This window comes from Nonomuraea sp. NPDC050383 (genome assembly GCF_044459125.1).
In the GTDB taxonomy this organism is placed as follows: domain Bacteria; phylum Actinomycetota; class Actinomycetes; order Streptosporangiales; family Streptosporangiaceae; genus Nonomuraea.
Genome location: NZ_JBITIP010000009.1, coordinates 1 through 55,769 on the forward strand (window position 1 = coordinate 1; position 55,769 = coordinate 55,769).

50 protein-coding genes and 1 rRNA gene (1 of these 51 running past the window's edge) are annotated in these 55,769 nt (G+C 72.7%); 26 read left to right on the top strand and 25 right to left on the bottom strand.

All coding sequences use genetic code 11. The features are described 5' to 3' along the window. A 5S ribosomal RNA gene (rrf, locus tag ACIBG4_RS22630) occupies positions 1-88 on the top strand; the annotation flags it as partial. A 297-nt stretch (positions 89-385) separates the two neighbouring features. Here rrf and ACIBG4_RS22635 read toward each other — a convergent pair. The 5 genes from ACIBG4_RS22635 to ACIBG4_RS22655 form a co-directional block, all read right to left on the bottom strand. After that, the gene (locus ACIBG4_RS22635) at positions 386-1,000 is read right to left on the bottom strand and encodes a hypothetical protein (RefSeq protein ID WP_397203464.1); all 615 of its coding nucleotides are present in this window, start codon (positions 998-1,000) and stop codon (positions 386-388) included. A gap of 156 nt (positions 1,001-1,156) precedes the next feature. Continuing rightward, entirely contained in the window at positions 1,157-2,632 is a 1,476-nt protein-coding gene (locus tag ACIBG4_RS22640; protein WP_397203465.1) for a phosphodiester glycosidase family protein, read from the bottom strand. Between the two features lie 202 nt (positions 2,633-2,834). Continuing rightward, positions 2,835-4,451: a PucR family transcriptional regulator gene (locus ACIBG4_RS22645; protein ID WP_397203466.1), complete on the bottom strand. Its 1,617-nt coding sequence runs from the start codon at positions 4,449-4,451 to the stop codon at positions 2,835-2,837. A gap of 84 nt (positions 4,452-4,535) precedes the next feature. After that, on the bottom strand, positions 4,536-6,185 hold the full coding sequence (locus tag ACIBG4_RS22650) for an AMP-binding protein (protein ID WP_397203467.1): 1,650 nt from the start codon (positions 6,183-6,185) through the stop codon (positions 4,536-4,538). Between the two features lie 12 nt (positions 6,186-6,197). Further along, on the bottom strand, positions 6,198-6,911 hold the full coding sequence (locus ACIBG4_RS22655) for a TetR/AcrR family transcriptional regulator (protein ID WP_397203468.1): 714 nt from the start codon (positions 6,909-6,911) through the stop codon (positions 6,198-6,200). Positions 6,912-6,966: 55 nt separating this feature from the next. Between ACIBG4_RS22655 and ACIBG4_RS22660 the strand changes: the two genes are divergently transcribed. Further along, positions 6,967-8,436, top strand: a complete 1,470-nt coding sequence (locus tag ACIBG4_RS22660; RefSeq protein WP_397203469.1) for an MFS transporter — start codon at positions 6,967-6,969, stop codon at positions 8,434-8,436. A gap of 9 nt (positions 8,437-8,445) precedes the next feature. On the opposite strand, the gene ACIBG4_RS22665 is transcribed toward ACIBG4_RS22660, so the two are convergent. After that, the gene (locus tag ACIBG4_RS22665; RefSeq protein WP_310716628.1) at positions 8,446-9,153 is read right to left on the bottom strand and encodes an alternative oxidase; all 708 of its coding nucleotides are present in this window, start codon (positions 9,151-9,153) and stop codon (positions 8,446-8,448) included. A 296-nt stretch (positions 9,154-9,449) separates the two neighbouring features. Here ACIBG4_RS22665 and ACIBG4_RS22670 point away from each other — a divergent pair, with 296 nt between their 5' ends. From ACIBG4_RS22670 to ACIBG4_RS22685, 4 genes are all read left to right on the top strand, one after another. After that, positions 9,450-10,730 (top strand): aspartate aminotransferase family protein, encoded by a 1,281-nt coding sequence (locus ACIBG4_RS22670; protein ID WP_397203470.1) that lies wholly within the window; start codon positions 9,450-9,452, stop codon positions 10,728-10,730. A 20-nt stretch (positions 10,731-10,750) separates the two neighbouring features. Continuing rightward, positions 10,751-12,256, top strand: a complete 1,506-nt coding sequence (locus ACIBG4_RS22675; RefSeq protein ID WP_397203471.1) for a CoA-acylating methylmalonate-semialdehyde dehydrogenase — start codon at positions 10,751-10,753, stop codon at positions 12,254-12,256. A 99-nt stretch (positions 12,257-12,355) separates the two neighbouring features. Next, positions 12,356-13,546: an extracellular solute-binding protein gene (locus tag ACIBG4_RS22680; RefSeq protein WP_397203472.1), complete on the top strand. Its 1,191-nt coding sequence runs from the start codon at positions 12,356-12,358 to the stop codon at positions 13,544-13,546. A gap of 102 nt (positions 13,547-13,648) precedes the next feature. Further along, on the top strand, positions 13,649-14,866 hold the full coding sequence (locus ACIBG4_RS22685) for a saccharopine dehydrogenase family protein (protein ID WP_397203473.1): 1,218 nt from the start codon (positions 13,649-13,651) through the stop codon (positions 14,864-14,866). Between the two features lie 62 nt (positions 14,867-14,928). Here the strand turns inward: ACIBG4_RS22685 and ACIBG4_RS22690 are convergent, their stop codons facing one another. Next, entirely contained in the window at positions 14,929-15,129 is a 201-nt protein-coding gene (locus tag ACIBG4_RS22690) for a hypothetical protein (protein WP_397203474.1), read from the bottom strand. Between the two features lie 223 nt (positions 15,130-15,352). Next, complete coding sequence (gabT, locus tag ACIBG4_RS22695) at positions 15,353-16,681, bottom strand: 4-aminobutyrate--2-oxoglutarate transaminase (RefSeq protein ID WP_397203475.1); 1,329 nt, start codon at positions 16,679-16,681, stop codon at positions 15,353-15,355. A 115-nt stretch (positions 16,682-16,796) separates the two neighbouring features. Here gabT and ACIBG4_RS22700 point away from each other — a divergent pair, with 115 nt between their 5' ends. Then, positions 16,797-18,422: a PucR family transcriptional regulator gene (locus tag ACIBG4_RS22700; protein ID WP_397203476.1), complete on the top strand. Its 1,626-nt coding sequence runs from the start codon at positions 16,797-16,799 to the stop codon at positions 18,420-18,422. Here ACIBG4_RS22700 and ACIBG4_RS22705 read toward each other — a convergent pair. Then, positions 18,382-19,008, bottom strand: coding sequence for a TetR/AcrR family transcriptional regulator (locus ACIBG4_RS22705; protein WP_310716613.1), 627 nt, complete (start codon positions 19,006-19,008; stop codon positions 18,382-18,384). The two genes, ACIBG4_RS22700 and ACIBG4_RS22705, sit on opposite strands and share 41 nt — an antisense overlap. Before the next feature lie 207 nt (positions 19,009-19,215). Continuing rightward, a complete protein-coding gene (locus ACIBG4_RS22710; protein ID WP_397203477.1) occupies positions 19,216-19,836 on the bottom strand; it encodes a TetR/AcrR family transcriptional regulator in 621 nt (206 codons plus the stop codon). A gap of 120 nt (positions 19,837-19,956) precedes the next feature. Here ACIBG4_RS22710 and ACIBG4_RS22715 point away from each other — a divergent pair, with 120 nt between their 5' ends. Both ACIBG4_RS22715 and ACIBG4_RS22720 read left to right on the top strand, forming a co-directional pair. Then, positions 19,957-20,901, top strand: coding sequence for an alpha/beta fold hydrolase (locus ACIBG4_RS22715; protein ID WP_397203478.1), 945 nt, complete (start codon positions 19,957-19,959; stop codon positions 20,899-20,901). A 91-nt stretch (positions 20,902-20,992) separates the two neighbouring features. After that, the gene (locus ACIBG4_RS22720) at positions 20,993-22,420 is read left to right on the top strand and encodes an aldehyde dehydrogenase family protein (protein WP_355449356.1); all 1,428 of its coding nucleotides are present in this window, start codon (positions 20,993-20,995) and stop codon (positions 22,418-22,420) included. A gap of 106 nt (positions 22,421-22,526) precedes the next feature. Here the strand turns inward: ACIBG4_RS22720 and ACIBG4_RS22725 are convergent, their stop codons facing one another. Then, on the bottom strand, positions 22,527-23,807 hold the full coding sequence (locus tag ACIBG4_RS22725; RefSeq protein WP_397203479.1) for a trypsin-like serine peptidase: 1,281 nt from the start codon (positions 23,805-23,807) through the stop codon (positions 22,527-22,529). Positions 23,808-23,863: 56 nt separating this feature from the next. Further along, complete coding sequence (locus ACIBG4_RS22730; protein ID WP_397203480.1) at positions 23,864-24,943, bottom strand: trypsin-like serine peptidase; 1,080 nt, start codon at positions 24,941-24,943, stop codon at positions 23,864-23,866. A gap of 195 nt (positions 24,944-25,138) precedes the next feature. On the opposite strand from ACIBG4_RS22730, the gene dxr reads away from it, so the two are divergent. From dxr to ACIBG4_RS22750, 4 genes are all read left to right on the top strand, one after another. After that, entirely contained in the window at positions 25,139-26,329 is a 1,191-nt protein-coding gene (gene dxr, locus ACIBG4_RS22735) for a 1-deoxy-D-xylulose-5-phosphate reductoisomerase (protein WP_397203481.1), read from the top strand. Between the two features lie 41 nt (positions 26,330-26,370). After that, entirely contained in the window at positions 26,371-27,537 is a 1,167-nt protein-coding gene (ispG, locus tag ACIBG4_RS22740) for a flavodoxin-dependent (E)-4-hydroxy-3-methylbut-2-enyl-diphosphate synthase (RefSeq protein ID WP_310716606.1), read from the top strand. Positions 27,538-27,655: 118 nt separating this feature from the next. Then, positions 27,656-29,356, top strand: a complete 1,701-nt coding sequence (locus ACIBG4_RS22745; protein ID WP_397203482.1) for an alpha/beta hydrolase — start codon at positions 27,656-27,658, stop codon at positions 29,354-29,356. Between the two features lie 36 nt (positions 29,357-29,392). Then, positions 29,393-30,235, top strand: coding sequence for a GNAT family N-acetyltransferase (locus ACIBG4_RS22750; protein WP_310716635.1), 843 nt, complete (start codon positions 29,393-29,395; stop codon positions 30,233-30,235). 38 nt (positions 30,236-30,273) lie between these two features. Here the strand turns inward: ACIBG4_RS22750 and ACIBG4_RS22755 are convergent, their stop codons facing one another. The 4 genes from ACIBG4_RS22755 to ACIBG4_RS22770 form a co-directional block, all read right to left on the bottom strand. Continuing rightward, a complete protein-coding gene (locus ACIBG4_RS22755; RefSeq protein ID WP_397203483.1) occupies positions 30,274-30,669 on the bottom strand; it encodes a DUF3037 domain-containing protein in 396 nt (131 codons plus the stop codon). Next, on the bottom strand, positions 30,666-31,475 hold the full coding sequence (locus ACIBG4_RS22760) for a HipA family kinase (RefSeq protein ID WP_397203484.1): 810 nt from the start codon (positions 31,473-31,475) through the stop codon (positions 30,666-30,668). The genes ACIBG4_RS22755 and ACIBG4_RS22760 overlap by 4 nt, the downstream gene beginning before the upstream one ends. 121 nt (positions 31,476-31,596) lie before the next feature. After that, the gene (locus ACIBG4_RS22765) at positions 31,597-32,469 is read right to left on the bottom strand and encodes a TIGR03619 family F420-dependent LLM class oxidoreductase (RefSeq protein ID WP_397203485.1); all 873 of its coding nucleotides are present in this window, start codon (positions 32,467-32,469) and stop codon (positions 31,597-31,599) included. Continuing rightward, positions 32,466-33,713, bottom strand: a complete 1,248-nt coding sequence (locus ACIBG4_RS22770) for an LLM class flavin-dependent oxidoreductase (protein WP_397203486.1) — start codon at positions 33,711-33,713, stop codon at positions 32,466-32,468. Before ACIBG4_RS22770 ends, ACIBG4_RS22765 begins: the two co-directional genes overlap by 4 nt. A 93-nt stretch (positions 33,714-33,806) precedes the next feature. Between ACIBG4_RS22770 and ACIBG4_RS22775 the strand changes: the two genes are divergently transcribed. The 3 genes from ACIBG4_RS22775 (at position 33,807) to aac(3) (ending at position 37,984) form a co-directional block, all read left to right on the top strand. Next, positions 33,807-34,634, top strand: a complete 828-nt coding sequence (locus ACIBG4_RS22775; protein ID WP_397203487.1) for an LLM class F420-dependent oxidoreductase — start codon at positions 33,807-33,809, stop codon at positions 34,632-34,634. 195 nt (positions 34,635-34,829) lie between these two features. After that, positions 34,830-37,055, top strand: a complete 2,226-nt coding sequence (locus tag ACIBG4_RS22780; protein ID WP_397203488.1) for a PASTA domain-containing protein — start codon at positions 34,830-34,832, stop codon at positions 37,053-37,055. Between the two features lie 53 nt (positions 37,056-37,108). After that, positions 37,109-37,984 (top strand): aminoglycoside 3-N-acetyltransferase, encoded by an 876-nt coding sequence (gene aac(3) / locus ACIBG4_RS22785; RefSeq protein ID WP_397203489.1) that lies wholly within the window; start codon positions 37,109-37,111, stop codon positions 37,982-37,984. 70 nt (positions 37,985-38,054) lie between these two features. Here the strand turns inward: aac(3) and ACIBG4_RS22790 are convergent, their stop codons facing one another. Next, positions 38,055-38,645 (bottom strand): DUF1707 domain-containing protein, encoded by a 591-nt coding sequence (locus ACIBG4_RS22790; RefSeq protein WP_397203490.1) that lies wholly within the window; start codon positions 38,643-38,645, stop codon positions 38,055-38,057. 134 nt (positions 38,646-38,779) lie between these two features. Continuing rightward, complete coding sequence (locus ACIBG4_RS22795) at positions 38,780-39,301, bottom strand: TetR/AcrR family transcriptional regulator (protein ID WP_397203491.1); 522 nt, start codon at positions 39,299-39,301, stop codon at positions 38,780-38,782. Positions 39,302-39,399: 98 nt separating this feature from the next. On the opposite strand from ACIBG4_RS22795, the gene ACIBG4_RS22800 reads away from it, so the two are divergent. Continuing rightward, positions 39,400-41,649, top strand: a complete 2,250-nt coding sequence (locus ACIBG4_RS22800; protein WP_397203492.1) for an MMPL family transporter — start codon at positions 39,400-39,402, stop codon at positions 41,647-41,649. A 93-nt stretch (positions 41,650-41,742) separates the two neighbouring features. On the opposite strand, the gene ACIBG4_RS22805 is transcribed toward ACIBG4_RS22800, so the two are convergent. The 5 genes from ACIBG4_RS22805 to ACIBG4_RS22825 all read right to left on the bottom strand — a co-directional run bounded on the left by ACIBG4_RS22805 (position 41,743) and on the right by ACIBG4_RS22825 (position 45,352). Then, on the bottom strand, positions 41,743-42,078 hold the full coding sequence (locus ACIBG4_RS22805) for a hypothetical protein (RefSeq protein ID WP_397203493.1): 336 nt from the start codon (positions 42,076-42,078) through the stop codon (positions 41,743-41,745). Between the two features lie 118 nt (positions 42,079-42,196). After that, positions 42,197-42,934, bottom strand: a complete 738-nt coding sequence (locus tag ACIBG4_RS22810) for a BTAD domain-containing putative transcriptional regulator (protein ID WP_397203494.1) — start codon at positions 42,932-42,934, stop codon at positions 42,197-42,199. Between the two features lie 103 nt (positions 42,935-43,037). Continuing rightward, complete coding sequence (locus ACIBG4_RS22815) at positions 43,038-43,688, bottom strand: metalloregulator ArsR/SmtB family transcription factor (RefSeq protein ID WP_310716591.1); 651 nt, start codon at positions 43,686-43,688, stop codon at positions 43,038-43,040. After that, positions 43,688-44,203: a cupin domain-containing protein gene (locus tag ACIBG4_RS22820; RefSeq protein WP_397203495.1), complete on the bottom strand. Its 516-nt coding sequence runs from the start codon at positions 44,201-44,203 to the stop codon at positions 43,688-43,690. The genes ACIBG4_RS22815 and ACIBG4_RS22820 overlap by 1 nt, the downstream gene beginning before the upstream one ends. 60 nt (positions 44,204-44,263) lie before the next feature. Then, positions 44,264-45,352 carry an alcohol dehydrogenase catalytic domain-containing protein gene (locus tag ACIBG4_RS22825; protein ID WP_397203496.1) on the bottom strand — a complete coding sequence of 363 codons (1,089 nt, stop codon included), beginning with the start codon at positions 45,350-45,352 and terminating at the stop codon, positions 44,264-44,266. Positions 45,353-45,513: 161 nt separating this feature from the next. Between ACIBG4_RS22825 and ACIBG4_RS22830 the strand changes: the two genes are divergently transcribed. Genes ACIBG4_RS22830 through ACIBG4_RS22840 form a run of 3 tightly spaced genes read left to right on the top strand, consistent with a single transcriptional unit; the run spans position 45,514 to position 50,182 of the window. Continuing rightward, positions 45,514-46,785 carry an ABC transporter substrate-binding protein gene (locus ACIBG4_RS22830; protein ID WP_397203497.1) on the top strand — a complete coding sequence of 424 codons (1,272 nt, stop codon included), beginning with the start codon at positions 45,514-45,516 and terminating at the stop codon, positions 46,783-46,785. Continuing rightward, positions 46,782-49,442: an ATP-binding cassette domain-containing protein gene (locus ACIBG4_RS22835; RefSeq protein WP_397203498.1), complete on the top strand. Its 2,661-nt coding sequence runs from the start codon at positions 46,782-46,784 to the stop codon at positions 49,440-49,442. The genes ACIBG4_RS22830 and ACIBG4_RS22835 overlap by 4 nt, the downstream gene beginning before the upstream one ends. Next, positions 49,442-50,182 carry an ABC transporter ATP-binding protein gene (locus ACIBG4_RS22840; protein WP_397203499.1) on the top strand — a complete coding sequence of 247 codons (741 nt, stop codon included), beginning with the start codon at positions 49,442-49,444 and terminating at the stop codon, positions 50,180-50,182. Before ACIBG4_RS22835 ends, ACIBG4_RS22840 begins: the two co-directional genes overlap by 1 nt. A gap of 10 nt (positions 50,183-50,192) precedes the next feature. Here ACIBG4_RS22840 and ACIBG4_RS22845 read toward each other — a convergent pair whose 3' ends face one another. Next, positions 50,193-51,056: a LysR family transcriptional regulator gene (locus ACIBG4_RS22845; RefSeq protein WP_397203500.1), complete on the bottom strand. Its 864-nt coding sequence runs from the start codon at positions 51,054-51,056 to the stop codon at positions 50,193-50,195. A 71-nt stretch (positions 51,057-51,127) separates the two neighbouring features. Here ACIBG4_RS22845 and ACIBG4_RS22850 point away from each other — a divergent pair, with 71 nt between their 5' ends. Then, positions 51,128-51,784, top strand: a complete 657-nt coding sequence (locus tag ACIBG4_RS22850) for a type 1 glutamine amidotransferase domain-containing protein (protein ID WP_397203501.1) — start codon at positions 51,128-51,130, stop codon at positions 51,782-51,784. Positions 51,785-51,829: 45 nt separating this feature from the next. After that, positions 51,830-52,801 carry an alpha/beta hydrolase gene (locus tag ACIBG4_RS22855; protein WP_397203502.1) on the top strand — a complete coding sequence of 324 codons (972 nt, stop codon included), beginning with the start codon at positions 51,830-51,832 and terminating at the stop codon, positions 52,799-52,801. Between the two features lie 7 nt (positions 52,802-52,808). Here ACIBG4_RS22855 and ACIBG4_RS22860 read toward each other — a convergent pair whose 3' ends face one another. Next, the gene (locus ACIBG4_RS22860; RefSeq protein ID WP_397203503.1) at positions 52,809-53,429 is read right to left on the bottom strand and encodes a TetR/AcrR family transcriptional regulator; all 621 of its coding nucleotides are present in this window, start codon (positions 53,427-53,429) and stop codon (positions 52,809-52,811) included. A 117-nt stretch (positions 53,430-53,546) separates the two neighbouring features. On the opposite strand from ACIBG4_RS22860, the gene ACIBG4_RS22865 reads away from it, so the two are divergent. The 4 genes in view from ACIBG4_RS22865 to ACIBG4_RS22880 are tightly spaced (at most 24 nt apart) and all read left to right on the top strand, a layout consistent with a single transcriptional unit that may run on beyond the window. Continuing rightward, positions 53,547-53,987, top strand: a complete 441-nt coding sequence (locus tag ACIBG4_RS22865) for a hypothetical protein (RefSeq protein ID WP_397203504.1) — start codon at positions 53,547-53,549, stop codon at positions 53,985-53,987. Further along, a complete protein-coding gene (locus tag ACIBG4_RS22870) occupies positions 53,984-54,418 on the top strand; it encodes a hypothetical protein (protein WP_397203505.1) in 435 nt (144 codons plus the stop codon). Before ACIBG4_RS22865 ends, ACIBG4_RS22870 begins: the two co-directional genes overlap by 4 nt. Positions 54,419-54,442: 24 nt before the next feature. Further along, positions 54,443-55,543: an acyl-CoA dehydrogenase family protein gene (locus ACIBG4_RS22875; RefSeq protein WP_355448317.1), complete on the top strand. Its 1,101-nt coding sequence runs from the start codon at positions 54,443-54,445 to the stop codon at positions 55,541-55,543. Then, a protein-coding gene (locus tag ACIBG4_RS22880; protein WP_397203506.1) for an acyl-CoA dehydrogenase family protein crosses the window boundary here: on the top strand, positions 55,540-55,769 show its beginning. The gene runs 784 nt beyond the window's last position; only the first 230 of its 1,014 coding nucleotides appear in the window; the start codon lies at positions 55,540-55,542; its stop codon lies beyond the right edge, outside the window. Before ACIBG4_RS22875 ends, ACIBG4_RS22880 begins: the two co-directional genes overlap by 4 nt.

Sequence of the window (55,769 nt, forward strand, 5' to 3'; positions counted from 1 at the left end):
CGGTTACATTCCGAACCCGGAAGTTAAGCTTCCCAGCGCCGATGGTACTGCACTCGGGAGGGTGTGGGAGAGTAGGTCACCGCCGGACAATCTTTGATAGGAGAGGGCTCCACCCGGAGCTTCTCGGGCCAGTGATGGTTCCGGGAGGCGGAGGGTGGGGCCCTTTCTTGCGTTGTACGCATCCCGAGGTGTGCGAGCCCTGACGTTCGGGTCCTGAGGTGCGCGGGTGCGGTTGTAGCACGGGGTATCTCGTCGGTCGGCCATGGGGGCTGTACTGGGCAGTTACGTTGGGGCGGCCTGTGCGTCGTGCTGGCGTTGGTTGAGCTGGCATCCCGTTGGTCCAGTGTCTCTGTTGGACTGGCATTCACGTGGGGCCGGCAGGGGTTCAGGGCCCATCGGTCCAGATGTACCAGGGGCCCTTGAAATGCTCGTACCAGACCTCGTTCGGGCCCGGTACCCGATCCGGGATGTAGGCGAAGCCGTAGCTCTTCCATCCCCAGGTGAATGAGGTGACCATGAACTGCGCTCCTCCCGGGATCTTCTCCGTGTAGCCCACCTGATACAGGCCCCGCCACTGATCACCGCCATCGTCGTCGTCGCGCACCGACCGGGCGTAGCGCTCCAGGCTCGATTCCGACAAGGCGAAGCGCATGTGCAGGGGTGCGTCGACCGTGACCAGCAGCACGGTGCCCAGCACCAGTACGAGTGGGACGAACATCCAGGGCGCCCGCCCCCGCGCGCCCTCACCCAGCAGCGCGGACCAGATGATGGCGAGCGCCAGCCATAACAGCGCCGGCAGCAATGCCCAGTAGGACAGGCCGGGAGCGCTCACCTCAAAGAGCGTCAGAAGCGAGGCGAGTCCGGTGGCGCCGGTGAAAAGCAGGGCGAGGGGTTTGCGAGCGAGGCGCATGGGGTGATCTTTCCCTGGACCGAGGCCAAGCGCATCGGGCCCGGCCGACCTGAAGATCGAGAACGTGTGGCCGAGCGTCGGCGCGACCATAGACCCCGAAACGACAAGATCCCGACTGATCGTGATGATCAGACGGGATCTCGGGGACTGTGCGAAGAATCTGAGAATGGAGCCGTCTGAGGGGCGGCACAGACGGGGGCGAGCGCGAGGTGTCGCGCTCACCCCCTGGGCCCCGGTGTCCCGTCGTTACTTGGGCATGATCAGCAGGGCGTCGCCGACCCCGCGCTCCACCCCGTCCGACGGGTGGTTGACCACCTTGTCGCCCACCACCATGGCCGTGGAGCCGCCGCCGTCCAGGTTGACGGCCTCCTTGGCGCCGAGCCAGCGCATGAACCGGGCCGCCTCGATGAAGTTGGCCCCCACGGAGGCCCCCGGCTGGCGGCCGTCGATGACGGCCACGATGAGGCTGCCGTTGCGGGTCGTGCCGAGCAGGGTGCGCGGGTGCCGGCGGAGGATCATGTTGAGCGAGTCGTGACCGTTGAGCTTGGCCGTGATCTTGGTCTTGCCGTTGCGGACCAGGCCCACGCTGCCGGCGATGACGCTCACGTCCGGGGTCAGCTTGATGGCCGAGCGCTTGCGCAGGTCGACGACCTTGGTGTCGATCCTGAGGGTGGTGCCGTCGGTGGCGTGCGCGGCGAGCCAGTCGGTGGCGACGCCGGTGCCGTGCAGCACCCGCGTGCCGCGCGCCACGTCGGCGCCCGGCGCCCGGGTGCCGACGACCTTGCCGGTGGCGTCGATCACCACGTCGACGCCGTCGTCGGCCGGGGTCTTGGCGCCGAACTCCTCGGTGTAGAGGACCAGCTCGTCCGCGGCGGCGGCCCGGTTGAGGCCGTTGACCGGGCTCTTGGAGCCGTCCTGCGCGATGGCCGTCACCGTGGTGCTGACCTCGGTGATGCGGGCCGTGCGGCCCTTGAGGACGACGGCGGAGCGGCCGGGCACGGCCTCGCTCAGCAGCTTGCCCGCCACCACCGACGCGCCGACCGGCTCTCCCTGGAGGTTCTTGGCGGTGTGGATGTTGAAGAAGCCGCCGTTGACGGCCGCGACCGCGTGCGCGGCCTTGGCCATGGCGGAGACCTTCTCGCGGGCGGCGACGCTGGTACCGAGGGAGGAGGCGTACGAGCCGCGGAACGTCCGGGCGTCGATCATCATGACCTTGACGTTCCACGGGCCGGTGGTGTCGTGGCCGTCGTCGCCGACGTAGTCCACCCTGGACTTCAGGCCGGCGTCCTTGAGCTTGGCCACCATCTCGTCGGCCTTCTTCTTCTCCTCCAGCTTCCACGTGCCGACCCGCACCATGTAGACGGTCTGTGAGGGGGCGTCCGCGACGCTGGGGCGGACCACCTCCACCAGCGTGGCGGTCTCGCCGGCGGCCTCCACCTCGGCGAGCACGGATTCGGCGGTCTGCCGCATCCCGTAGTCACGGCCGCTCGGCATGAGGACGGAGACCGTGTAGCCGTCGGTGGCGCGGCCGGCCTGCACGTCGTACAGGTCGATGCCCTGCGCCACGCTGGTCTGCTTCTTCGTCGGCACGAGCTGAGTCCCCAGCGGGAACTTGGCGGACGGGAACCGGACCGACACCTGGTCCGCGGCGGCGACCGGCGCGGTGGTGACCGTGAGGGCGGCGGCCAGGGACAGACCGGCGGCGAGGGTGCGTCGAGGCATGAAAACTCCAGAGGGCGGACAACGGGCCGCACCATCCTGTCGTGATCATGATCAGCGGGTGAGCGAAACACGCTAATCGGTGGGAGAGGTTACGAGATTGACATCGCCGTCTGGAGCGGGCTTGCCGAGCGATTGGATCTCGTCACGGAGCGTCCCCGAACGGAATGGAGCGTTCCTGAATGAGCCGGCGGCGCCGAGCGGCTCAGCGGGTGTCGCGGCGGAAGGACTCCAGGGCGAGGAGGGCGACGTGGAGGGACAGGCACGACTCGACGTCGTCGAGATCGGTGTCGAGGATGCGTTCGAGGCGGCGGAGCCGGTCGTAGAAGGCCGGCCGGGACAGGTGTGCCTTCTGGGCGGCCACCGCCTTGTTGCGTCCCGCGTCGAGGTAGGTCCGCAGGATCCGGGTGAGGTCGCCGCCGCGCTGGGCGTCGTGGGCGAGCAGCGGCCCGAGCTCCCGCTCGGCGAACGTCTGCAGCCGGGCGTCGTCGCGCAGCAGGTGGAGCAGGCCCCGTAGCCGCAGGTCGGGCAGCCGGTAGAAGGGCCGGCCGTCGGGCTGGCGCACGGCCACGTCGGCCACCTGCTCGGCCTCGAGGAAGCTGCGCCGTACGTCCCTGATGGACTCGACCACGGAGCCGGCCGCGAGCACGAACGAGGCGCCGGGCTTCCACAGGATGCGCAGGCGGTCGGCGACGGCGGTGAGCGCGGGCTCGGCCTGGGTGCGCGGCGGCAGCGGCAGCAGGAGGCCGACGCGGTCCTGGTCGAGCGCGCCGACGAGGGCCGGCAGGCGGGCGTCGCGGCAGGCCGCGGCGGTGGCCTCCGCGAGCTCGCCGAGCTGGGCCTGCCCGTCCAGGGCCTGCTCGACGGGGTCGGTGGGCCGGATGACGATGCTGATCAGCTTGCGGCCGGTGATGGGCACGCCGACGGCGCGGGCGCGGGCGGCGGCCTCGTCCGGGTCGGCGTAGGCGTGGGTGAGGATGCCGGTGAGTATCGTGCCGTGGGCCTGGCGTTCCAGCGACTCCTGGTGGCGTTCGAGCAGGCGGCCCAGGGCGAGGGTGGTCGCGGCACGCTCGGCGAGCACCAGGTCGCGGGGCGAGGGCGGCACGTCGCACAGCAGGATCAGCCGCCCCCAGTCCTGACCGCGGGCGCCGACGGTGGTGACCAGCCAGCCGGAGGCCGGGTCGTACGCTGTGCGCTCGGGCGGGGCCACGGCGCGCGAGCGGGTCTCCCAGCCGGCGAGCAGGACGCCGGTGTCACGGCCGGCCGACTCGCAGGCCAGGACCTGGTGGGCGAGGTTCTCCAGGAGTACGGGGCGCCCCGACAGGCGGGCCACCTGGGCGAGCACCTCGGCCGGCGAGGCGCCCTCGACCGACAGCTCGGTGAACACCTCGTGCAGCTGCTCGGAGGCCCGTAGCTCCTCCAGCTGGATGTCGATGATGCGGGCGTGCACCGACTCGGTGATCTGCACGAACGGCGTCTCGCGGGTCAGCACGACGAGCGGCAGCCCGTGCTGCTCGGCGGCCTTGACGACCGAGGCGGGCAGCTCGCCGACGAACCTGCGCCCCAGCTCCACGATGAGCCCGGCGACGCCCACCGCCGCCAGCTCGCCGATGTAGTCGGCCAGTTTCTCGGGGTCGCTCGGCAGGGCGACCCCGGTGGTGAGCACCAGCTCGCCGCCGCGCAGCAGAGCGGCGATGTCGGCGATCTCGCCGACGTGGACCCACCGCACCTTGCTGCCCAGCCGGTCCCCGCCCGCGACCACCTGCGGGCCGCCCCGGCGAACGGTCTCCAAGGCGAGCACATCGGCGATGGTGGGCAGCACGGACAGAGCCTATCCGATCAGCTTGTAAGATCGGCAATGCACCCATTTACATAGTGATCTATCGGCGGAAGCCGGGGCGCCCGGTCAGCTCCCGTCCGTGAACTCCCGGCCGGGCGGGCGCTCGCGCAGCTCGACCCGGCGGATCTTGCCGGAGATCGTCTTCGGCAGCTCGCCGAACTCCAGCCGCCGTACCCGCTGGTACGGCGCGAGCTCCCGCCGGCAGTGCTCGAAGATCGACCGCGCGGTGTCGTCGGAGGGCTCGAAGCCCGGGACGAGCGTCACGTACGCCTTGGGCACGGCCAGCCGCACCGGGTCGGGGGCGGGCACCACGGCAGCCTCGGCCACAGCCGGGTGCTCCAGCAGGACGCTCTCCAGCTCGAACGGCGAGATGCGGTAGTCGGACGCCTTGAAGACGTCGTCGGTGCGGCCCACGTAGGTGATGTAGCCGTCGGCGTCGCGGGTGGCCACGTCACCGGTGTGGTAGAAGCCGTCGGCATCGGCGCCGCCGGAGCCGCCCGCGTAGCCGGTCATCAGGCCCGCGGGCGGGTCGCCGAGCGACAGGCAGATCTCGCCGTCGTCGCCCGGCCGGCCGGTGACCGGGTCGACCAGCGTGATCTCGTACCCGGGCAGCGGCCGGCCCATCGACCCGGGCTTGACCGGCTCGTCCGGCACGTTGCCGATCTGGGCGGTGGTCTCGGTCTGGCCGTAGCCGTCGCGGATCGTCAGCCCCCACGCCTTGGCCACCTGGTCGATGATCTCCGGGTTCAGCGGCTCGCCCGCTGCGACGGCGGTGCGCAGGGGCAGCCGCCAGGCGGCCAGGTCCTCCTGGATGAGCATCCGCCACACGGTCGGCGGGGCGCAGAACGTGGTGACGGCCTCGTCGCGCAGCACCTCCAGCAGCGCGGCCGCGGAGAAGCGCCGGTAGTCGTGGACCAGCACGGTCGCCCCCGCGTTCCACGGCGCGAACACGCTGCTCCACGCGTGCTTGGCCCAGCCGGCCGAGGACACGTTGAGGTGCACGTCGCCGGGCCGCAGGCCGATCCAGTACATCGTGGACAGGTGGCCCGCGGGATAGGACAGGTGGGAGTGCTCGACCAGCTTGGGCCGGGACGTCGTGCCCGAGGTGAAGTAGAGCAGCAGCGGGTCGCCGGAGCGGGTGGTCCCGTCGGGGACGTGGCGGGTGCTCGCCTCGGCGCTCTCGTGGTAGGGCAGCCAGCCGTACGCGTCGCCGACGGCGATCCGGGTGTACGGCCCGGCGGCGAACTTGCCGGCGTCGGAGGCGTTGGCGATGACGTGGGCGACGCCGGCCCGCTCGACGCGCTCGGCGACGTCCTTGGCCGTCAGCAGCGTCGTGGCGGGGATGACGACGGCGCCGAGCTTCATGGCGGCGAGCAGGCTCTCCCACAGCTCGACCTGGTTGCCGAGCATCAGCAGGACGCGGTCGCCACGCCGCACGCCCTGCTCGTGCAGCCAGTGGGCGACCCGGGAGGAGCGGGCGGACAACTCGGCGAAGGTGAGTGAGACGGGGCCTGCCTGCCCGACGATCCGCAGCGCGACGGCGCCGGGTGTCTCGGCGGCCAGCACTCCGTCGAACCAGTCGAGCGCCCAGTTGAACTCCGCCGGCCGCGGCCAGCGGAACTCCCGGCGCGCGGTCTCGTAGTCGGCGCCCAGCAGCAGGTCGCGCGCGGCGCGGAAGCCGGCTACGCCTGGAAGGTCCAGCCCGTCATGTCCCATGCCCTCAATCTGCTACGAGCGCAGCCGCGCCTCAAGGCCATCGAGCACCGCGACGAGCCCGAAGTCGAAGCTGACCGCCCGCAGCCTGTCGGTCTCGGACACGGTCACCTTCTCGTTGATCTCGACGAGTCGCTCCAGCAGGTCGGGGAAGTCCCTGGCGACGTGCTCGAAGGTCCCGCGCATGGCGTCCATGTCGAGCTCCTCGCCGCCCATCGAGGTGCTCCACGCGATCTCGGGGATGACCGTGCCGAACACGTACGCGGTGAGCGTGGCGTTGGCGTAGTCGATGTCCATGCCGTCGAAGCCGGCCAGCCGGAAGGTCCTGCGCAGCCGGTCGGACATGGCCATCGCGTTGGGGCCGAGGGCGGGCAGGCGGCCGATGAGCGAGCCGACCCAGGGATGGCGGAGCATGACGTGGCGCATGCTGTAGGCGAAGGCGGAGACGGTGTCGCGCCATCCCAGGCTCTCCGGGATCGGCAGGGTGATCTCGCCCCAGATCTCGTCGTAGGCGAGCTCCAGCAGCTCGTCCTTGTTCCCGACGTACCAGTAGATGCTCGTCGCGCCGGCGCCCAGCTTGGCGCCGAGCTTGCGGATGCTGAGCCCGTCGAGCCCCTCGGCGTCGAGCAGCTCCAGCGTCGCGCGGGCGATCTCCTCGCGAGTGCGGCCCGGGGTCCGGGCCGGCCGGGCGTCACGGGTCCAGACGGAGGAGATCTGCTTGCCGGTCATTCCTCCAGGATAAAACCACTCGCACAGCGTACGAGGGTCGTCGTACAGTGTGCGAGTGAAGTCGAACGATGTACGAGATGACTCGAACGATGTGCGAGACCCCCGGCGCTGGTGGACTCTCGTCGTCCTGTGCCTGTCCGTGCTGGTGCTGGGCGTGGACGGAACCGTCCTCAACCTGGCCATCCCCTCGCTGATCCGGGACCTGGGCGCGACCCCGGGCGACATCCAGTGGATCCTCGACGCCTATGTGCTCGCGTTCGCCGGGCTGCTGCTGACCGCGGGCAGCCTGTCCGACCGGTACGGGCGCCGGAAGTTCCTGATCATCGGGCTCGCCTTCTTCGGCGGCGCGTCGCTGCTGGCCGTGCTGGCCTCCGAGCCGTGGCAGCTCATCGGCGCGCGGGCGCTGATGGGCGTCGGCGGCTCGATCCTCATGCCCTCGACGCTGTCCATCCTGATGACCGTCTTCGACGAGGCCGAGCGGCGCAAGGCGATGGCCGCCTGGAGCGCCGTCGCCATGGTGAGCGTGATCGCCGGTCCCACGCTGGGCGGATTCCTGCTCGAGCACTACTGGTGGGGCTCGGTCTTCCTGCTGAACGTGCCGATCGCCGCCCTCGCCATCCTGGCCGCCTTCGTCCTCATGCCCGAGACCCGCAGCTCGGGGCGGCGGATCGACCCGGTCGGCGTGGTCCTTTCGGTCATCGGGCTGAGCGCCGCCGTCTACGTCATCATCGAGCGCGAGTGGAACGTGGCCGGCATCGTGACCGCGGTGCTCGCCCTCGGCGCGTTCGTGGTGTGGGAGCGCCGCCAGGAGCACCCGATGCTGCCGCTGGAGCTGTTCCGCAACCGGAACTTCAGCGGGGCGTCCTTCTCCATCCTGCTCATGTCGTTCGGCGCGGGCGCGGTGATGCTCATGCTGACGCAGTACCTGCAGTTCGTGCTCGGCTACGGGCCCATGCAGGCGGGGCTGGCGCTGCTGCCGTACGCGGTGGCTGCGGCGCTGTTCAACGGCCTGGGCGCGGCGCTCGGGCAGCGGGTGAGCAACCGGGTCCTGGTCGGCGTGGGCCTGGTGGTCATGGCCGGCGGGTTCGTCGTGCTCGCCACGACCACCGGCTACGTGCCGGTGCTGACCGGGCTGCTGGTCATGGGGGTCGGCGGCGGCCTGGCCGGTCCGGCGGCGTACGCCTCGCTCATGGGGGCCATCCCCCTGGAGCACGCCGGGGTGGGCTCGGCGCTGAACGACACGGTTCAGCAGGTCGGCATGGCCATGAGCATCGCGATCCTGGGCAGCGTGCTGGCCGGGGTGTTCACCTCGTCCATGCCGGCCGGCGTGCCCGACGCGGCCAAGGAGTCGATCGGCGACGCGATCCGGCTGGGCTTCGCCGAGCCCGCCCGCGCCGCGTTCACCGACGCCATGCATCTCGGCGCGTGGGTGGGGTGCGGGTTCTGCGTGGCCGCCGCGCTGCTCGCGCTGTCGGTCATGCGGTCGCCGGCCCCCACGGTCGCCCCCGAGCCCGAGCGGGTCTGAGGCGGCACGTCAGCGGAGCCGGGGCTCGCGCATGGCCTCCAGGCTGTCGAGCTTGTGGACGCGCTCGTCGTGGCCGATCTGCCGCAGCAGGTCGGCCACCGACCGCTGGCGGCCGTACTCGGCGGCGTAGGTGCCCGGGTCGGGTACGAGGTCCAGGGCGGGGTTCTCGGCCACGAACGTCATGTACTCGTGCTCGGCGTGGTCCTCGAACTCGGCGTTGAGCCGGTAGGACCAGTCGGGCCGGAGCAGGAACAGCACCCACGACACGTGGTAGTAGAAGAACGAGATGAACCACGGCGCCAGCCTGTGCAGCAGCCATGACTGCTTCTCGCCGTTGCGCTGGACGAGATCCTGCATGATCAGCAGGTGCCACTGCTCGTTGTCCTGGTCGGCGCGGGCCTCCACGATCCGCTCGAACACCCTCCTGGCCAGCGCCGAGCGCCCCGCGTGGCGGTGCACCGCCCAGTAGCCCATCCGCTCCCACGCCTGGTACGGCACGCGGGCGATGATCTCCAGCATGGCGAACTTGGTGAACGAGCCCTGCCGCCCGTACATGAGGTCGACCGGCTTGAACATCATCCGCGCCAGCAGGCTGTAGTCCATGCGCGGGGTGGCGAGCGTGTCGCGCTCGGCCTGCCGGAGCAGGTCGCGGCCGAGCTTCGGGGGGCCGGAGGGCAGCTCGGGGCGCTCAACGGCGGGGTCCAGGGTGATGGTCATGGCGGGTTTCTCCTCGGGTCGTCGTCGTGATGATCCGATCGTGGCGGAGGAGGACCCCTCCGGTCGTCGGCCGCCGGTGGTCTTCGGTGGTGCCTCGCGCGGCGTACCGCCGGCGCGTCCCGTACGCCCGGAGGCGCACGGGACATCCCCTAGGGGGCGGACAGCATGAGGTCCTGTTGTCATGACATACACTGGTTCGGAGCCCAGAGACCCACCCGACAGCATGTAAGGCGATGCGGCGGCACGCCGACAGGTTGCCGGTGGGGGGAACCCTGCGAGGACGGGATACTCAGAACATGTCGGAGCTTCTCGCGCGCCACCGGGCCGTCATGCCCAACTGGCTGGCCCTCAACTACAACGAGCCCATCGAGATCGTCGGCGGCAAGGGCAACCGCGTCGTCGACGCCGACGGGAAGAGCTACCTCGACTTCTTCGCCGGCATCCTCACCAACATGATCGGCTACGACGTCCCCGAGGTGCGTGAGGCCGTCGAGCGCCAGCTCGCCACGGGCGTCGTCCACACGAGCACGGTCTACCTCCTGCGCGGCCAGATCGAGCTGGCCGAGAAGATCGCCCGCCTGTCCGGCATCCCGGACGCGAAGGTCTTCTTCACCAACTCCGGCACCGAGGCCAACGAGACGGCCCTGCTGCTGGCCACGTACGCCCGCAAGAGCGACCAGGTGCTGGCCATGCGGCAGAGCTACCACGGGCGCAGCTTCGGCGCGATCGGCGTCACCTCCAACCGCGCCTGGAAGAACAACTCGCTCTCCCCGCTCAACGCGCACTTCCTGCACGGCGCGGACCGGCACCTCGCCCAGTTCCGCGGCCTGTCCGACGCCGAGTACATCCAGGTGTGCGTGGACGACCTGCGCCACGTGCTCGCCACCGCGGTCGCCGGCGACGTCGCCGCGCTGATCGCCGAGCCCATCCAGGGGGTCGGCGGCTTCACCATGGCCCCCGACGGTCTGTTCGCCGCCTACAAGGAGGTCCTGGACGAGCAGGGCATCCTGCTGATCTCCGACGAGGTGCAGACCGGCTGGGGCCGCACCGGCAGCGCGTTCTTCGGCATCCAGAACCACGGCGTGACGCCCGACATGATGACGTTCGCCAAGGGTCTCGGCAACGGGTTCGCCGTCGGCGGCGTCGTCGCCCGCGGCGACCTCATGGACGCCCTGCCCGCGGTGGGCCTGGCCACGTTCGGCGGCAACCCGATCTCCATGGCCGCCGCCAACGCCACGCTCGACTACGTCCTCGACCACGACCTCCAGGCCAACGCCGCCCGCACCGGCGCCCTCATCACGGACGGCCTGCGCGCCGCCGCCGAGCGGCTGCGCGTCGTCAAGGACGTGCGCGGCAAGGGCCTCATGTTCGCCGTCGAGCTGGAGACCCCGGCCCAGGCCGCCCGCTTCATGGAGGAGACCAAGCGGGCCGGCCTGCTCGCCGGCAAGGGCGGCCTGTACGGCACCGCCATCCGCATGGCACCGCCCCTCACCCTCACGATGGACGAGGCCGCGGAGGGGCTCGGCATCATCGTCCACGCACTCGAAGTCATCAACGCGGAGGCGGCAGCCCAGTGAGCCCAGCGAAGGACGGCGCAGTGAAGTCAGTGCAGCACTGGATCGGCGGAGCCCTCACCGGCGGCGACGGCCGTACCGGGGACATCTTCAACCCGGCGACCGGTGAGGTGAGCGGGCACGTGGCGCTGGCCTCCGTGGAGGAGGTGGACGCGGCGGTGGCCGCCGCGTCCGCGGCGTTCCCCGCCTGGCGGGACGCGTCACTGGTCAAGCGGACGCAGGTGCTGTTCCGCTTCCGCGAGCTCATGAACACCCACCGCGACGAGCTGGCCGCGCTGATCTCCGCCGAGCACGGCAAGGTGCACTCCGACGCGCTCGGCGAGGTGGCCCGCGGGCTGGAGGTCGTCGAGTTCGCCTGCGGCATCCCGCACCTGCTCAAGGGCGGCTTCTCCGAGGGCGTCTCGACCCGGGTCGACTCCTACTCGATCCGCCAGCCGCTCGGGGTCGTGGCCGGCATCACGCCGTTCAACTTCCCGGCCATGGTGCCGATGTGGATGTACCCGATCGCGATCGCCTGCGGCAACGCGTTCGTGCTCAAGCCGTCGGAGAAGGATCCGTCGGCGTCGCTGCTCATGGCCCGGCTGTGGCAGGAGGCGGGGCTGCCCGACGGCGTGTTCAACGTCGTTCAGGGCGACAAGGAGGCGGTGGACCGGCTGCTGGAGCACCCGGACGTGCGGGCCGTCTCGTTCGTCGGCTCCACCCCGATCGCCCGCTACGTGTACGAGACCGGCACCTCCCACGGCAAGCGCGTCCAGGCGCTCGGCGGCGCCAAGAACCACATGCTCGTGCTCCCGGACGCCGACCTCGACCTGGTCGCCGACTCGGCCGTCTCGGCCGGCTTCGGCTCGGCCGGTGAGCGGTGCATGGCGATCTCCGTCGTGCTGGCCGTGGACCCCGTCGGCGACGAGCTGGTCGAGAAGATCTCCGAGCGTGTCGGCAGGCTGGTGATCGGCCCGGGCGACGACCCGAAGGCGCAGATGGGGCCGCTGGTCACGCGCGAGCACCGCGACAAGGTCGCCTCCTACCTCGACCTCGGCCTCCAGGAAGGCGCCAAGCTGGTCGTGGACGGCCGTGAGAGCTCGGTCCTCGGCGGCGGCAAGGCGTCCGAGGCGCCCGGGTTCTGGCTGGGCCCGACCGTGCTCGACCACGTGCCGGCGGGCTCGCGGGTGCACACCGAGGAGATCTTCGGGCCGGTGCTGTCGATCGTGCGCGTCTCGTCGTACGAGGAGGGCGTGCGGGTCATCAACGACGGCGAGTACGGCAACGGCACCGCCATCTTCACCAACGACGGCGGCGCCGCCCGGCGCTTCCAGAACGAGGTGGAGGTCGGCATGATCGGGATCAACGTGCCGATCCCGGTGCCGATGGCGTTCTACAGCTTCGGCGGCTGGAAGGCGTCGCTGTTCGGCGACACGCACGTCCACGGCAGCGAGGGCGTCCACTTCTACACCCGCGGCAAGGTCGTCACCTCCCGCTGGCTGGACCCCTCCCACGGCGGGGTCAACCTCGGCTTCCCCACCAACGCGTAGTCCCCGCGACCCCCACCGGGGAGGGACACGCGTCCCTCCCCGGTCCGCGCCCCGGTAAGCTCCAGGTCACGACAAGGGTCGCGGACAAGGGGGACCACGTTGGATCGCCGCACACCCGTCCTGGCGCTCGCCGCGACGGTCCTCGCCGCGGGCCTGGGCGCGGCGAGCCCGGCATCCGGCGCCGCCGTCCCGCTCCCCGGGGCGAGCGCCACCCGGGTGTCCCTTCCGGCGCCGCGCAGCGCCGCGACCGGCACGCCGTCGCCCACCGCGAGCGTCAAGCCGCGCAAGTCCACGTCCCCGCAGGGCCCGGTCCAGAGCGACGGGACGCTGCAGATCCTCACCTACCGCGGCTACGCCGACTACTCCGGCACCACCGGCGAGTTCGAGAAGACCACCGGCTGCCGCATCGCCCGCTACGACACCGTGCAGACCGCCGCCCAGATGGCCGCCCAGGTCGGGCAGCGGCCCTACGACGTGATCTCCGCCGGGCCCGTGCTGGCCGCCGACCTCATCGCGGGCAAGCAGGTGCAGCCCGTCGACCCGGCCAAGGTGCCCGGCTACGGCGACCTCACCAAGCGCTTCCGCGACATGACGGTCCGCTCGGGCAAGGTCTACGGGGTGCCCTACCTGTGGGGCTTCCACGAGTTCCTGTACGACTCCTCCCGGGTCAAGGGCGACCCGACGCTCAGGGACGTCTTCGGCTCCGGCCACGTCGCGCTGCGCGACACCCCGCTGACCATCGCCGACGCGGCCCTGGCCGACGGGGTCGAGGGCGACCCGTTCGAGCTCGGCAAGGACGAGCTGGGCAGGGCCGCCGGCCTGCTGGAGGAGCAGCCCGGCCGGGAGTACTGGACCGAGCCGCTGGACCTGGTCAAGGGCTTCGCCACCGGCTCGCTCGACTACGCCCAGGCCACCCCGTACTACCGCCTGCTGCTGCAGGAGGCCGGCCGGCCGGTCAAGGCGGTCGACGCGCCGCGCACCACCGGCTGGGTCGACTCCTGGATGCTGGGCGCCGGAGTGCCCAACACCGAGTGCGCCTACCGCTGGCTCGCCTACACCGCCACGGCCGCGGTCCAGCGCAAGGCCGTCGCCTGGGTGGGGCTGGCCCCGGCCAACCCGAAGGCGTGCGCCAAGGCCACCCGGCGCGTCTGCGACGCGTTCGGCGTCGACGACCCGGAGCGCCTCGACCGGGTTGCCTTCGCCACCCGCCCGCCCGACGGGTGCAAGCCCAAGGACGGCTGCCCGGCGTACGCCGCCTGGGAGAAGCGGTGGCACGCGCTCGTCAGGTGACCTCCACCGCAGGTGGGAGCCCTGCGTGCGCATGTCGTCAATTTAGACTGAATGACCAGTCAGTCTCGACTGAATGACCAGTCAGTGAGTAGGGTGCTCAGCATGAGAATCCTCCTGGTCGGCGCAGGCGGGGTCGGCTCCGCCGTGGTGCCCATCGCCGCTCGCCGAGATTTCTTCGAACACATCGTGGTCGCCGACTCTCAACAGAGCCGGGCGGCCCGTGCCGTCGCCGCCGTGGACGACCCGCGCTTCACCGCGATCGCGCTCGACGCCTCCGACCGCGCCCAGGTCGAGGCGGCCCTCCGTGAGCACCGGTGCGACGTGCTGTTCAACGCCGTCGATCCCCGGTTCACGATGCCGCTGTTCGAGGCGGCGTTCGCCGCGGGGGCGCACTACCTCGACATGGCCATGTCGCTGTCGAAGCCGCACCCGAGCGACCCGTACCGCAAGCCGGGGCTGAAGCTCGGCGACCGGCAGTTCGCGCTCGACGGCGAGTGGCGGGGCGCGGGCCGGCTGGCGCTGGTCGGCATGGGCGTCGAGCCGGGCCTGGCCGACGTGTTCGCCCGCTACGCCGCCGACCACCTGTTCGCGAGCATCGACGAGGTCGGGGTCCGGGACGGCTCCAACCTGGTCGTGGACGGCTACGACTTCGCGCCCACGTTCTCCATCTGGACCACGATCGAGGAGTGCCTGAACCCGCCCGTGGTCTGGGAGGACGGAAGCTGGCGCACCACGGAGCCGTTCAGCGAGCCCGAGGTGTTCGACTTCCCGGCCGGCATCGGCCCGGTCGAGTGCGTGAACGTCGAGCACGAGGAGGTCGTGCTCGTGCCCCGCTGGATCCCCGCGCGCAAGGTGACGTTCAAGTACGGGCTCGGCGACGAGTTCATCGGCGTGCTCAAGACGCTGCGCAAGCTCGGCCTCGACAGCGCCGAGAAGGTGCGCGTGGGCGGCGCCGAGGTGGCGCCGCGCGACCTCGTGGCCGCCCGCCTGCCCGACCCGGCCACGCTCGGCGAGCGCATGCACGGCAAGACGTGCGCCGGCACCTGGGTGAAGGGCCTCGGCAAGGACGGCGTGCCGCGTGAGGTGTACCTGTACCACGTGGTGGACAACGACTGGTCGATGCGGGAGTACGGCTCCCAGGCCGTCGTGTGGCAGACCGCGGTCCACCCCGTCGTGGCGCTGGAGCTGGTCGCGCGCGGCGTCTGGAAGGGCGAGGGCGTGCTCGGGCCCGAGGCGTTCGACGCCGTCCCGTTCCTCGACCTGCTCCACGAGTACGGCTCCCCGTGGGAGATGCGCGAGACCCGGCTGGCCGCCGCCTAGGGCCTGCCGGAGGGCACGTGGACGCCCGGCTTGCCCCGTCCGCGGCTCGGCCGTCCGCGGGCTCAGCGGGCCGGGAAGGCGAGAACCGTGCCGAGCGCAGCGGGCAGCAGCGCCTCGGCGCAGTCGGCGCAGGCCAGCACGGCGGAGTCGTCGGGCAGGCGGCCCACGCGCACGCGCGGTCTCGGCCACCGCTTGTGGCAGACGGCGCAGGCATCGCCATCGCGCTGCGCCCAGCTCAGATCGTCAGGGTCGAACGTCAACATGTCCTGCGCCGTTCCTGTCGGGCCCCAGTTCATCACGCTCCCCGAGGTGATCGCGCACCCGTGCACCGGATCCGTTATAACCCCGGCCGCTCTCGTGATCGTCTAGCTGGACGTCAAGCCAGAGTGAATTCTCTACCCGACCCGCATCTCTAAAGCCCATAAAAACGGGCATCCAGCCACAAGCCGGATGCCCGTTTTGTAACAATTCTACTATGTAAAGGGTCTACAGCTCGGCGAGCGCCTTCTCCAGGATGCCGAGGCCCTCCTCCAGCAGGTGCTCGGGCATCACCAGCGGCGGCAGGAAGCGCAGCACGTTGCCGTAGGTGCCGGCCGTGAGCACCAGCAGGCCCTCCGCGTGGCAGCGCCGGACCACCTCGGCGACGGCCGCCGGGTCCGGCTCCTTGGTGCCGGGCCGTACCAGCTCGATCGCGATCATCGCGCCGCGGCCGCGCACGTCGCCGATCACGCCGAAGCGCTCCTGCATCGAGCGGAGGCGGGGCAGCATGATCTCGCCGATCCGCCGGGCCCTGGCGACCAGGTCCTCCTCGGCGATGGTCTCCAGCACGCCCAGCGCCGCCTCGCAAGCCAGCGGGTTGCCGCCGTACGTGCCGCCGAGGCCGCCCGGGTGGACCTTGTCCATGATCTCGGCGCGGCCGGTCACCGCGGCCAGCGGGAGACCGCCCGCGATGCCCTTGGCCGTGCAGATGAGGTCCGGCACGACGCCCTCGTCCTCGCAGGCGAACAGGTCACCGGTGCGCGCGAAGCCCGTCTGCACCTCGTCGGCCACGAACACGATGCCGTTCTCGCGGCAGAACTCCGCGATCCGCGGCAGGAAGCCCTTGGCCGGCTCGATGAAGCCGCCCTCGCCCGCGATCGGCTCGATCACCACGGCGGCCACGTTCGTCGCGCCGACCTGCTTGGTGATCATGTCGATGGCCTGGGCGGCTGCCTCCTCGGCGCAGTTCTCCGGGCCGGTCGGCCAGCGGAACGGGTAGGCCAGCGGCACCCGGTACACCTCGGGGGCGTACGGGCCGAAGCCCTGCTTGTACGGCATGTTCTTGGCCGTGAGGGTCATCGTGAGCAGCGTGCGCCCGTGGTAGCCGTGGTCGAACACCACGACCGCCTGCCGGCCGGTGGCGTACCGGGCGATCTTGACCGCGTTCTCGACGGCCTCGGCGCCGCTGTTCACCAGGAAGGTGCGCTTGTCGTGGTCGCCGGGGGTCAGCTCGTTGAGCTTCTCGCAGACCTGCACGTACGACTCGTACGGCGTGACCATGAAGCAGGTGTGGGTGAAGTCGGCGACCTGCTTCTGGACCCGCTCGACCACCCGCGGGGCGGAGTTGCCCACGTTCGTGACGGCGATGCCGGAGCCGAAGTCGATCAGCGCGTTGCCGTCGGCGTCCTCCACCACGCCGCCCCCCGCGCGGGTCACGAAGACCGGGAGGGTGGTGCCGATGCCGTGCGGCACGGCGGCCTGCTTGCGGGCCAGCAGCTCCTGCGACCTGGGTCCGGGGATGGCGGTGACGAGACGGCGCTCCTGCGGGATGCTCATAGGTCAGACGGTACGGCCCGCTCCTACCTGCGCCGATACGTCGATATGGCACACTGGGGGCACTTGCCTTCGCCGGAATGGACAACTCTCTCGGATGGCGCCTTCGCTTCGGGTCGTGGTGCGACGGATGGGGCTGCGGCCGCTCGCCGGGTCGATCGAGGGGATCGTGGTCCGGTGGGTCGCGGTCAGCGAGCTGGAGGATCCGACCCCGTACCTGGAGGGGGACGAGCTGCTCCTGACCACCGGAATGCGCCTCGAATCCGATTTTTCCGGATATGTCGCCCGATTGGTGGCGCGGGGGGTCGCGGGGCTCGGCTTCGGGGTCGGCCTGACGCACGACGAGGTGCCGCCGGGCCTGGTGCGGGCCGCCTCGCAAGCAGGGCTCCCGCTGCTGGAGGTGCCGCGCGAGACGCCGTTCATCGCGATCGGCAAGGCGGTCAGCGAGCTGCTGGCGGCCGAGCAGTACGACGAGATCAAGCGCGCCTTCGCGGCGCAGGGCCGCCTGACGCGCGCCGCCCTGCGTCCGGAGGGGCCGCACGCGGTGATCGACCGGCTGGCCAAGGAGATCAGCGGGTGGGCGGCGCTGCTGGACGAGGCCGGAGAGGTCCGCCACGCGACACCCGGCGCCCAGGTCGGCACGGTGACGGCCGAGCTCGGCCGCCTGGGCGCGCTGCCCGGCCGGCCCGATGCGCAAGGCGGACGACCGGGGGCGTCGGCGGCTCAGGCGGGGCGGCCCGCCAGCCTGGCGCTTTCCGGGCCAGAGGGACACACGGTGGTGCTGCCGCTCGGCGGGGGGCCACGTCCGCGCGGGTTCTTCGCGGCCGGCGCGCCCCGGCCCTTCTCGCCGGTGGGTCACACGGTGCTCAACGCCGCCGCCTCACTGCTCACGCTGGCGCTCGAACAGGGCGGAGCCCGGCTGGAGGCGGAGCGGCGGCTGTACTCGGCCGTACTGGAGCTGCTGCTCGCCGGGGCGTACGAGCAGGGGCGCGCGGTGCTGGACCCGGTCGGCGTACGGCTGCCCGAGGAGCCGCTGACCGTGCTGGCGGCCCGGGCGGAGACCCTGGAGGTCCTGGAGGAGGCCCTGGAGCCCCACGCCTTCACGGCCCTGCTTCCGGCGTCCCCGGCATTGTCGGCGTCCCCGGCGTCTCCCGCGCCGGGCGGGAAGGCGCACAGTGCCGATCCTGCGGCGGCACGCGGCAGGGCCGGGGGCGAGAGGCTGGTGGTGGCCGTCGTGGGGGAGGGGGGCGCCGAGGAGGTGGCCGCCTTCGCCGGTGGGCCCGTCGGTGTGAGCGCCCCCTGCTCGTACGGCGAGCTGGCCGGCGCCCTCGACCAGGCGCGCCGCGCGCTGGCGGCGGCCGGCGACGGTGAGGTGGTGCGGTTCGCCGACCTGGCCGGGCAGGGGCTGCTGAGGCTGCTCGACCCGGGCGCCGCGCGCGCGTTCGCGGACGCGCTGCTCACCCCGCTCACCCGGTACGGCTCGCGCGCCGACCTCGTCGAGTCGCTGCGCGCCTACCTGAGCTGCAACGGCCACTGGGACGCGGCGGCCCAGCGGCTCGGCGTGCACCGCCACACCCTGCGCTACCGGATGCGGCGCGTGGCCGAGCTGCTCGGACGGGACCTCGACGACCCGGGCGTACGGGCCGAGCTGTGGATCGCGCTGGCGGCCACCGCTTCCTCCGCGCGGCCGCCCGCTGACGCGCCTACTGCTTCGACACCAGATAGCAGCAGATCGTCGCCGTAGTGACCGCCTCGTAGGTGTGGGCGTCGCGCAGGTGGCCGGCTCGTTCGAGGCTGACGGCGCCCTGCGCCGCCGCCCAGAGCGCGTCGGCGATCTTGCGCGGCTGGGTCGGGACGAGATAGCCCGCCGAGATGCAGTCGGCGATGACCCGGTCGAGGATGTTCAGCGCGGCGCGGGCCAGGGTTCTGGCGCGCTCGCTCGGCTCGAATCCGGGGATGGCCCGCTCGAACATGAGGCTGTAGTAGCCGGGCTCGGCCAGGCACGCCTGACGGTAGGCAGGACCGAGGGCCGACAGGTACTCGAAGGGGTTGTCGCGCTGCGGCACGGCATCCAGGAACCGCCTGAAGCGCTCGAAGCCCTCCAGGTAGAGGGCCTCGGCGAGTCCCTCCCGGTTGCCGAACATCGTGTAGATCACGGTGGTGGTGCAGCCGGCCTCGCTGGCGATCCTGCGCATGGTCAGGCTCTCCGGCCCGTCGCTCACCAGCAGGTTGACGGCGACATCCAGGAGCCTGGAACGCAGCTCGTCGTGGCTCGCCCGTTCGCCCAGCAGGTAGGCGCCCTGAAGTCCAAGCGGCGCCGAGGAGGTCATGGGCCCACGCCTTTCTGCTCGGGGGCCCACCGCGCTGGAGACCCGCACACGTTGACTTAGCCAGGGCGGGGATGATTCAAACCGCTCCGCACGGTAAACATCCCGAATTAGGTCTACTTCTGTTACATGGTGGGTAAAGGAGGGGGTCCGGACGAGGTCGGCGGACGCCGTCCTCTTTCGCGCGGCGACGGGAGCAGAAAGCCGGGGTCACCGGTCGGGGCCGAGGACGCGGTCGACGAGGTCGCGCATGCTCGCGACGACCTCGTCCCTGTCGTACGGCGCCGTGCCGGAGATCATGTCGTGCAGGGCGCCGTGCACCCCGTGGTAGGCGATGCGGGCGAAGACCTCTGGCGTGCCCGGTCGTAGGACTCCGGCGGTCATCCCCCGTTTGATCGCCTCAGCCAGCAGGTCGATGACCTGCTGGTTGGTCTCCCAGCACAGGGCGAGGGCCTTGGCGTCGGCGGAGCCGTAGACGACGCGGTGCAGGCCGGCGTGCTCCATGGCGTGGTCGATCAGGCGCTCCAGCAGCGCCGTGAGCACGTCGATCCAGTCGTCCTGGGGCGTCCGGTCGGCGAGGACGGCTTCGGCGAGTTGCAGATAGCCGGCCACGTACCGCTCCCAGAGGGCGGCCACGACCTGCTCCTTGGCCGAGAAGTGCAGGTAGAAGCTGCCCTTGGCGACCTCCGCCCGCGCGGTGATGTCGCTGACGGTGGAGTCGGCCACCCCGCGCTCGGTGAAGACGTCCATGGCCGCGTCCAGCAGCTCGGCGCGGCGTTCGCCGGCGGGCTTGATCACGCGTTTGCGCGCGGTCTCCGGGCCCCTGCTCATGGCCATGCCTCCACGATCGCTTGACTGACCGTTGGTCATTCGTACAGACTGACCAGCGGTCAGTTGACTGACCAACGGTCATTAGCTTACACGCCCCCCTTCCCGAAGGAGTGACAACCCATGCGCCTGCGCTCCGCGCTCGCCCTGGCCGCCACGGCGGTCGCCCTTCCTGCTCTGCTGAACCGCTCCCGCGGTGAGACCGTCCCGATGGACGCCCGCGCCAGGCAGGACGCGCCCGGGTCGTTCGTCCGGCTCCGCCACGGCACGACACACGTCGTGACGGACGGCCCCGAATCGGGAGAGCCGATCCTGTTCATCCCCGGAGCGACCCTGTCCCTGTGGGTGTGGGACGGCCTGTTCGAACGGCTGGCCCGGGCCGGATACCGCACCATCCGCTACGACCGCTACGGCCTCGGCTTCAGCGACCGTCCCGAGGTGGAGTACAACCAGCAACTGTTCGAAGAGCAGATCATCGACCTGCTGGACACGCTCGGCGTCGACCGCCCGGTGACACTCGTCGCCCTGGCGTTCGGCGGGCCGATCGCGGCCGAGTTCGCCGTGCACCACCCCGAACGGGTCGCCCGCCTGTGCCTGGTCTCGCCCGACGGTTTCGCCACCCCGCTCAACCGCGGGCTGCGCCTGGCCATGCTGCCCGGCATAGGTCTGCCCTTCTTCCAGGTCTTCGGGGACCGGGCGTTGAAGTCCCGCCTGCCCGGCTACTCGCGCGACCGGCGGGTGGTGGCCCGCATCCAGGCGCGCCTGCTGCCGGAACTTCGCTACCAGGGCTTCAAGCGCAGCCTGCTCTCCGCGCTCGGCAACGTCCCCTTCCACGGAGCCGAGTACCTGTATCGGTTCGTCGACACCCGAGACGTTCCGGTTCAGGTGGTGTGGGGACGCCAGGACCCCGTGACCCCGATGCCGCCGGAGGAGGTCCTGCGCACCGTGTTCTCCCGCGCCGACCTCCGCCTGCTCGACGGTGTGGGGCATCTGCCGCACTACGAGCGTCCCGACGAGACCGCCGCGATCGTCCTGGACTTCCTGCGGGCACACCAGGAGCCTGCGTGACTTCGGGTTGTACGCACCGGCGGGCCGCTTCGGGGGGTTTGTGCGTCGTGGCCAAATCGGCCGAAGGTCGCGGTGGCATAACGTCAGAGGTATGGACGTGCGCACCTTCTGGCTCGCAGGACGCCCCGCCACCGGGGACACCGAGCTCACCGTCACCAATCCTCTCGACGGTCGCGAGGTCGGCAGGCACTCCGTGCCGACCGACGCCCAGGTCGAGGAGGCCGTCGCGGCCGCCGCGGAGGTGGCCCGGCAGGCAGCCGCGCTGCCCGTGCACGTGCGCGCGGAGGCCCTGGCCCACGTGTCGCGCCGCCTCGCCGAGCGGGCGGACGAGATCGCCCGGCTGATCACCGCCGAGAACGGCAAGCCCATCCTGTGGGCGCGGGGCGAGGTCGCCCGGGCCGTCGCGACGTTCCGGTTCGCCGCCGAGGAGACCCGTCGCTGGTCGGGGGAGGTGCAGCGGCTCGACACCGAGCCGGCCGCCGCCGGCCGGCTGGCCTACGTCTCGCGCGTGCCGTACGGGCCGGTGCTGGCGATCACCCCGTTCAACTTCCCGCTGAACCTCGTCGCCCACAAGGTCGCGCCCGCGATCGCCGTCGGCGCGCCCGTGATCGTGAAGCCGGCGCCCGCAACGCCGCTCACCTCGCTCGTGCTCGGCGAGATCCTGGCGGAGACCGACCTGCCGGCCGGGATGTTCTCCATCCTGCCGGTCGAGAACGACCGCGCCGGCGCGCTGGTCCAGGACCCGCGGCTGCCCGTCGTGTCGTTCACCGGCTCGGCGCCGGTCGGGTACGCGATCGCCGACCAGGTTCCGCGCAAGCACGTGACCCTGGAGCTCGGCGGCAACGCCGCGGCCGTGGTGCTGGCCGACGCCGACCTCGACTGGGCGGCCACCCGCGTCGCGCTGTACTCCAACTACCAGGCCGGCCAGAGCTGCATCGCCGTGCAGCGGGTCATCGTCGAGGAGCCGGTGTACGACGCGTTCGTCGAGCGGCTGCTCCCGGCCGTCGGCGCGCTCGTCACGGGCGACCCCGCCGACGAGAAGACCCAGGTCGGACCGCTCGTGTCGCAGGCGGCGGCCGAGCGGGTCGAGCAGTGGGTCAAGGAGGCGGTGGACGGCGGCGCCCGTGTGCTCGCCGGCGGCACCCGGGAGGGCGCCACCATCACGCCCACGGTCCTCGCCGACGTGCCCGCCGACGCCAAGGTGGCGCGCGAGGAGGTCTTCGGCCCCGTCATGATCCTCCAGCGGGCCGCGTCGATGGACGAGGCGTACGCCATGGTCAACGACTCGGCGTACGGGCTGCAGGCCGGGGTGTTCACGCGGTCGCTGGACGCGGCCTTCCGGGCCAACCGGGAGCTGGAGGTGGGCGGCGTCATCATCGGTGACGTGCCGTCGTACCGGGCCGACCAGATGCCGTACGGCGGGGTGAAGGACTCGGGCGTCGGCCGCGAGGGGCTGGCCTCGGCGATGAGTGACCTCACCTACGAGAAGGTCATGGTGATCACCGGGCTCACCCTCTGACGGTCCGTCACGGCCGGCCGGCGGCGCTCCGCTCAGCCGGCCGGCGGCGGGCCCCGCGGCTGGAGCCCGGCGCGGCCCACCGCCCGAACGACTGGGGCGAGGTGCGTCAGGCGCGTTCGGCGGTGGTGAAGAGGGTCTTGATCGTGTCGCCGAAGTAGGGGCCGTACATGGTGCGGCGGTCGTCGCTGTACTTGAAGCTGCTCAGGGACGTCATCGTGCCCCAGCCGGTGGCGTGGTCGAAGCCGGACAGCCAAGGGCCGCCGCTCGACCCGGCCGTCATGTCACAGCCGAGGCCCTGGTCACGGGTCTGACCGTGGGGGTCGTTGCGCAGCTTGCCGGCGCAGTAGACGAGGTGCTCGCCCGTGTAGGGCGGGTCGGCCGGGTAGCCGAAGCCGAACGCCTGGCCGCCGCGCCCGGTGTTGAAGGCGATCTCCTGGGCCCCCACCGCGTCGGTGACGTGCTGGTCCGCCCAGGTCGTCAGCGCCACCATGCCCACGTCGTAGTCGTCGTCGGCCGAGCGCGACCACGGCCCCGCGACGAACATACGGCGCGCCGCGTACCTGCCGAACGGCTCGCCGCCGCCCTCCCGGTAGCCGGGGACGAACGTCCAGTTCTCCGCCCACGGGCCGGTGCCGTCCTTGACGCAGTGCCCGGCGGTGACGACGACGTCGCGGTTGGCGCTGCGCACGGTGCCGGCGGAGCAGACGAAGTCCACGCCGCGCAGGGTCATGAACACCCGGCCGGTCGTCCGGGTCACGGCGCCGCCGGTGGTCCAGCGCGAGCCGGCCGTGATGAGCTGCGGCCGGGCCGACTGGTGGCGGCGCTCGGCCACCCGGCCCTCCGATGCTCCGGCCGTGCGGCCCTCCGGTGCGTCGGCCACGCGGCCCTCCGATGCTCCGGCCGTGCGGCCCTTCGGTGCGGCGCTCGCCGGTCGGGCGGGTGGCGGGGGGCGGCGGGGGAGGAGCTTGAGCGCGCCGTGGGACAGGCCCGGGGCGGTGGACAGGCCCGACCGGCCCGTCACGCCGCCGAGCAGGCCGCCGCGCGACCCGCCGCCCAGCAGCCCGCCGCGTGGTACGCCGTCGAGCAGGTTGATGGGCAGGGCGCGGGCCATCCGCTCCCGCGTCCAGTAGCCGAGCACGCGGCTACGGTCGGCGGGCACGCGCGCGGCCACGTGCTCCACGACGGCCCCGTCCCGGTCCCCGGACCGGGGCTCGGCGGGGCCTCCGGACGGGAGCCCGGTGGACGGGGTGCGGGCCGGGGAGGGCGCGGGGGCGGCGGGAGGACGGCCGGGCCGGCTCGGGGGCTCCGGCGTCGCGCCGATGAGGGCGGGCCCCATCAGCCCCGCGACGAGCGGAACGGCCGCCAGCAGAGGGGAGCTCAGGGTCATGGCAACCGAGTGTGCACTACGTCATGTGGTCTTGTGACTACATCCGGTGAAAAGCTTCACAGCGCGTTGGTGGTCTGCGCCGCCTGGTAAAGAGCCTGGGCCTCGTTCCCGAAGAAGGGACCCATCATGACGTTCGGGGCGAAGTTGTACTTGAAGCTGTTGACGGAGTTGAGCCAGCCGAGGCCGGTCGACTCGTCGAAGCCCCGGAACCACGGGCCGCCGCTGGAACCCCCGGTCATCCGGCAGGCCAGTCCCTGGTCGCGCGTCATGACGGTGTCGTCGAACGTGCGCCCGCTGCAGTAGATCAGCGCCGAGCCGTCGAACGGCGCCGCCGCCGGGAAGCCGAAGGCGAACGTCTGGCGCCCTCTGGGCTGGTTGAACGCCACGCCCTGCCCGCCCACGGCGTCCACCAGAGCGCGGCCCTGGAGCGGCGCCACCACGGCGGCGCCGATGTCGAAGTTGATGTCCTCGCGGGCGTTCCACTGCTGGGTGGTCAGCAGCCTGGTGGCCACCCAGGTGCCGAAGGGCCGGCGGCCGTTGTCGAAGCCCGGGACGAACACCCAGTTGCGGTGGGCGGCGCCGTCCATCTTCACGCAGTGCCCGGCGGTCATCACGACGCTCTTGTTGGCGCTGGTCACGGCCGTGCCGGAGCAGGAGGCGTTGCCGCCGCCGGCGGTGGTGAAGAAGACCCGGCCGACCGTGCGCACGACGGCGCCGCCGTCGGTCCAGCGCAGCCCGGTGCTGTCGGGCGCCAGTGCCTGCCGCCGCGCGGCCACGGTCGTGACGCGTAGCGGGCCGCGCCGGGGGAGGGACGCCGAGGCGCCGCGCGTGGCCCAGGGACTGCCCTGCGTCGGGCCGCCGGAGCGGGTGGTGCGCCGGGGCGCGGGCGCGTCGAGGGGCCGCGCCGCCAGCATGCGCTGCGACGTCCAGTACTGCAGGACGGACGTCCGCTCGGACGAGGAGTTCGTGGTGGACCACCGGACCGGGCCGGGCTCGGCGGCGGTGACCGAGATGACCTGTGAACCGGCGCCGGACCCGGCCCGGGACCCGGCCTGAGCCGGTGCGGTGGCCAGGGCGGCCGTCGCGGTCGTCGTGGCGAGCGCGACGGCGGAGAGCAGGGCGACTCTACGGTGCATTACGTACCTCCCGAAACCGGATCTGCCATGGGGAGGTACGTGCGGGATATCGGGTTTTTCTCAAGGTATGCGCAGACGGATATGGCTCCATTACCGTACGAATGCCGTACGGCACGGACAGTCACATATGCCACCGGTTTCCGGCGGGTCATGGCCGCGTGCCCGGGGGAGCCGGCGAGCGGGGAGAATGGACGCGTGCATGCAGAGACCCTCCGATCCGTCGTCGTTCTCGGCTCCACCGGCTCGATCGGGACCCAGGCCCTCGACGTCGTCACCGCCAACCCCGGAAGGTTCCGGGTCGCCGGTCTGGCGGCCGGGGGCGGCCGGGTCGACCTGCTCGCCCGGCAGGCCGCCGAGCTGGGCGCCGAGGTCGTCGCGGTGGCCGACGCCGCGCGTGTGCCGGAGCTGAAGGAGGCGCTGGCCGCCCTCGGCGCCGGGCCCGTGGTGCTCGGCGGCCCGGACGGGGTCGCCGAGGTGGCCGGGTGGCGGTGCGACATCGTGCTCAACGGCATCACCGGGGCGCTCGGCCTCACCTCCACGCTGGTCGCCCTGGAGGCGGGCCGCACGCTCGCGCTGGCCAACAAGGAGTCACTGATCGTCGGCGGGCCGCTGGTCAAGCGGCTGGCCAAGCCGGGCCAGATCGTCCCCGTCGACTCCGAGCACTCGGCCTTGCAGCAGTGCCTGTGGGCCGCCGGCCCCCACGGCTACGACCCCGACGTGGTCAGGAAGCTGGTCGTCACGGCCAGCGGCGGGCCGTTCCGGGGCAGGAGCCGCGCCGAGATGGCCGACGTGACGCCGGAGATGGCGCTGGCCCACCCCACCTGGTCGATGGGCCCCATGATCACCGTCAACTCCGCCACCCTGGTCAACAAGGGGTTGGAGGTCATCGAGGCGCACCTGCTGTTCGACCTCGGGTTCGACCGGATCGACGTCGTGGTCCACCCCCAGTCGATCATCCACTCCATGGTGGAGTACGTCGACGGCTCCACCATCGCCCAGGCGAGCCCGCCCGACATGCGGCTGCCCATCGCGCTCGCCCTGGGACACCCCGGCCGCCTGGCCGGCGCCGCCCCGCCCGTCGACTGGACCAGGGCCCACACCTGGACCTTCGAGCCCCTGGACGACGAGGCGTTCCCCGCCGTCGCGCTGGCCCGCCACGTCGGCGAGGCCGGCGGCACCGCGCCCGCCGTCTACAACGCCGCCAACGAGGCGTGCCTGGAGGTGTTCCTGCGCGGGGAGCTGCCGTTCCTCGCCATCGTCGACACCGTGGCGCGGGTCGTGGAGGAGCACGAGGTCACTCCGGCCGGCTCCGTGGAGGAGGTGCTGGCCGCCGACGCCTGGGCCCGGGCCCGGGCGGCGGAGCTGGCGGCAGGGCAGTCCCGCTGACTTCCTAGACTGGACATCGTCTTCGACACCAAAGGGTTGAAATGTCTTCTGTAGCACTCGGCATACCGACGGTCCGCCCCAAGCCGCTCGCCGAACGCCGCCACTCCCGCCAGATCAGGGTCGGCGACGTGCTCGTGGGGGGCGACGCGCCGGTCTCCGTGCAGTCCATGACCACCACGGTCACCGCCGACGTCAACTCCACCCTGCAACAGATCGCCGAGCTCACGGCCTCCGGCTGCCAGATCGTCCGCGTGGCCGTGCCGTCGCAGGACGACGCCGACGCGCTGCCGATCATCGCCAGGAAGTCGCAGATCCCGGTGATCGCCGACATCCACTTCCAGCCCAAGTACGTCTTCGCCGCCATCGAGGCGGGCTGCGCGGCGGTGCGCGTCAACCCGGGCAACATCAAGAAGTTCGACGACAAGGTGGGCGAGATCGCCAAGGCGGCGGCCGACCACGGCGTGCCCATCCGCATCGGGGTCAACGCCGGCTCCCTCGACCCGCGCCTGCTGCAGAAGTACGGCAAGGCCACACCGGAGGCGCTGGTCGAGTCGGCGCTGTGGGAGTGCTCGCTGTTCGAGGAGCACGGCTTCCGCGACATCAAGATCTCGGTCAAGCACAACGACCCCGTCGTCATGATCAACGCCTACCGGCTGCTGGCCGCCAGGTGCGACTACCCCCTGCACCTGGGCGTCACCGAGGCCGGCCCCGCCTTCCAGGGCACGATCAAGTCGGCCGTCGCGTTCGGCGCGCTGCTGGCCGAGGGCATCGGCGACACGATCCGCGTCTCGCTGTCCGCGCCCCCCGTCGAGGAGGTCAAGGTCGGCACGCAGATCCTGGAGTCGCTCGGGCTGCGCGAGCGCGGCCTGGAGATCGTCTCCTGCCCGTCGTGCGGTCGCGCCCAGGTCGACGTCTACACGCTGGCCGAGCAGGTGCAGGCCGGGCTGGAGGGCATGAAGGTGCCGCTGCGCGTCGCCGTCATGGGCTGCGTCGTCAACGGGCCCGGCGAGGCGCGCGAGGCCGACCTGGGCGTGGCGTCCGGCAACGGCAAGGGCCAGATCTTCGTCAAGGGCGAGGTCATCAAGACCGTGCCGGAGTCGCAGATCGTCGAGACGCTCATCGAGGAGGCGCTGCGGCTGGCCGAGGAGATGGGCGTGGAGGTCGACCTCGACGACGACGCCCCCGGCCCGCAGGTCACCGTCGCCTGAGCGGGCCACCCCCGCTCACCTGGCAAGCGTAACGGTAAGCCATCGACTCATTACAGAATGGCAAGGGTTCGGTCATGCGGCACGCCGGCCCGGTCACGGGCAGGCAGCATCTGTAGTCATGAGACGGCTGAAGCGGTGTGTCCGGGTCGTGGCGGCGGTGGTGACGCTGGCCGGTGGGGTGGTGAGCGCCGGAGGCGACCCGGCAGCGGCCGGCCAGACCCCTGCGGCCCTGGCGTCCACCGGTGCGGCCATCCAGCCCACCGGCTCGGCCACCGGATCCACCGGCACGACCGCCCGGTCCACCGGCTCGGCGGCCCCGTCCGTCGTGTGGGGGGCGTGTCCCGCCGCTGACAGGGCCGACTCCCCGGCGCAGGCCGCCCCCGCGCACGCCACCCACACCGAGTGCGGCGCCGTCCGGGTCCCCCTCGACTACCGGCAGCCCCTCGGCCGCACCCTCACGATCGCCGTCAACCGGATCCCGGCCACCGTCCCGCGCGACGGTGGCCGCTACCTCGGCACCCTGCTGGTGAACCCCGGCGGCCCCGGCGCCTCCGGGCGCAAGCTGGCCGAGTTCGTCGCCGGCGCCCTGCCCGGCGAGGTCGCCGGCCGCTACGACGTCGTCGGGTTCGACCCGCGCGGCGTCGGCGGCAGCGAGCCCGCCATGCACTGCGTGGACCCCGGCACCTACTACGCCCCGCCCCGCGCCGACGCCGTGCCGCGCGACGCCGCCGACGAGGCCGTCCTGCTCGGCAGGGCCCGGCAGTACGCCGGCCGGTGCGGCGACCTGTGGGCGTGGCTGCTGCCGCACATGACCACCGTCGACGCCGCCCGCGACATGGACCGCGTCCGCGCCGCGCTCGGCGAGGAGAAGATCTCCTACCTCGGCTACTCCTACGGCACCTACCTCGGCGCCGTCTACGCCACGCTCTTCCCGGAGCGGGTGCGCCGTCTGGTCCTCGACAGCTCCGTCGACCCGGGCGCCGTCTGGTACCAGGCCAACCTCAATCAGGACGTCGCCTTCGACCGGCGGCACCGCGACTTCCTGGCCTGGGTCGCCCGGCACAACGACGTCTACCGGCTCGGCCGTACCGAGGAGCAGACCTCGTTCGCGTGGTACGCGATGCGCGCCCGGCTGCGCGAGCGCCCGGCCGGCGGCGTGGTGGGGCCGAGCGAGCTCGACGACGTCTTCACCGCCGGCGGCTACACCGACCGGCTCTGGCCCGAGCTGGCCTCCGTCTGGTCCCGGTACGTGCGGCAGGGCGACGTGCGTGGCCTGCTCGACGACTACGACCGGCTCGGCGGCCACACCACCGAGGACGAGAACGGCTACGCCGTCTACCTGAGCGTCCAGTGCACCGACGCGCCGTGGCCCCGCGACTGGGCCACCTGGCAGACCGACATGGCTGCCCTGCACCGCAGCGCCCCGTTCCTCACCTGGCCGAACGCCTGGTTCAACGCCCCCTGCGCGTTCTGGCCGCAGCAGGGCCGGAGCCCGGTGGACGTCCAGGGACGCGCCGGCCTGCCGCCCATCCTCATGATCCAGTCCCGGGGCGACGCCGCCACGCCGTACTCGGGCGCGCTCGGCATGCTGCGCAGGTTCCCGACAGCGCGGATGGTCGTCGAGGGCGGCGGCAACCACGGCATCTCCCTGGCGGGCAACGCCTGCGTCGACCGGCACCTGACCGCCTACCTCGCCGGCGGGAAGGTACCGGAGCGGACGGCCGCGTGTCCCGCCCTGCCGGAGCCCCAGCCGGCGGGCCGGACGGCCGTCCGGCACGTCCGCGGACAGGAAAGGCTCGCCGAGGCCCTGTCAGGATGAGCTAATCGGTGGGGCTTCGCGTAGTCTGACCATGTGATGCTGCGTACCTCGGCGTCGCGCGTGCTCGATGACAGCGACCGGGACGAGGCTCTTGCCTTGCTCGACAGCGACCCGGTCGCGAACGTCTTCGTCGCCTCCCGCGTGCGGACCGTCGGCCTCAACCAGGCGCGGCTCGGCGGGCAGATGTGGGGGTTCGGGCCGCGTGGCGGGCTTGTCTCGCTGTGCTATGCCGGCGCCAACCTGGTCCCGGTCAACGCCGGCCCGGAGGCCGTGCACGCTTTCGCCGACCGTGCGCGCAAGCAGGGACGGCGCTGCTCGTCCATCGTGGGCCCGGCCGACGCCGTCTCGCTGCTGTGGGAGCGGCTGGAGCCGTACTGGGGCAGGGCGCGGGCCATCCGGTGGGCGCAGCCGGTCATGGCCACCTCCCACAAGTCGCCCGTGCCCGCCGATCCGCTGGTGCGCCGGGTACGGCCGGAGGAGTTCGACATCGTCCTGCCGGCGTGCGTGGCGATGTTCACCGAGGAGGTCGGCGTGTCGCCCAACCTCGGCGACGGCGGCGCCCTCTACCGCACCCGCGTGTCGGAGCTGATCCGCATCGGCCGCTCGTACGCGCGCATCGAGGACGGCCGGGTGGTGTTCAAGGCCGAGATCGGTGCGGTGACCCCGTTCGCCTGCCAGGTGCAGGGCGTGTGGGTGGACCCGGAGCTGCGCGGCCAGGGCTTCGCCGTCACCGGCATGGCGGCGGTCGTCGAGGCCGCGCTGGCGTGCTTCGCGCCGGTCGTCACCCTGTACGTCAACGACTTCAACACCCCGGCCCGGGCCGTCTACCGCAGGGTCGGCTTCCACGAGGTCGACACGTTCATGTCCGTCCTTTTCTAGGGCATGTCGGTCCTCTTCTGGAGCATGTCGGTCCTGTTCTAGAGCCGCACGAGCTTGTCGAAGAGCCGGGCCAGCTCCGTGCCGGGGTCCGCGGTGAGCCCCGCGTGGACCGGGCCGGTCTGCACGATCGTGCTGCGCGGCGCCGTCAGCCAGCGGAACCTGCCGCCGAGCGGCTCCGCGGCCAGCGGCCCCGACTGCTCGCCGCAGGCCAGCTCGTACGCGCCGAGGGCCCGCCGTACGGCGTCGGCGTCGGCGTCCGGGTCGAGGGCGCGCAAGCGCACGGCGTCCAGGTGCACCCGCGCGCACAGGTAACCGCGCGGCTGGCAGTAGAGCAGCACGCCCGCGTTGATCTGCTCGCCGCGCTCCACCCGGGGCACGACGCGGATCACGGCGTACTCGTAGACGTCTCTCACCATGGGCTCCGTGGCGCTCATCGGCCGTCTCCCCGCCAGAACTCGCCGACCGATCCCGGGCCCGCCCGCCGCGCGGGCGGCGGCTCGTGGGTCAGCCACGCGCGGGGCCCGTGGGCGCGGCTCAGCAGGTGCTCGACGTAGGCGTCGCGGACGTCCTGGGCGGAGGCGAAGCCCGGCTCGCCGTCGAGCCACTCGTCGGGGACCAGCGCCGTGACGGTCCGCAGGAGCTCCGGCGTGATGCGCGCGGCCAGCTCGGCCCCGGCGGCCTCGACGCCGGTCGCGAAGGGGGCCAGCACGTGGTCGCCCGTGTCGAAGGGCCGCTGCGGGTCGGCGGTCTTCCAGTTGTGGTGGAACCACAGGGCCGCGCCGTGGTCGATCAGCCAGATGTCGCCGTGCCAGACGAGCAGGTTGGGGTTGCGCCAGCTCCGGTCGATGTTGTGGACGAGGCCGTCGAACCAGACGACCCGGGAGGCGAACGTCGGGTCGGGCGCCCAGGCGAGCGGCTCGAAGCCGAGCGCGCCGGGCAGGAAGTCGATCGCCAGGTTGTGGCCGGCGCTGGCCTTGAGCAGCTCCTGCACCTCATAGTCCGGCTCACGGACGCCGATCTGCGGATCGAGGTCGATGATCTTGAGGTCGGGGGTGCGCAGGCCGAGCCGCCTGGCCAGCTCCGCGCAGATGATCTCGGCGACGAGGACCCGCCGGCCCTGGCCGGCCTCGCGGAACTTCACCACGTACGTGCCCAGGTCGTCGGCCTCGACGACGCCCGGCAGCGATCCGCCCTCCCGCAGCGGCGTCACGTAGCGCGTGGCCGCGATGGATTCCAGCACGGCACGAGGGTATCGCCCCGGCGGCCCGCCCCGGATCTGCCCGGCGGCGCGGTGGAACGGTCGGCGCGGTGGGACGGCCCGGGGCGGCTCGGGGCGGCCTGGGCGGCCTGGGGCGGCGCGGTCAGATCTTGGCGATGACCTCCTCGGCGAAGCGCTCCATCGTGGCGATCTTGAGTTCCAGGGTCCCCTCGCCGTAACGGGCCTTCTCCTCCGGCGTGGCCAGCCACCACGGCGCGGCCATCGTCCCCGTGACGCCTTTGGCGGCGAAGCGGCGGTAGGTCGCGGCGTCGGGCATGACGGCCAGCGGCGCGATGACCTCGAAGTCGTCACCGTCGCGGCCGTGCTCGCGCAGCAGCGCCCGCAGGTCGCCCAGCACGGTGTCGAACTGCTCCTCGGTGTAGACGCGGTTGCCGATCCAGCCGTCGCCGAGCCGGGCGGCGCGGCGCAGCGCGGCCTCACTGTCCCCGCCGACGATCACGGGGACGGGCCGCCGCGGCGCGGGGGCGATCGACAGCTCGGGCAGGCCGTCCACCGTCACGGCGCGGCCCGTCCACAGCTCGCGCAGCAGCGGGATCATCGCGTCGAGCCGGCGGCCCCTGGTGTGGAAGTCCTGCCCGGTGGCCAGGAACTCCTCCTTGCACCACCCGACGCCCACCCCGAAGCTCACCCGGTCGCCGGACAGTACCGCCGCCGTCGACACCTGCTTGGCCACGGTGAACAGGTCCCGGGCCGGGGCGATGTAGACGTTCGGCGAGAAGCGCAGCGTGCTCGTCACGGCGGCCATCGCCCCGATCGTCACCCACACGTCCGGCCAGTGCGTGCGCGCGTCCCAGCGCGGCCGGCCCGAGCGGGAGTAGGGGTAGGGCGAGGCGAAGTCGGCGTAGAACAGGTGGTCCGACAGCGTCAGCGTGTCGAAGCCGCACCGCTCGGCCGCCCGCGCCAGCTCCAGGAACTGGCCGGTGTCCGCGAACGAGGCCCCCAGCCAGAACCTCACCGGAACTCCGGGATGACCTTGGTGGCGAACAGCTCCAGGTTGCGCTTGACCGTGTCGAGCGGCAGCACCCCCTGCTGGCCCTGCATGTACAGGCCGAACCACTCCAGGTCGGGCATCCGGTCGAGCATCCGCTGGATGCCGCGCTTGACGTCGTCGGGGGTGCCGAACAGCGCCATCTCGACGTCGTTCATCCGCTTGGCGTCGCCCTTCTCCGGCGAGATGGGCTTGTGCTTCTCGTCCTCCTTCTTGCGCAGCACCTCCAGGTAGCCGAACGGGCCGAAGAACGCGGCGAAGTCCTTGGGGATGCTCCGGCCGAAGGTGTTGATCGCCTGCTCGGTCGTGTCGGCGATACCGACGATCTTGAGGATGCCGGTGTGCTCGCCCAGCTTGTAGTCGCGGCCCTGCCGGGCCGACTCCTCCTGGTAGAGCTTGGCCTTGGCGGCGTGGTCGTCGGGGTTGGGGGTGAACATCCACGGCAGGATGTCCTCCTGCGCCGCCCTGATGACCGAACGGTCGGAGATGGTGAACGGCTGCCACAGCTCCGGGTAGGGGTTCTGGTACGGCCGGGGGCAGACCGAGACGGCCTGCACCTTGCCCTTGTCGTCCAGCTCGCCCGGGGCGCCGAAGGTCCGGGTCCACTCCTGGGCGGGCCAGCCCTCGATGCCCTCGAACGGGTACGGCACCTGGTAGTCCAGGACGTCCGACTTGTAGCGGAGCGTCTCCTGGGTCCACGCCATCTTCATGATCTTCAGCACCTCCCCGAAGACGTCGAAGTTGCGCGTGTCGGAGGCCGAGCCGTCGGAGCGGGCCGCCGCCGCGTGCCAGCGCTGGCCGAGCACGTTCATCCACCGGTTCTGGTAGCCCCGGGCCACGCCCAGCCGCAGCCGTCCCTTGCAGAACTGGTCGAGCAGCGCCACGTCCTCGGCGGCCCTGATCGGGTCCCAGGCGGGCAGCACCATGCCGAGCGGCGCGAGCAGGATGCGCTCGGTCCTGGCCGCCAGGTCGGTGAGGAACATGAGGGGGTTGACCGAGAACTCCATGCCCTCCGAGTGGAAGTGGTGCTCGGTCATCATCAGCGCGTCGAAGCCGATCTGGTCGGCGTGGACGGCGATCTCCCGCACCTCCTGCAACAGCCGCTGGTACGACTCCGTGTCCCGCCCGATGGGGCGCTTGGCCTTGGCGTTCTCCTCAGCCGCGTATCCGGAGCCTGGAATCTGCGGATTCAGGAAGATGGAAAACTTCACCGGGAGACCTCTTTCCGCGGGGCGTTTCTCTGAGCGGCAAGCTACTCTAGAAATCTTAGCCGAGCAATCGCTTGGTTGACCTAGGGAGGGCGCATGCGGCTCGGGGTCACGATGTTCACCACGGACCGGGCCATGCCGGTCCACGAGCTGGCCAGGGCCGCCGAGGAGCGCGGCTTCGCCTCCCTCTACGTGCCCGAGCACACCCACATCCCCGTCTCCCGCCGCACGCCCCCGCCCAACGGGGAGGAGGAGCTGCCCGAGTCGTACAAGCGGACCCTGGACCCGCTGGTCGCGCTCTCCTACGCCGCCGCCGTCACCGAGCGGCTGCGCGTGGGGACCGGCATCCTGCTCGCCGCCCAGCGCGACCCCGTCGTCACCGCCAAGGCCGTCGCCACCCTCGACCATCTGTCGGGAGGGCGCCTGGTGCTCGGCGTCGGCTTCGGCTGGAACGCCGAGGAGATGGCCGACCACGACGTGCCGTACGGGACGCGGCGCGAGGTGACGCGGGAGCACGTGCTGGCCATGCGGTCGCTGTGGCGTGACGAGGTGGCCTCCTACGAGGGCCGCTTCACCCGGTTCGAGCCGTCCTGGTCGTGGCCCAAGCCCGTCTCCGGCCCGCCCGTGTACATCGGCGGCGCGGCGGGGCCGACGATGTTCGCGCACGTCGCCGAGTACGCCGAGGGCTGGATGCCGATCGGCGGCAAGGGCATCAAGGCCGCCCTCCCGGCGCTGCGCGAGGCGTGTGAGAAGGCCGGCCGCCCGCCGGCCCGGGTGATCCCGTTCGGCACGCTGCCGACGCGCGAGAAGCTCGACTACTACGCAGAGCTCGGGATCGAGGAGACCGTGGCGAGCCTGCCGAGCGGGCCGGCCGAGGTGGTGCTGCCCGTGCTGGACGAATATGCCCGGCTCATCGCCGCCTGACAGGCGGGATGACCACGAGAGTGAGGGTTGTACGGCCCGGCGGTGCCATGGATGTCACCACTTCGGGAAATGTCCGGCGGCTTTCTGACCTTGAGTGTCACGGTCCGGTGGCGAAAGGCGCTGGACCGTTGACTCTCCGCCGCCGGTTGCCTTCAGTGGAAGGTGATGTGGGGTGGCGGCGAGGGGAGGCGCCCCGTGCCAACGGCGCAGCCGCTCAGGACGGGGGACCCGCGGCGGCTCGGCTCGTACGAGCTGACCGGGCGCCTGGGCGAGGGCGGTCAGGGCGTGGTGTTCCTCGGTTCGAGGGGCGAGGAGAGTCACGGCGAGGAGAGCTCCGGCGGCGAGAGCTCCGGCGGCGAGAGCTACGGCGGCGAGAGCTACGGCGAGAAGAGCGACGGCGAGGAGAGGTACGCGGTCAAGCTGCTGCACGGCCCCGTGGGGGACGAGCGGGCGGCGTTCCTGCGGGAGGTGGAGCTGGCCAAGCACGTGGCCAGGTTCTGCACCGCGCAGGTCATCGAGGCCGGTTTCGACGAGGGCCGGCCGTACATCGTGAGCGAGTACGTCGACGGGCCGTCACTGCAACGGCACGTCGTGCTCACCGGGCCGCGCGGCGGCGCCGCGCTGGAGCGGCTCGCGGTCAGCACCGCGACGGCGCTCGCGGCGATCCACCGGGCCGGCATCGTCCACCGCGACTTCAAGCCGCAGAACGTGCTGCTCGGCGACGACGGGCCGCGCGTCATCGACTTCGGCCTGGCCAGGGCGCTCGACGCGGCGGCCACGGTCAGCGGCAGGGGCGTCGGCACCCCCGCGTACATGGCGCCCGAGCAGATCACCGCCTCGGCGGTGACCGGGGCGGCCGACGTGTTCTCGTGGGGCGCCACCATGTGCTTCGCGGCCAACGCGGTCGCGCCGTTCGGCCAGGACTCGGTGGCGCCGGTCCTGCACCGCATCCTCACCGCGCCGCCGGAGCTGGGACGGCTGGACGGGCGGCTGCGGGAGATCGTGGCCGCGTGCCTGGACAAGGACGCGCGCAACCGGCCGAGCAGCAGGGAGCTGCTGCTGGAGCTGCTGGGCGATGCGGACGGCGTCCCGGCGGAGGTGCTGCGCTCGCCACCGCCGCACATCCTGCGCGCCCCGTCCTCGTGGCCGTCCGACCCGGCCGGCCCGCGGCCCGCCTCCGGAACGGATTCCGGGCCCGCGTCCGAGCCCGCATCGGGGCCCGTGGCCGGGGCCGTGCCCGCGTACGCGCTGGCGGGTTCCGCTCCGGTCGCCCGGCCCGAGGCGACCGGCACGCCGCACGGCTACCACCTGCCGGAGGGCGCGTCCTTCCACGCCGGACGTCCACCCGGAGCGGGCGTGCAGAGCTCCGGCGGGGCGTATCCCGCGCCCGGGACGTATCACTCCGCTCTCGGCACCGGCCCGGCCGCCCGCGACAGCGAGCAGACGCGGCGCGTCGGGCAGGCGTTCAACCGGGCCGGGCTGGCGGTCTCCGCCGCCCTGCTGGTGAGCGCCGCCGTGCTCGTCACGGTCGTGGTGCCGGCGTTCCGGCACGCCGGCTTCGGGCCCGCCGCGGCCGGCCCCACGGTCATCACGACCGCCCCCGCCGGCACGATGCCCGACACGGGGCAGGCGACCCCGCACAAGGAGCGGCACAGTACGGGCGCGCACGCGCGGCCCGCCACCGATCCGGCCACTGATCCGGCGTCCGTGCCCGCCGCCGAGCCCCCGGTCCCGGTGGCCGGCGGCGTGCACGTGCCGGCGCTCGGCGGCCTCGACCGGGGCTCGGCGGTCAAGGCGCTCGAACGCGCGGGCCTGGTGGCCGGAACGGTCACGCAGGTGGACTCCCCGCGCAAGGTCGGCCAGGTGCTCGGCTCCCAGCCGCAGGCCGGCGTGGCGGTGCCCAAGGGGACGGCGGTCGCGCTGCGCGTCTCGGCCGGCCTGGTGGTGCCCGCCGTCACCGGCATGCGACGCGGACCCGCCGAGACGGCTCTGACCAGCGCGGGCCTGACCCTGGGCGCGGTGAGCACGTCCTGCTCGGCCCGGCCGGACGGCCAGGTCCTCTCGTCCGCCCCGGAGGCGGGCACCCGGATCACCGGCGGCGGCAAGGTGGCGCTCGTGGTGTCCAAGCACGGGACGAAGGTTCCGGGCGTGCTCGGCCGTACGGGGGAGGCGGCGAGCGGGACGCTGCGCGGGGCCGGTTTCGGGGTGACACAGGACACCCGGCTGGTGACGGACGAGTCGCGCGCGGGCACGGTCCTGGCGCAGAGCGTCGCGCCGGGCACCTGCGCGAAGCCCGGCAGCGGGGTGGTCCTCACCGTCGGCGTCCTGGCCCAGAGCGACCCCGACCCCACGGAGCCCTCCGAACCCCCGGCCACGGTGCCTCCCACCCCGACCGCCACCGCCTCCGACAGACCCGCCTGACAGGGCCGGAAATTCGCTGTCCTCGGCGTCCGCGCCGCCGATATCTTCCGATCATGGACGAGCCGGCTCTGCTCAAGCACTCCGACGGCCCGGTGACCCGCGACCGGATCGCCCGCGACCTCACCGCTCTCGGCCTCGCCGAGGGGGACGCCGTCATGTTCCACACCCGTATGTCCGCCCTCGGGTACGTGGCCGGCGGCCCGCAGACGATCATCGACGCCCTTCTCGACGTCGTGGGGCAGCGCGGAACCCTCATGGTCACCTGCGGCTGGAACGACGCCCCGCCGTACGACTTCACCGGCTGCCCCCGGGCATGGCAGTACGCCCTGCGCGCGGGTCATCCCCCGTACGACCCCGACCTGAGCGAGGCCGACCACGACAACGGACGCCTGCCGGAGGCGCTGCGCCGCCGGCCCGGCGCGGTCCGCAGCCGGCACCCGGACGCGAGCTTCGCCGCCCTCGGCGCGTCGGCGGCCGCCCTGATGGCCGATCACCCGTGGGACGACCCGCACGGCCCCGGCAGCCCGCTGGCCAAGCTGGTCGCCGCCGGAGGCCGCGTTCTGCTGCTGGGCGCTCCCCTGGACACCCTCACGCTGCTGCATCACGCCGAGGCGCTCGCGGACGCGCCGGGCAAGCGGTTCGTGGAGTACGAGCAGCCGATCCTCGTGGACGGCGAGCGGGTCTGGCGCCGCTTCCGCGACATCGACTCGGAGGACGGGGCCTTCGACTACTCCCGCGTGGTGCCCGAGGACCGGTGGCCGTTCGCCGTCATCGCGGAGGAGATGATCGCCGCGGGGATGGGGCGTCAGGGACTGGTGGGCGCGGCCGAGAGCCACCTGTTCGAGGCCGGGGACGTGGTGCGCTTCGGTGTGGCCTGGATGGAGGAGAAGCTGGGGAAGGGCCGACGAGGGAGCGGGCCGGCCACGTGACGTCAGGTGGGGTGACGTCCTCGGCGGTGGAGCCGCGCCGCGGGGGCGCCCTGGGGGGCGCCGTGTCCCGTCACGGTCGCGGCCGGCTCCTCCTCGACCGGATCCGCGTGACGACACCGCCGAACAGGGCGAGGCCGGTGACGACGACGCGGGGCGCGCCCGGCGCGCCGGCGTCCCCGCCGCGCCTGCCGAACACCCCGAACAGGCCCAGCCCCTTGACCTCAACGTGGATGTCGTCAGGGACGAGGATCTTGGTGCCGCCCCAGAGGGCGAAGGCCCGAATCCGGGTCTCCTGACGGGTGAAGCGCGCCTCGCGCAGGTCGATCCGGCCGCCCCCGAACAGCGACAGGGACGTGAACACCGGCGGCACGACCCATGCGCCCTTGCGGGCGAACCCGCCGAACATGGCCATCGCGAAGCCGGAGGCAGGCTTCCGGCCGGTCACGAGGTCGCCCTGACCGCTGGGTTCGGGGAGGTCGGAGCCGACGAGGCGCAGGTCGGCGCGGGTCTTCGCCCGGTAGACGTCGGTGAGCCGCTGGTCCAGCTCGGCCAGGTCGATGCGCCCCTCGGCGACGGCCGCCCGCACCCGCTCGGCCGTACGCTCGCGCTCGTCGTCGGAAGCCCGTACCCGATCGTCGTCCGCGTGGTCGATGTGCTCCATGTGCCCCCAGTCCCGTCATGTCGTGGACGCGCGCGACACGATGCCCGTGTTGCCCACATGGACAGTAGTGGATGCGGGATGGACGGGTTCATCCGGCGGGTTCCGAGCCGACCGTACCGTCGGACGGTGCTCCGTCAGATCGCCCGGGCGGCGCGGAGGAGCTCGGCGCGGACCTGGTCCTCCGGCAGGTCCGTCGTGTGCACCACGCCCCACTGCAGCGCTCCCAGCACGGCCCAGCCGCGCAGCCGGGACCCGGCATCCGGCTCCGGCCCCACCAGCCGGGCGAACAGCTCGTCCCGGAACGTCCTGATGGCCTCGCCCGGCGACCCCGGCGGGGCGTCGTCGGCGCCGCCGACGTCCTCCATGATCAGGCGCAGCACCGCCCGGTGCCGCACGACGAAGCCGACGAGCGCCTCCAGGAACGCCTCCCGGCCGGAGAACTCGGCGCCCAGCAGTGTGAGCATGTCGTCGGCGCAGGGCGCGAGCAGCTCTGCGGCCAGCCGGTCCTTGGGGTGGAAGTGGTAGGCGACCGCGGTCTTGGTCAGCCCGACGGCCGCCGCGATGTCGGCGAGCGAGGTCCCCGCGTAGCCGCGCTCGGCGAACAGCGTGCGGGCGGCGGCGAGGATCCTGCTGCGGGTGTCGTCGGCTGTGGTCATCGTCTCATTTCCGTACTCGCCTCAGCCTTCGGGTATATCCCGATCTATCGTAGATCCTGTACGACCGTACAGGACGGCCGTCGAGGAGGGGGCCTGCGATGACGCGGTTCTTGGGGCGGCTGGGCGGCTGGTGCGCCCGGCACGGGATGGTGGTACTGGCGTTATGGGTGGTCGCGGCGGCCGGCCTGCTGGGCGGCAGTCTCGTGCTCGGCAGTCCGGTCAGCAACGACGTGACGATCCCCGGCACGGACGCGCAGCGCGCGCACGACCTCTTGCGCACCGGCTTCGGCCCCGGCTACGACACGGGCGGCACGGTGCAGCTCGTCGTCTACTCGGCCAAGGGGCAGCTCATCGACAAGCCCCGCAAGGAGGCCGTCGAGCGGGCGATCGCCGCCATCCGCGCGGTCCCGCACGTCAAGCAGGTCGACACGCCCTACCGCCGCGGCGGCATCGCCTCCAACCTGCAGATCGGCCTCATCACCGTCCGTCTGGAGGGACACGACACCACCAAGCCCGCCGAGGCCGCCCAGGTCGTGTCGAGGGCCGCCGAGCCCGCCAGGGCCGCCGGGCTGGAGGTCGTCCCCGCCGACAGCGGGACCCCCGCCGACAAGGAGATCAAGACCGGGCCGAGCGAGATCATCGGCGTGGCGTGCGCGCTGCTGGTGCTCGTCTTCGCGTTCGGCACGCTGACGGCGGCGCTGGTGCCGATCTTCACCGCGCTGGTCAGCGTGGCCGCCGGGCTGGGCATCATCGGCCTGCTCGGTCACGTCGTGGACGTGCCGAAGCAGGCGGGCATCATGGCCACGATGATCGGGCTCGGCGTGGGCATCGACTACGCGCTGTTCCTGCTGTCACGGCACCGCAGGCTGCTGGCCGACGGCGTGCCCGTCCAGGAGTCGGTCCGGCGCACGGTCGCGAGCTCGGGCGGCGCCGTGGTGTTCGCGGGCGGCACGGTCATCGTCGCGCTGAGCGCGCTGGTCCTCGGCGGGTTCCCGCTGCTGCGCACGCTCGGCTGGATCACCGGCATCTCGGTCGTCACGGCCGTGCTCACCTCCGTCACGCTCGTCCCCGCCCTGCTCGGGCTGCTCGGTCACCGCGTCAACGCGCTCAAGCTGCCCTTCCTCGGCCGCCGCCGCGGCGAGTCGTCCGGCTGGGCCGGGCTCGGGGCGTGGGTGGCCCGCCGCCCGTGGCGGGTGCTGATCGGCAGCGTCGTCGTGCTGGCCGCCCTCACCGCCCCCGCCCTGGCGCTCAAGCTCGGCCCGCTCGACGAGGGGTACGGCGTGCAGGGCTCCGAGCCCCGGCGCGCGTACGAGCTCATGGCCTCGGGCTTCGGCCCGGGTGTCAACGGGCCGCTGCTCGTCGTCGCCCGGCTCGACGAGAAGGTGGCCGACGCCAAGGCGCCCGTGGTCGAGCGGCTCACCGACGCGATCGAGGACGTGGACGGCGTCGCGCACGTCGCCCCCGCCAAGGTGGGGACGTCCGGCCGGTCGGTGATGATCCAGGCGATCCCCGACTACGCGCCCAGCGACGCCCGCTCCGCCGACGTCGTGCACGACGTCCGCGCCCTGTCCGTGCCCGGCGCGCACCTGCACGTCGGCGGCAAGGTCGCCGCGCTGACCGACGCCGGTGACCGCATGGCCGAGCGGACGCCGCTGGTCATCGGCGTGGTCGTGCTCCTCAGCGCCCTCCTCCTGCTGCTCGCCTTCCGCGCCCCGGTGGTCGCGCTGAAGGCCGCGGTGATGAACCTCATCTCGCTCGGCGCCGCGTTCGGCGCGCTCGCGATGGTCTTCTCCGTCGGGCTGGGGAGCCGGCTCGTCGGCATGGACCCGCCGCTGGAGGCCTCGTCGCTGCAGATGTTCTTCTTCACGGTGCCGATCGAGAGCTACGTGCCGCTCATGCTGTTCGCGGTGCTGTTCGGGCTGTCGATGGACTACGAGGTGTTCCTGCTGACGGCCGTACGGCAGGCGTACCTGCGGCACCGCGACAACTCCCGCGCGGTCGCCGAGGGACTCGGCTCCACCGGCCGGGTGATCACCTCGGCGGCGCTCATCATGGTGTCCGTGTTCGTGGCGTTCATCGCGTACCCGGACCCGATGGTGAAGACGTTCGGCGTGGGACTGGCGGCGGCCATCGCCGTGGACGCCACGATCATCCGGGGCTTCCTGGTGCCCGCCACGATGGTGCTGCTGGGCCGGGCGAACTGGTGGTGCCCGCGCTGGCTGGACCGGCTCCTGCCGAACCTGTCGGTCGAGGGGCACGAGGAGGACGACCACGACGTCCGTCCCGGCGGCGACGCCGGTCAGGGGGAGCGCGACGACCTGCCCGAGCCCGTGGGCGCCCGCGGCTGAGCCAGGCTTCCGCCTCCGCGCGGGAAGGACCCCGCACCGCCCAGGCGGTGCGGGGCCCTTCGTCCCACCGGGGAAGGTGTCGGAGGTCGCCGGTTACGGCTTCTTCGGCGGCGTGCAGCTGTGGAAGCCGCTGATGTAACCGTTGCGGTAGCCCATGCTGAACGGGTCCGAGCCGGTGAAGTTCAGGTCGAACGGCTGGCCGCCCTTGCAGTCGAACCGGCCGTCGGAGAAGCCCTTGCTGTAGCCCTTGTTGTAGCGCTTCTTGCCGGGCGGCGCGACGGCGACGGTGTTCATGGTGGTGCCCGTCTGGACGACCGGCGCCTTGGCGGTCCCCGCGGAGGCGGTCGCGGGAGAGGCCGCGGCCGGCCCGAACGCGAGCGCGCCGAGGAGTGCCGGCGCGGCCAGCATCATCACTCGCCTGGTACGCATTCCTGTCTCCTTGATCCCGCCGGTCCGCGGTGACAACCACCTGCGGGTGCTCCGGCGCTCACCAGCCAGCATGGCCAGCACCCAGTGACCGCCCCGTGATGCCGGCGTGACGGCGGCATCACCGGCGCCCCGGCCCGCCCTCGTCCGCCGGGCGCAGACCGGCCACCAGGTCGCGCAGCCGCGGCGTCGGCGACAGGTCCAGCTCGCCGCGGAGCGCCCGCTCGTACAGCTGGTACTGGCGCAGCGCCTCGGCCTGGTTGCCCTCGGCCAGGTGGGCCTCGACCAGGGCGGCGCAGGCGCTCTCCCGCAGCGGCTCGGCGTGCAGGGCCACGCTGGCCGCGGACACCGCGTCGGCGAACCTCCCGGCCCGCACGAACCGGGACGACAGCGCCTCCAGCGCGTGGAGCCGCTGCTGGTGCCACTGCTCGGCCTCCCGCAGGACCCAGTCGTCGTACCAGCCGGGCAGCAGGCCGTGCGACAGCACCTCGATGGCGTGGCGGTCGAGGTCCTCGCCGCCGGCCGGCACGTCCGGGCCGAGGATCCGCTCGGCCAGGGCCCTGGCCTCGTGAAGGTCGACCCGCGTGTCCGGCGCCAGGCCGACCTCGGTGGAGCCGACGTGCAGTATCCGGCGGCCGGCGCCGTCCAGGCGGGCCAGCGCGGAGCGCAGGCTCGCGTACGCGCGGTGCTCCGGCGCGTCGGGCCACAGGGTGGCGGCCGTCAGGCTGCGCGAGACCACCCGGCAGCCCAGGGCGAGGAAGGCGAGCAGGCGTTCGGACCCGCTGGAGACGCTGATCTGGTCGTCGCCCGCGAGCAGCCGGAAGCCGCCGAGGAGTGTGAGACGGAGACTGCTGCCCATGGCCTTCGGTCCCTTCACTGTCCCGGATCGGAACCCCTGGTCAACACTCAGTGTCTAGGTGGATGCCACTTTCGTCGGGTATGTACCCATTTGAGGTGATTTTTCAGCTCACAACGGTGGCGCCGCCGGACCGCCGCCACCCCGTGATGCCCCCCTCCAGCGACAGCGCCCGGAAGCCGTGCGCCCGCAGCAGCCGCACCGCCTCGGGCGACACGACACAGTACGGGCCGCCGCAGTAGGCGACGATCTCCGCGTCCCGCGACAGCTCCTCGAGCCGCTCGCGCAGCTCGGCCAGCGGCACCGACACCGCGCCCGGCAGGTGAGCCGTGGCGTAGGACGCCGCCGAGCGCACGTCCACGACGATCGTTCCCGGGTCCGCCAGCCGGGCGGCCAGCTCGGCGGCCGTCACACCCTCGGGCGAGCCCAGGTGGCGGGCCACCGCCTCGCGCAGGTCGGCCAGCCGTCCGTGCGCGAACGCCTGCATCTCCCCGAGGAAGCGCGACACCCCCTCGTCGGCCAGCCGGTAGAAGACCTTCGTGCCCTCCTTCCGGCTGGTGACCAGGTGGGCGGCGCGGAGCTGCTGGAGCTGCGCAGAGGTGTTCTTCAGCGCGATGCCCGCCTCCTCGGCGAGCTCCTCCACCGTGCGCTCCTGCTGGTCGAGCACGTCGAGCAGCCGCAGCCGCACCGGGCTGGACAGCACCTTGCCGATGCGGGCGAGCTGCTCGTAGATCGGCTCTTCCGGGAAACCGGCCATCACACCATGAACTGGTCGTGGCGGAGGAACAGCTCGGTCCACTCCTCCTCGGTGGGCTGCCGGCCGGTCGTGGCGATCTCGGCCAGCTCCTCGAAGTACCCCTCCCTGGGGGCGCCGGGGGTGAACAGGATGAGCATGGTCGCCGGGGCGCCCGACTCGTTGCGGAAGCCGTGGATGCCGCCCTCCGGGACGAACAGGAAGTCGCCCGGGTTGCCGTCGATCCATCGGTCGCCGTTGAACAGGCGCACCGTGCCGTCCAGGACGTAGAAGGACTCGGTCATGGTCCGGTGGAAGTGCGCTCCGGCGCCGCCGGGACGCGGCCCCATCTCCCACCGGTACAGCCCGAACGCGCCGCCCGTGGTGGCGCCCGTCCCCAGGTGGTGCACGTGCGTGCGCCGCTGCGCGGGGTCGTCGGTCTCGGGGCCCATCACGAGGTCGGCGGGCGCGCCGGCCGGCCGGAACCGGCTGCTGACCTCGCCCTTCTCGCCGAGGTAACGCGGCTCGGGGTACGACATGAGCATCTCCTCAAAGTCTGCTTTTCTAAGGATCGTTAGAATAGCAGAGGAGATCGCCGATCAGAAGACGATGACCGTACGGGCCACGGTGCCCTGGCGGACGTGCGCGACCGCCTCGTTGACCTGCTCCAACGGCAGCCGCTCCGTGATGAGGCCGTTGAGGTCCAGGCGGCCCCGGAGGTACTGGGCCGCCAGCATGGGCAGGTCGCGGTGCGGCGCGGCGTCCCCGCCCTGGGTGCCCATGAGGCGGCGCGAGGAGAACAGCAGTGACGTGTCCACCTCCATCGGGCGGCCCGCCGGAGGGCTGCCGACCATGACCGTGGCGCCGCCCGGCGCCGTGGCGGCGAACGCGCGGGCGAGCACGCCGGGCACGCCCGTCACGTCGAAGGCGTAGTCCACGCCGCCCCGCACCACCTCGCCCACCTGGGCCGGCAGGTCCTCCGGCGTGAGCGTGTGGGTGGCGCCGAAACGCTCGGCGAGCTTGAGCTTCCCCTCCGCCACGTCGGCCGCGATGATCGTGGTCGCGCCGGCGAGGACCGCGCCCTGGATGACGTTCAGGCCGACGCCGCCGCAGCCCACCACGAGGACGCTGGAGCCCGGGGCGACCCGCGCCACGTTGAGCACGGCGCCGACGCCCGTGACGACGCCGCAGGCCAGCAGGGACATGGCGTCGAACGGCGCGTCCGGGGCGATCCGCACGCACATGGGCTCGTTGACCACCGTGTACTCGGCGAACGAGCCGATGCCGATGAAGCGGCGGGTCTCCGCGCCGTCCAGCGTGACGCGCGGATCGCCGCCCATGATGGCCCGCGTCCTGGCCGGGCCCGAGCACAGGTGGAAGCGGCCGGCGCCGCAGTGGCGGCACCTGCCGCACGGGCCGCTCATCGAGACGATGACGTGGTCGCCCGGCTGGACGCCGGTCACGCCGGCCCCGACGCTCTCGACGACGCCCGCGCTCTCGTGCCCGAGGATGTACGGCAGCCGCGCGACGACGGGGCTCTTGCCGTCGATCGCCTTGAGGTCGGAGCCGCACACCCCTGACGCCTTGATCTGGACCCGGACCTCGCCGGGTCCCGGATCGGCGATCTCCACCTCGCGGATCTCCATCGGCTCGTGGAAGGCGGTCAGCACGGCGGCGCGCATGAGCATGCGCTCACGCTAGCCCGGCGCAGCCATTGTGAGCAAGCGATTGCTCGGCAAATCCAGGGGCCGTTGACACCCTTTCCGGGCAAATTTACGCTGACCAAAACCAAGCGAGCGCTAGGCCAAGACGGCGGCCGCGGCGCACGCCGTACCCAAGAGGTGAGGCGATGGCGCGACGACATCACGAGGTGCGGCGGGGCGCGGCGGGCCTGGCGGTCGCGCTGGCCGTGACGCTGCCGCTGGCCGGCTGCGCCGCCGAGCGGAAGACACCCGGAGCCGGCGGCGGCGCGGCCCCCGGCGTGACCGCCACCAGCGTCAGGGTCGGCGGCGTGCTGACCAAGACCAGTGCCAGCGGCTACTCCACCAAGGACGCCGAGATCGGCGCCAGGGCCAGGTTCGCGCGGGCCAACGCCGAGGGCGGCGTCCACGGGCGGAAGATCGAGTTCGTCGGCGCGGAGGACGACGGCCAGGACGCCGCGAAAGGCGACGCGGCGGCCAGGAAGCTCGTGCAGCGCGACGAGGTGTTCGCCCTGGTGCCCGTGCACGCGCCCAACTTCGGCGGCGCGGCGTTCCTGGAGCAGCAGGGCGTGCCGTGGTTCGGCTGGGCGACCGGCCCGCAGTGGTGCGGCACCACCACCGGGTTCGGCTACAACGGCTGCCTCGCGCCCAAGAAGGGGGCCGGCTCGCAGACCTGGTGGGGCCGGCAGCTGGCCGACCTGCTCGGCGGCGCCCAGGGCAGGAGCGTCTACGTCCAGACCACCGACTCCAGCGGCAGCAAGTACGGCGGGACGACGATCTCCCAGTCGTTCACCGCGGCCGGGTTCGAGCTCGCCGGCCTGAACTCCGGCCTGCCCGCCGCCGCGCCGCCCCCCGACTGGCTCCCGTACGTCAACAAGATCATGACCTCGGACGGCGGCAAGGCGCCCGACGTCGTGGTGTCGGTCATCGCCGGCACGAAGTTCAACGTCGGCCTCTACTCCGCGCTCAAGCGGGCCGGCTACCGGGGCGTGATCACCGACGCCACCAGCTACGACGCCGCCGTCCTCAAGGACCCGGCCGGCGCGCAGGCCCTGGAGGGCGTCGTCGCGGCGCCGATGTTCGAGCCGTTCGAGTCGACCGCCCCCGAGATCGCCACGTTGAGGGCCGACGTCGAGAAGGTCGCGCCCGGCACGACGCTCACCCAGCACCTGGCGATCGGCTACTGGGCGGCCGACATCTTCCTCGACATGCTCGCCAAGACCGGCAAGGACCTCACCCGGCAGAAGTTCCTGGCCACCGCCAACGGCGACTACACCTACGAGAACGCCGGCTTCGGCCGCGTCCGCTTCCCCGCGGACCACACCGAGCCCAACGGCTGCGGGGCCCTGGTCAGGCTGGAGGGCGGCGCCTTCAAGGTCGCCAAGAGCCTGAAGTGCTTCGACAACGTGCCGCTGAAATGATCGCCGGCTACATCCTCAGCGGGCTCGTCACCGGCGCCGTCTTCGCCGTCATGGGGGCGGGGCTCACCCTGTCGTACGCGGCCACCGGCGTCTTCAACTTCGCCCACGGCGCCGTCGGCTTCGTGACCGCCCTGCTGTTCTACCAGTGCGACCGCGCCGGGCTGCCCGCGTGGCTGTCGGCGCTGCTGGCCGTCGGCGTCTTCGCGCCCGCGCTCGGCTACGCGCTGCACCGGGCCATGTTCCGCGGGCTGGCCCGAGCAGGGGAGACCGCGCAGATCGTCGGCACCATCGGGCTGACGATCGCGCTGCCCGCCCTCGGGCTGCTCGCCGTGGACCTGCTCGGGCTGCCGCCGGCCGACGCCACCGCGCTGCCGCGCGGCGTCGGCCCGCACCCGGCCGTCACCCTCGACGTGCTCGGCGTCCGCCTCGACACCGACCAGCTCATCATCTTCGCGCTCTCGGCCGTCACCGCCGCGGGCCTGTGGGCGTTCCTGCGCCACACTCCGTACGGTCTGCGCATGCGCGCCTCCGTGGACCGGCGGCGGCTCGCCACGCTGCGCGGCGTGGACGTGGACGCCACCTCCGCCCTGGCGTGGATGCTCGGCTCCGGCCTCGCGGGGCTCGCCGGGGTGCTGGCCGTGCCGGTCATCGGCCTCGACGCCACCGCGTACACGGTCCTGCTGTTCGCCTCCGCGACGGCGGCGGTGTTCGGGCGGCTGCGGTCGGTGCCGTGGACGTTCGCCGCCGGGCTCGGGCTGGGCGTCGTGCAGAACCTGGTCGCCGGGTACACCGACTTCCTGGAGGAGATCACCGGGCTGCGGACCGCGGTGCCCGTCATCCTGCTGTTCGCCGGGCTCGTGCTGCTGAACCGCTCGCGGGAGCGGGTGGCGGGCAGCTCGGCCGAGGACGCGCCGCCGCCGGACCATCTGACCGGGGTGCCGCCGTGGCGGCGGCGCCTGCCGTGGGCGCTGGCGCTCGTGGCGCTGCTGGCCTTCACCGTGGCCGGGCCCGAGTACTACGTGGGCGTCGCGGCCAACGGGCTGGTGCTGGCGCTGATCTTCTGCTCGTTCGTGGTGGTCACCGGGATCGGCGGCATGGTCAACCTGGCCCAGGCGTCCTTCGCCGCGATGGCCGCCCTGACCTGCGGCTGGGCGTACGCGTCGGGGCTGCCGTTCTTCGTGGCGATCGTGCTCGGGGTGCTGGCCGCCTGCGCGGCCGGCCTGCTGGTGGCTCTGCCCGCGCTGCGGCTCGGCGGCCGGGTGCTGACGCTGGCCACGCTGGCCCTGGCGCTGCTCGCCGACCAGGTGCTGTTCCAGGTGGACGCGTTCAGCAACGGCACGATCGGCTGGCCGCTGCCCGCGCTCGGGCTCGGGTTCGCCGACACCTCGGACCCGCGGGTGCGGGTGGCGCTGCTGCTCGCGCTCGTCGGGCTCGCCGGGCTGCTGGTGCGCAACCTCGAACGGTCGGCCTCCGGGCGGGCCGTCCTCGCGGTCCGCTCCGCCCCGGCGGCTGCCGTCACCTCGGGCCTGTCCGCGCCCCGCGCCAAGATCACGCTGTTCGTGCTGGCGTCGGGCGTCGCGGGGCTGGGCGGCGTGCTGTTCGCCGTGTCCAAGGAGTCGATCACGGCGACCGACCTGCCGGCCTTCTCCGGGTTCGTGTGGCTGGCCGTGGTGGTGCTCCAGGGGGTGCGGCGCGTCGGCGGGGCCGTGCTGGGCGGGCTGGTCGCCGCCGCCGTGCCCGAGCTGCTCGCCGCCTGGGGTGTGTCGGCGCACGTGGGAGCCGTCCTGTTCGGCGCGGGCGGCGTGATCCTGGCCAAGCACCCGGACGGGGTGCTGGCGCAGCTCGCCGAGTCCCGGTACCGCCGCAGGCGCCGCCGGGAGCCGGAGAGTCGGGGCCCGGAGAGTCGGGGCCCGGTCCGGCGCGAGCCCGTCGTGGGGGTGGCCCGCGAGCCCGCCGATCAGGTCGCGGACGGCGCGCCCGCGTTGTTCCGGCTGGAGGGCGTGGTGGCCGGATACGCGGACTGCACGGTGCTGCGCGGCGTCGAGCTGTCCGTACGGCCCGGCGAGGTCGTCGCGCTGCTCGGCGCGAACGGCGCCGGCAAGTCCACCGCCTGCGCCGTGGCCGCCGGTGACCTGCCCGTGGCCGCCGGCCGGGTGCTGCTCGACGGCATGGACGTCACGCTCTGGCCCGCCCACCGCCGGGCCCGCGCCGGGGTGCTGCTGGCGCCCGAGGGCCGGGGCGTCTTCCCCGGCCTCACCGTGGAGGAGAACCTGCGTACCTGGCTCGACGACCCCGCGCCCGCCTACGAGCGGATGCCGCAGCTCGCCGCCCGCCGTACCGTCCTCGCGGGGGCGCTGTCCGGCGGCGAGCAGCAGCTCCTCACCCTGGCGCCGGCCCTCGTCAGGCCGCCGCGCGTGCTCGTGGCCGACGAGCCGTCGCTCGGGCTCGCGCCGCTCGTGGTCCGGCAGGTGTTCGAGGTGTTCGCCGAGTTGAGGGAGCGCGGGGTGGCGCTGCTGCTGGTGGAGGAGAAGGCGACCGAGGCGCTGGCCGTGGCCGACCGGGTGGCGTTCATGCGGCTCGGCCGGATCACCTGGACGGGGCCGCGCTCCGAGGTGGACGCCGACCGCCTGACCGCCGCCTACCTGGGGGTGTCCTGATGCTCCGGGTGACGGACGTGTCCGTGTCGTTCGGCGGGGTCAGGGCGCTGGACGGGGTCTCGTTCGAGGTGCCCGAGGGGCAGGTGTGCGGGGTCATCGGGCCGAACGGCGCGGGCAAGACGACGCTGTTCGACGTGGTGTCGGGGCTGCGCCGGCCGAGCTCGGGCCGGGTGAGCGTGGCGGGGGAGGACCTGACCCGGGTGTCCGCGGTCCGGCGGGCCCGGCGCGGGCTGCGGCGCACGTTCCAGCGCACCCAGGTGTTCGGGCGGCTCACCGTGGCCGGCAACGTGCTGGCGGCGCTCGACTGGCACGGCGGGGGTGGCGGCCTGGCCGCCGACCTGGTCGGCCGGCCCGCGCGCGGGCGGCTGGAGCGCGAGCGCGGGCGGCGCGTGGACGAGGTGCTGGAGCTGTGCGGCCTCACGGCGCTGCGCGAGGCGTACGCGGCGGCGCTGCCGGTGGGGCAGCGGCGGCTGGTGGAGCTGGCCCGCGCCCTGGCCGACCGTCCGAGGCTGCTGCTGCTCGACGAGCCCACCTCCGGCCTCGACGCGGAGCAGACGGCCCGGCTGCGCGCGGTCGTCGGTTCGCTGGACACGACGGTGCTGCTGGTCGAGCACGACATGGGCTTCGTCATGGATGTCTGCGATCGGCTGGTGGTGCTGGACCTCGGCCGGGTCATCGCCACGGGCGCCCCGGCGGAGGTCCGCGACGACCCGGTGGTGCGGGCGGCGTACCTGGGGTGAGCCACGTCTCTCAGAACGGCGGGGACGCGCGGATCGTCCCCAGCAGGTGGGCGTGGACGCGGGCGACCGGCTCGGCGGACAGGCCGCCGGAGCGGACCGCGAGATAGCCGGTGTTGATCGGCGGCACCTCCGGCTCGGCCAGCGTCACCAGCGCGCCCGACGCCAGGTGCGCGCGGCACAGGTACGAGGGCAGCACCGACCAGCCCATCCCGGCCAGCACCGCCGCCACGACGGCGCGCAGGTCGGGGATCACCACCTGCGCGGCCATCGACGGGCGGCGGCCGAAGACCGTGCGCCAGTAGCGCCGCACGATCGGCAGGTCCTCCGCGTACGCGATCAGCGGCAGCCCCGCCGGCCACTCACCCGCCACGGACGGGGCCGCCACCAGCACGAACTCCTCGTCGTACACCGGCTCGGCCTGGATGCCCCGGTGGCGCGGCCGGATCGTGGAGATCACCAGATCGAGCCGCCCGGCGGCGAGCCCGGCGAGCAGGTCGTCGGCCAGGCCCAGCGTGAAGCGCACCCGGAGCCCGTCGCGCACCAGCGGCGCCAGCATCGGCACCACCTGCTCCGACAGGAACTCCGCCGGCCCGCCCAGATGCACCGCCCGCTCGGCCGGCAGCCGCGACCCCACCACGGCGTCCAGCGTGTCCAGGGACGGGGCCACCCGGCGGGCCAGCTCGTCCGCGGCGGCCGTGGGCGCCACGCCGCGGGGCAGCCGGTCGAACAGCGGCCGGTCCAGCGCCGCCTCCAGGCTCCTGACCTGCGCGGTGACCGCGGGCTGCGACAGCCCGAGCGTCTGCGCCGCCGCCGTGATCGACCCCGTGCGGTGCACCGCGAGGAACGTCCTGAGCAGATCCAGTGATACCGACATATCAGTATTCTGATGGCTAGGCGTGCCTTGCGCTATTTGTGGCTGATGGCCGGGAGGGACATCCTGGAGGCATGACCAAGCGCATTCTCATCGCACTGACCAGCCATGACGATCTCGGCGGCGTGCGCAGGACCGGCTACTACGTCTCTGAGGCGGCCCATCCGTGGGAGGTGTTCCGCAAGGCAGGGTTCGAGGTGGACGTGGCCAGCGTGCGCGGCGGCGAGCCGCCCCAGGACGGCCACGACCCGTCCGACGAGGTCCAGAACGCGTTCCTCGCGACGGAGGCGGCCCGCGACACGGCCAGGCTGGCCGACGTGGACGGCTCCGCGTACGACGCCGTGCTCTACGCCGGCGGACACGGCACCATGTGGGACTTCCCGAACGACCCCGACGTCGCCCGCGTCGGCCGGGAGGTCTACGAGCACGGCGGCGTGGTGGCCGCCGTCTGCCACGGCCCGTCCGCCCTGGTGAACCTCACGCTCTCCGACGGGTCGTACCTGGTGGACGGCAAGAGGGTCGCCGGGTTCACCAACAGCGAGGAGAAGGCCGCGGGCGTGGACGGCGTCGTGCCGTTCCTGCTGGCCGACGCGCTGGAGGAGCGGGGCGCCCGGCACGAGGGCGCGCCGGACTGGCAGGCCCAGGTGGTCGTCGACGGCCGCCTCGCCACCGGCCAGAACCCCGCCAGCGCGGGACCCCTCGCCGAGCGCGTCGTCGAACTCCTCGCGTAGGCGTCGGCGAGGGTACGGGGCACGTACCCAGGAAAGACATGGGGCATGACGCTGCACCCCAACCTCGACCCGGAGCTGCGCGAGGCCCTGGAGCGGGCGCCGCTGCACACACTGGAGGCGGCGACGCTCACGCCCGAGGTCATCGCGCGGCAGCGGGCCGAACTGGACGCCCTGCTGGCGCTCATGCCGCCGCCGGGGCCGGGGGTGGTGGTCGAGGACAGGCGCGTGCCCGGCCCCGAAGGTGACGTGCGCCTGCGCGTCCATCTCCCGGCGGCCCCGCCCTCGGCTGCGGCCGGGAGGCCGTGCCTGTACTGGATCCACGGCGGCGGCATGGTCCTCGGGCGGCCGGAGATGGACGACGGCCTGCTCGCCGGGTACGTGGAGCGGCTCGGCTGTGTCGCCGTCTCCGTCGACTACCGGCTCGCGCCCGAGCACCCGCACCCCGCGCCCGTCGAGGACTGCTACGCGGGTCTCGTGTGGACCGCCGCGAACGCCGCCGGGCTCGGCGCCGACCCGTCCCGGCTGGCCGTCGCGGGGATGAGCGCGGGCGGCGGCCTGGCCGCGGCCACGGCCCTGCTGGCCCGCGACCGGGGCGGCCCGTCCGTGGCGTTCCAACTGCTGGCCTGCCCGATGCTCGACGACCGCGGCATCACGCCGTCCAGCCGCCGCCTCGCCGACGCCCCGCTGTGGGACGGCGCGGCCAACGCCTTCGGCTGGCGGGCCCTGCTCGGTGACCGGGCGGGCGGCGAGGACGTCTCCCCGTACGCGGCGCCGGCCCGGGCGGCGGACCTGGCCGCGCTGCCTCCGGCGTTCGTGGACGTGACCGAGTTGGAGATCTTCAGGGACGAGGCGTTCGACTACGCGCGGCGGCTCGCCGAGGCGGGCGTCTCGACGGAGTTCCACCTCTATCCGGGCGGCTTCCACGGGTTCGACGCGCTGCTGCCGGACACCGAGCTGGGCCGGGCCGTCTCCGCGACCCGGCTCGCCGCGCTGCGGCGCGCCTTCCGGCCCCGATGAGGGACCGTCACGCGGGACGGCCGTGGCCGGAGGCCCGCAGGACGCCGCGCAGTGGACGCATGCCCTCCTCGACGTAGCCGGCGATGGGGCGGCTGCCGCCGTCGAGGTACCACCGCTCCAGCGCGGCGAAGTAGCCGAAGACGAGGGCGTTCGTGACCACGCGGGCCTGTGTCCCGGTCAGCTCGCCGGTCGCCGCGATCAGCGGCGCGATCCGTCGGCTCGCCCGGTCGAGATTGGCGAGGACGGCCACGCGGACCGACGGCTCGGCGAAGAAATAGCGCACCCTGCGCCACGGGCTCTTCCCGGCCTGAGGGCCTGTGGGCGCGCCCTCGGAGCCGGCGGCGTCCTCCGGCGCGGCTTCGTAGGCGCGCACGGCGCGCAACAGGCTGCCGACGGGATCGCCGGGGTCCAGGAGGTCCTCCGGGTTCATCCGGTCGAACTCGTCGGCCACCACGATGCCTTCCTTGGTGCCGAAGTAGCGGTACACCGACGACGGCGACACCTCGGCCGCGGCCGCGATCTCCTCGATCGTGACCGCCGCGAACCCTCTCTCGTCGAACAGGTCGAGGGCGCATTCCTGGATGGCGCGCATGGCCTTGTCCCGTCGGCGTTCGCGAAGCCCGCTCATGCGGTCACCGTACCAGGCTTGAGCACGTCACTGTCAAAAGACATTGACTGTCTCAAATTCCGAAGCTTAGAGTCACTTCCAGAAGACAGTGACTTTCTGAATAAGGGGCTTCGCGTCATGACCGAGCTGAGACAGAGACCACGCAACCGGACACCGCTGGCGATGATGTACGTCGGGGCGGGACTAACCGTCGTCGCCGCGGTCTACCCGCTGATGGACCGGAGCGTCCTGGCGGACCACATCAAGGCGGGATATCCGGCCTACGGGTTCGGCGCGATCGACTCCGCTGTCACCGCGTACCTGGCGATCCTGTCCACGATCGGGGTGCTCGGACTGCTCGGCTGGCTCGGCACGGCGTGGGCGGCCCGGGCCGGCAAGCGCTGGGCCCGCCCGCTGGCGGCCGGGCTGCTCGCGATCGCGGCCTGCGTCGCCGTCGCCGCCCTGACCGTCCGGGACACCTCGGGCGATGTCGGCCTCGCGCCCCTGCTGGGTTGGCTGCAGGTCCTTCCCTGCGTCGCCGGTCTCGCCGTGGTCGTGCCGTGGAAGAGGGCGGAATGACCGAGGGGGCGTACGCCGTCGTACGCGGGTTCGCGGAACTCAAGCGCGCGATGTACCGGCGCGGGCGGCCGAACGCGTTCATGCGGCTCCTGAACCGGCTCGACGTCGTGATGTACGGGGCCCGGCGGCTGTCGCCGCGCCAGTGCGCCGTGCTGAAGGTGTCGGGGCGCCGCAGCGGCGCCGTCACGGCGGTCCCGGTCGCGGTCACGGCCCACCGCGGCGGCGAGTTCCTCGTGTCGATGCTCGGGCCGGACGCGAACTGGGTGCACAACGCCCGGGCCGCGGGCGGTGAGGCGGTGCTGCGCCGTCAGGGTCGTGCATCGCGCCCCGCCATCCCGTCTTCCTCATCCGTGAGGCCGGCGTCGCGGAGAAGTCCATCGGAGTTCGAGTGCGTTCCTCCCGACCGTGAGCCGCGGCGCCTGGTCAGTTAACCAAGCGTGCGCTAGGTTGGTGTCGTGGATCTCGACTTCTCCCGGGCCGAGCAGGACTTCCGCGCCGAGGTCCGCGACTGGCTGGCCGCGCACGTGCCCGGCCCGCTGCCGTCGATGGACACCCCCGAGGGCTTCGAGGCGCACCGCGCATGGGAGGCGCTGCTCGCCGCCGCCCGCCTGTCCGCCGTCTCCTGGCCCGAGCGGTACGGCGGGCGCGGCGCCTCGCTCATCGAATGGCTGATCTTCGAGGAGGAGTACTGGGCCGCCGGCGCGCCCGGCAGGGTCAGCCAGAACGGGATCTTCCTGCTCGCCCCCACCCTGATGACGTACGGCACCGAGGAGCAGCGGCGCGCCTGGCTGCCCGGCATGGCCCGCGCCGACCAGGTGTGGGCGCAGGCGTGGTCCGAGCCCGAGGCCGGCAGCGACCTGGCCGCGCTCACCTCCCGGGCCGAGCGGGCCGACGGCGGCTGGCGGCTGTACGGCCAGAAGACGTGGAGCTCCCGGGCCGCCCACGCCTCCCACGGGTTCGGCCTGTTCCGCAGCTCCGGGGCGCGGCACAAGGGGCTGACCTACGTCATGTTCCCGCTGGACGACGTCACGGTGCGGCCCGTCGCGCAGCTCGACGGGCTGCCGGGGTTCGCGGAGCTGTACTTCGACGGCGTGTACGTGCCCGACTCGATGGTGATCGGACAGCCCGGTGAGGGCTGGCGCATCGCCATGGCCACCACCTCCTCCGAACGCGGCCTCGCCCTGCGCAGCCCCGGCCGGTTCCTGGCCACCGCCGACCGGCTCGTGGAGCTGGCCCGGGACGCCGACCCGGCGCTCGCCGACCGGGCCGCCCGGTGCTGGACCGACGCCGAGGCGTACCGGCTGCACACCTTCCAGACCGCGCGCCGGATCATGGCCGGGGAGGAGATCGGCTCCGCGTCCAGCATGGGCAAGGTCTTCTGGTCCGAGCTGGACCTGCGGATGCACGGCCTGGCCATGGAGCTGCTGGGGGAGGGGGCGGGGCGGACGCCGTGGCTGGACGGGTTCCTGTTCGCGCTGGCGGGGCCCATCTACGCGGGCACCAACGAGATCCAGCGCACGATCATCGCCGAGCGCGTCCTGGGGCTGCCCCGATGAACTTCGCCTTCACCCCCGACCAGCTCGCCCTGGCCGAGACCGTCCGGGACGTGCTGGCCGAGCACTGTCCCGCCTCCGCGCTGCGCACCGAACGCCTGCCCGCCTGGGACCGGCTCGCCGCCGTGGGCTTCTTCGGGCTGCTCGTCCCGCCCGAGGCCGACGGGCTGGGGTTGCGCCTCGTGGACGCGCTGCCCGCGCTGGAGGAGACCGGCCGGGCCTGCCTGCC

Excerpts from the sequence above, each read along its gene's own strand:
- ACIBG4_RS22635 (WP_397203464.1), bottom strand. The coding sequence starts at position 1,000 with ATGGTCGCGCCGACGCTCGGCCACACGTTCTCGATCTTCAGGTCGGCC.
- ACIBG4_RS22640 (WP_397203465.1), bottom strand. The coding sequence starts at position 2,632 with ATGCCTCGACGCACCCTCGCCGCCGGTCTGTCCCTGGCCGCCGCCCTC.
- ACIBG4_RS22650 (WP_397203467.1), bottom strand. The coding sequence starts at position 6,185 with ATGGGACATGACGGGCTGGACCTTCCAGGCGTAGCCGGCTTCCGCGCC.
- ACIBG4_RS22655 (WP_397203468.1), bottom strand. The coding sequence starts at position 6,911 with ATGACCGGCAAGCAGATCTCCTCCGTCTGGACCCGTGACGCCCGGCCG.
- ACIBG4_RS22665 (WP_310716628.1), bottom strand. The coding sequence starts at position 9,153 with ATGACCATCACCCTGGACCCCGCCGTTGAGCGCCCCGAGCTGCCCTCC.
- ACIBG4_RS22670 (WP_397203470.1), top strand. The coding sequence starts at position 9,450 with ATGTCGGAGCTTCTCGCGCGCCACCGGGCCGTCATGCCCAACTGGCTG.
- ACIBG4_RS22685 (WP_397203473.1), top strand. The coding sequence starts at position 13,649 with ATGAGAATCCTCCTGGTCGGCGCAGGCGGGGTCGGCTCCGCCGTGGTG.
- ACIBG4_RS22690 (WP_397203474.1), bottom strand. The coding sequence starts at position 15,129 with ATGTTGACGTTCGACCCTGACGATCTGAGCTGGGCGCAGCGCGATGGC.
- gabT (WP_397203475.1), bottom strand. The coding sequence starts at position 16,681 with ATGAGCATCCCGCAGGAGCGCCGTCTCGTCACCGCCATCCCCGGACCC.
- ACIBG4_RS22705 (WP_310716613.1), bottom strand. The coding sequence starts at position 19,008 with ATGACCTCCTCGGCGCCGCTTGGACTTCAGGGCGCCTACCTGCTGGGC.
- ACIBG4_RS22710 (WP_397203477.1), bottom strand. The coding sequence starts at position 19,836 with ATGAGCAGGGGCCCGGAGACCGCGCGCAAACGCGTGATCAAGCCCGCC.
- ACIBG4_RS22715 (WP_397203478.1), top strand. The coding sequence starts at position 19,957 with ATGCGCCTGCGCTCCGCGCTCGCCCTGGCCGCCACGGCGGTCGCCCTT.
- ACIBG4_RS22720 (WP_355449356.1), top strand. The coding sequence starts at position 20,993 with ATGGACGTGCGCACCTTCTGGCTCGCAGGACGCCCCGCCACCGGGGAC.
- ACIBG4_RS22725 (WP_397203479.1), bottom strand. The coding sequence starts at position 23,807 with ATGACCCTGAGCTCCCCTCTGCTGGCGGCCGTTCCGCTCGTCGCGGGG.
- ACIBG4_RS22730 (WP_397203480.1), bottom strand. The coding sequence starts at position 24,943 with ATGCACCGTAGAGTCGCCCTGCTCTCCGCCGTCGCGCTCGCCACGACG.
- ispG (WP_310716606.1), top strand. The coding sequence starts at position 26,371 with ATGTCTTCTGTAGCACTCGGCATACCGACGGTCCGCCCCAAGCCGCTC.
- ACIBG4_RS22745 (WP_397203482.1), top strand. The coding sequence starts at position 27,656 with ATGAGACGGCTGAAGCGGTGTGTCCGGGTCGTGGCGGCGGTGGTGACG.
- ACIBG4_RS22750 (WP_310716635.1), top strand. The coding sequence starts at position 29,393 with ATGCTGCGTACCTCGGCGTCGCGCGTGCTCGATGACAGCGACCGGGAC.
- ACIBG4_RS22755 (WP_397203483.1), bottom strand. The coding sequence starts at position 30,669 with ATGAGCGCCACGGAGCCCATGGTGAGAGACGTCTACGAGTACGCCGTG.
- ACIBG4_RS22775 (WP_397203487.1), top strand. The coding sequence starts at position 33,807 with ATGCGGCTCGGGGTCACGATGTTCACCACGGACCGGGCCATGCCGGTC.
- ACIBG4_RS22790 (WP_397203490.1), bottom strand. The coding sequence starts at position 38,645 with ATGGAGCACATCGACCACGCGGACGACGATCGGGTACGGGCTTCCGAC.
- ACIBG4_RS22795 (WP_397203491.1), bottom strand. The coding sequence starts at position 39,301 with ATGACCACAGCCGACGACACCCGCAGCAGGATCCTCGCCGCCGCCCGC.
- ACIBG4_RS22800 (WP_397203492.1), top strand. The coding sequence starts at position 39,400 with ATGACGCGGTTCTTGGGGCGGCTGGGCGGCTGGTGCGCCCGGCACGGG.
- ACIBG4_RS22805 (WP_397203493.1), bottom strand. The coding sequence starts at position 42,078 with ATGCGTACCAGGCGAGTGATGATGCTGGCCGCGCCGGCACTCCTCGGC.
- ACIBG4_RS22810 (WP_397203494.1), bottom strand. The coding sequence starts at position 42,934 with ATGGGCAGCAGTCTCCGTCTCACACTCCTCGGCGGCTTCCGGCTGCTC.
- ACIBG4_RS22815 (WP_310716591.1), bottom strand. The coding sequence starts at position 43,688 with ATGGCCGGTTTCCCGGAAGAGCCGATCTACGAGCAGCTCGCCCGCATC.
- ACIBG4_RS22820 (WP_397203495.1), bottom strand. The coding sequence starts at position 44,203 with ATGTCGTACCCCGAGCCGCGTTACCTCGGCGAGAAGGGCGAGGTCAGC.
- ACIBG4_RS22825 (WP_397203496.1), bottom strand. The coding sequence starts at position 45,352 with ATGCTCATGCGCGCCGCCGTGCTGACCGCCTTCCACGAGCCGATGGAG.
- ACIBG4_RS22830 (WP_397203497.1), top strand. The coding sequence starts at position 45,514 with ATGGCGCGACGACATCACGAGGTGCGGCGGGGCGCGGCGGGCCTGGCG.
- ACIBG4_RS22835 (WP_397203498.1), top strand. The coding sequence starts at position 46,782 with ATGATCGCCGGCTACATCCTCAGCGGGCTCGTCACCGGCGCCGTCTTC.
- ACIBG4_RS22840 (WP_397203499.1), top strand. The coding sequence starts at position 49,442 with ATGCTCCGGGTGACGGACGTGTCCGTGTCGTTCGGCGGGGTCAGGGCG.
- ACIBG4_RS22845 (WP_397203500.1), bottom strand. The coding sequence starts at position 51,056 with ATGTCGGTATCACTGGATCTGCTCAGGACGTTCCTCGCGGTGCACCGC.
- ACIBG4_RS22850 (WP_397203501.1), top strand. The coding sequence starts at position 51,128 with ATGACCAAGCGCATTCTCATCGCACTGACCAGCCATGACGATCTCGGC.
- ACIBG4_RS22855 (WP_397203502.1), top strand. The coding sequence starts at position 51,830 with ATGACGCTGCACCCCAACCTCGACCCGGAGCTGCGCGAGGCCCTGGAG.
- ACIBG4_RS22860 (WP_397203503.1), bottom strand. The coding sequence starts at position 53,429 with ATGAGCGGGCTTCGCGAACGCCGACGGGACAAGGCCATGCGCGCCATC.
- ACIBG4_RS22865 (WP_397203504.1), top strand. The coding sequence starts at position 53,547 with ATGACCGAGCTGAGACAGAGACCACGCAACCGGACACCGCTGGCGATG.
- ACIBG4_RS22870 (WP_397203505.1), top strand. The coding sequence starts at position 53,984 with ATGACCGAGGGGGCGTACGCCGTCGTACGCGGGTTCGCGGAACTCAAG.